Source organism: Streptococcus mutans (genome assembly GCF_006739205.1).
Lineage (GTDB): Bacteria > Bacillota > Bacilli > Lactobacillales > Streptococcaceae > Streptococcus > Streptococcus mutans.
This window is the reverse complement of record NZ_AP019720.1, coordinates 1,557,131-1,614,801: the sequence shown is the minus strand read 5'-3', so window position 1 is coordinate 1,614,801 and position 57,671 is coordinate 1,557,131. Positions and strand designations below refer to the sequence as shown.

57 protein-coding genes, 1 other RNA gene and 2 pseudogenes (2 of these 60 running past the window's edge) are annotated in these 57,671 nt (G+C 36.0%); 51 read left to right on the top strand and 9 right to left on the bottom strand.

Annotated elements, in window-relative coordinates:
* A pseudogene (pbp1a, locus tag FNL60_RS08170) lies at positions 1-22 on the bottom strand (penicillin-binding protein PBP1A); its annotated part reaches 1,874 nt to the left of the window's first position; the annotation flags it as partial.
* Positions 23-122: 100 nt separating this feature from the next.
* A complete protein-coding gene (recU, locus tag FNL60_RS08165; RefSeq protein WP_002263052.1) occupies positions 123-716 on the bottom strand; it encodes a Holliday junction resolvase RecU in 594 nt (197 codons plus the stop codon).
* Between the two features lie 79 nt (positions 717-795).
* Here recU and FNL60_RS08160 point away from each other — a divergent pair, with 79 nt between their 5' ends.
* The 5 genes from FNL60_RS08160 (at position 796) to FNL60_RS08140 (ending at position 5,021) form a co-directional block, all read left to right on the top strand.
* Positions 796-1,317, top strand: coding sequence for an SLOG family protein (locus FNL60_RS08160; protein WP_002267943.1), 522 nt, complete (start codon positions 796-798; stop codon positions 1,315-1,317).
* Positions 1,318-1,422: 105 nt separating this feature from the next.
* Entirely contained in the window at positions 1,423-1,761 is a 339-nt protein-coding gene (gene gpsB / locus FNL60_RS08155) for a cell division regulator GpsB (protein ID WP_002263050.1), read from the top strand.
* Between the two features lie 17 nt (positions 1,762-1,778).
* Positions 1,779-2,153, top strand: an RNA gene (gene rnpB, locus FNL60_RS08150) — RNase P RNA component class B.
* Between the two features lie 57 nt (positions 2,154-2,210).
* Positions 2,211-3,365, top strand: coding sequence for a THUMP domain-containing class I SAM-dependent RNA methyltransferase (locus tag FNL60_RS08145; RefSeq protein ID WP_002266358.1), 1,155 nt, complete (start codon positions 2,211-2,213; stop codon positions 3,363-3,365).
* Positions 3,366-3,380: 15 nt separating this feature from the next.
* Positions 3,381-5,021 carry a cell division site-positioning protein MapZ family protein gene (locus FNL60_RS08140; RefSeq protein WP_002279920.1) on the top strand — a complete coding sequence of 547 codons (1,641 nt, stop codon included), beginning with the start codon at positions 3,381-3,383 and terminating at the stop codon, positions 5,019-5,021.
* Positions 5,022-5,181: 160 nt separating this feature from the next.
* Here FNL60_RS08140 and FNL60_RS08135 read toward each other — a convergent pair whose 3' ends face one another.
* Entirely contained in the window at positions 5,182-5,664 is a 483-nt protein-coding gene (locus tag FNL60_RS08135; protein WP_002279921.1) for an S-ribosylhomocysteine lyase, read from the bottom strand.
* 144 nt (positions 5,665-5,808) lie between these two features.
* Here FNL60_RS08135 and FNL60_RS08130 point away from each other — a divergent pair, with 144 nt between their 5' ends.
* The 13 genes from FNL60_RS08130 (at position 5,809) to FNL60_RS08070 (ending at position 20,789) form a co-directional block, all read left to right on the top strand.
* Complete coding sequence (locus FNL60_RS08130) at positions 5,809-7,416, top strand: ribonuclease Y (protein WP_002263046.1); 1,608 nt, start codon at positions 5,809-5,811, stop codon at positions 7,414-7,416.
* 446 nt (positions 7,417-7,862) lie between these two features.
* Entirely contained in the window at positions 7,863-8,495 is a 633-nt protein-coding gene (gene gmk, locus FNL60_RS08125) for a guanylate kinase (RefSeq protein ID WP_002263045.1), read from the top strand.
* Positions 8,496-8,518: 23 nt separating this feature from the next.
* A complete protein-coding gene (gene rpoZ, locus FNL60_RS08120) occupies positions 8,519-8,836 on the top strand; it encodes a DNA-directed RNA polymerase subunit omega (protein WP_002263044.1) in 318 nt (105 codons plus the stop codon).
* A 41-nt stretch (positions 8,837-8,877) separates the two neighbouring features.
* Positions 8,878-11,262, top strand: a complete 2,385-nt coding sequence (locus tag FNL60_RS08115; protein ID WP_002279922.1) for a primosomal protein N' — start codon at positions 8,878-8,880, stop codon at positions 11,260-11,262.
* 59 nt (positions 11,263-11,321) lie between these two features.
* Positions 11,322-12,257 carry a methionyl-tRNA formyltransferase gene (gene fmt / locus FNL60_RS08110; RefSeq protein WP_002263042.1) on the top strand — a complete coding sequence of 312 codons (936 nt, stop codon included), beginning with the start codon at positions 11,322-11,324 and terminating at the stop codon, positions 12,255-12,257.
* Complete coding sequence (gene rsmB, locus FNL60_RS08105; RefSeq protein ID WP_002267946.1) at positions 12,238-13,560, top strand: 16S rRNA (cytosine(967)-C(5))-methyltransferase RsmB; 1,323 nt, start codon at positions 12,238-12,240, stop codon at positions 13,558-13,560. Before fmt ends, rsmB begins: the two co-directional genes overlap by 20 nt.
* Positions 13,561-13,598: 38 nt before the next feature.
* On the top strand, positions 13,599-14,342 hold the full coding sequence (locus FNL60_RS08100) for a Stp1/IreP family PP2C-type Ser/Thr phosphatase (RefSeq protein ID WP_002279923.1): 744 nt from the start codon (positions 13,599-13,601) through the stop codon (positions 14,340-14,342).
* Positions 14,339-16,189 (top strand): Stk1 family PASTA domain-containing Ser/Thr kinase, encoded by a 1,851-nt coding sequence (pknB, locus tag FNL60_RS08095; RefSeq protein WP_002263039.1) that lies wholly within the window; start codon positions 14,339-14,341, stop codon positions 16,187-16,189. Before FNL60_RS08100 ends, pknB begins: the two co-directional genes overlap by 4 nt.
* A 440-nt stretch (positions 16,190-16,629) precedes the next feature.
* Positions 16,630-17,325, top strand: coding sequence for a cell wall-active antibiotics response protein LiaF (liaF, locus tag FNL60_RS08090; protein WP_002263038.1), 696 nt, complete (start codon positions 16,630-16,632; stop codon positions 17,323-17,325).
* Positions 17,322-18,326 (top strand): envelope stress sensor histidine kinase LiaS, encoded by a 1,005-nt coding sequence (liaS, locus tag FNL60_RS08085; protein ID WP_002272573.1) that lies wholly within the window; start codon positions 17,322-17,324, stop codon positions 18,324-18,326. Before liaF ends, liaS begins: the two co-directional genes overlap by 4 nt.
* Positions 18,319-18,960: a response regulator transcription factor gene (locus FNL60_RS08080; protein ID WP_002263036.1), complete on the top strand. Its 642-nt coding sequence runs from the start codon at positions 18,319-18,321 to the stop codon at positions 18,958-18,960. The genes liaS and FNL60_RS08080 overlap by 8 nt, the downstream gene beginning before the upstream one ends.
* Before the next feature lie 43 nt (positions 18,961-19,003).
* Complete coding sequence (locus FNL60_RS08075; protein ID WP_002263035.1) at positions 19,004-20,419, top strand: Cof-type HAD-IIB family hydrolase; 1,416 nt, start codon at positions 19,004-19,006, stop codon at positions 20,417-20,419.
* Complete coding sequence (locus FNL60_RS08070) at positions 20,403-20,789, top strand: S1 RNA-binding domain-containing protein (protein WP_002263034.1); 387 nt, start codon at positions 20,403-20,405, stop codon at positions 20,787-20,789. The genes FNL60_RS08075 and FNL60_RS08070 overlap by 17 nt, the downstream gene beginning before the upstream one ends.
* Before the next feature lie 78 nt (positions 20,790-20,867).
* Here the strand turns inward: FNL60_RS08070 and FNL60_RS08065 are convergent, their stop codons facing one another.
* Positions 20,868-21,644, bottom strand: coding sequence for a glycyl-radical enzyme activating protein (locus FNL60_RS08065; RefSeq protein WP_002263033.1), 777 nt, complete (start codon positions 21,642-21,644; stop codon positions 20,868-20,870).
* Positions 21,645-21,775: 131 nt separating this feature from the next.
* On the opposite strand from FNL60_RS08065, the gene FNL60_RS08060 reads away from it, so the two are divergent.
* From FNL60_RS08060 to FNL60_RS08045, 4 genes are all read left to right on the top strand, one after another.
* Positions 21,776-22,522 (top strand): DeoR/GlpR family DNA-binding transcription regulator, encoded by a 747-nt coding sequence (locus FNL60_RS08060; RefSeq protein WP_002263032.1) that lies wholly within the window; start codon positions 21,776-21,778, stop codon positions 22,520-22,522.
* A 250-nt stretch (positions 22,523-22,772) separates the two neighbouring features.
* On the top strand, positions 22,773-25,229 hold the full coding sequence (locus FNL60_RS08055) for a glycyl radical protein (protein ID WP_002279924.1): 2,457 nt from the start codon (positions 22,773-22,775) through the stop codon (positions 25,227-25,229).
* An 18-nt stretch (positions 25,230-25,247) separates the two neighbouring features.
* Positions 25,248-25,916: a fructose-6-phosphate aldolase gene (locus FNL60_RS08050; RefSeq protein ID WP_002279925.1), complete on the top strand. Its 669-nt coding sequence runs from the start codon at positions 25,248-25,250 to the stop codon at positions 25,914-25,916.
* 37 nt (positions 25,917-25,953) lie between these two features.
* Complete coding sequence (locus tag FNL60_RS08045; RefSeq protein WP_002263029.1) at positions 25,954-27,045, top strand: glycerol dehydrogenase; 1,092 nt, start codon at positions 25,954-25,956, stop codon at positions 27,043-27,045.
* Between the two features lie 333 nt (positions 27,046-27,378).
* On the opposite strand, the gene cysK is transcribed toward FNL60_RS08045, so the two are convergent.
* Both cysK and FNL60_RS08035 read right to left on the bottom strand, forming a co-directional pair.
* Positions 27,379-28,305 (bottom strand): cysteine synthase A, encoded by a 927-nt coding sequence (cysK, locus tag FNL60_RS08040; protein WP_002279926.1) that lies wholly within the window; start codon positions 28,303-28,305, stop codon positions 27,379-27,381.
* 90 nt (positions 28,306-28,395) lie between these two features.
* Positions 28,396-29,025 (bottom strand): YigZ family protein, encoded by a 630-nt coding sequence (locus FNL60_RS08035; protein WP_002263027.1) that lies wholly within the window; start codon positions 29,023-29,025, stop codon positions 28,396-28,398.
* Positions 29,026-29,097: 72 nt separating this feature from the next.
* Between FNL60_RS08035 and FNL60_RS08030 the strand changes: the two genes are divergently transcribed.
* The 5 genes from FNL60_RS08030 (at position 29,098) to FNL60_RS08010 (ending at position 34,626) form a co-directional block, all read left to right on the top strand.
* Entirely contained in the window at positions 29,098-30,399 is a 1,302-nt protein-coding gene (locus FNL60_RS08030) for a DEAD/DEAH box helicase (RefSeq protein ID WP_002279927.1), read from the top strand.
* Positions 30,396-31,061: a ComF family protein gene (locus FNL60_RS08025; protein ID WP_002270131.1), complete on the top strand. Its 666-nt coding sequence runs from the start codon at positions 30,396-30,398 to the stop codon at positions 31,059-31,061. Before FNL60_RS08030 ends, FNL60_RS08025 begins: the two co-directional genes overlap by 4 nt.
* 78 nt (positions 31,062-31,139) lie before the next feature.
* A complete protein-coding gene (gene hpf / locus FNL60_RS08020) occupies positions 31,140-31,688 on the top strand; it encodes a ribosome hibernation-promoting factor, HPF/YfiA family (protein WP_002263024.1) in 549 nt (182 codons plus the stop codon).
* Between the two features lie 123 nt (positions 31,689-31,811).
* Positions 31,812-32,906 (top strand): hypothetical protein, encoded by a 1,095-nt coding sequence (locus FNL60_RS08015; RefSeq protein ID WP_002266342.1) that lies wholly within the window; start codon positions 31,812-31,814, stop codon positions 32,904-32,906.
* A 19-nt stretch (positions 32,907-32,925) separates the two neighbouring features.
* Positions 32,926-34,626: a zinc ribbon domain-containing protein gene (locus FNL60_RS08010; RefSeq protein ID WP_002263022.1), complete on the top strand. Its 1,701-nt coding sequence runs from the start codon at positions 32,926-32,928 to the stop codon at positions 34,624-34,626.
* 79 nt (positions 34,627-34,705) lie between these two features.
* Here FNL60_RS08010 and FNL60_RS08005 read toward each other — a convergent pair whose 3' ends face one another.
* The gene (locus tag FNL60_RS08005; protein ID WP_002263021.1) at positions 34,706-35,341 is read right to left on the bottom strand and encodes a hypothetical protein; all 636 of its coding nucleotides are present in this window, start codon (positions 35,339-35,341) and stop codon (positions 34,706-34,708) included.
* Positions 35,342-35,609: 268 nt separating this feature from the next.
* On the opposite strand from FNL60_RS08005, the gene FNL60_RS08000 reads away from it, so the two are divergent.
* The 13 genes from FNL60_RS08000 (at position 35,610) to FNL60_RS07940 (ending at position 47,236) form a co-directional block, all read left to right on the top strand.
* Complete coding sequence (locus tag FNL60_RS08000) at positions 35,610-36,467, top strand: DNA adenine methylase (RefSeq protein ID WP_002267038.1); 858 nt, start codon at positions 35,610-35,612, stop codon at positions 36,465-36,467.
* Entirely contained in the window at positions 36,457-37,266 is an 810-nt protein-coding gene (locus tag FNL60_RS07995; protein WP_018110168.1) for a DNA-methyltransferase, read from the top strand. The genes FNL60_RS08000 and FNL60_RS07995 overlap by 11 nt, the downstream gene beginning before the upstream one ends.
* On the top strand, positions 37,250-38,188 hold the full coding sequence (locus FNL60_RS07990) for a DpnII family type II restriction endonuclease (protein WP_002264409.1): 939 nt from the start codon (positions 37,250-37,252) through the stop codon (positions 38,186-38,188). The genes FNL60_RS07995 and FNL60_RS07990 overlap by 17 nt, the downstream gene beginning before the upstream one ends.
* Before the next feature lie 85 nt (positions 38,189-38,273).
* The gene (locus tag FNL60_RS07985) at positions 38,274-38,456 is read left to right on the top strand and encodes a hypothetical protein (RefSeq protein WP_002263017.1); all 183 of its coding nucleotides are present in this window, start codon (positions 38,274-38,276) and stop codon (positions 38,454-38,456) included.
* Positions 38,457-38,711: 255 nt separating this feature from the next.
* Positions 38,712-39,458, top strand: coding sequence for a sugar-phosphate phosphatase transcriptional regulator SppR (gene sppR / locus FNL60_RS07980; RefSeq protein ID WP_002279929.1), 747 nt, complete (start codon positions 38,712-38,714; stop codon positions 39,456-39,458).
* A gap of 11 nt (positions 39,459-39,469) precedes the next feature.
* Complete coding sequence (sppA, locus tag FNL60_RS07975) at positions 39,470-40,294, top strand: fructose-phosphate phosphohydrolase SppA (RefSeq protein WP_002270135.1); 825 nt, start codon at positions 39,470-39,472, stop codon at positions 40,292-40,294.
* A gap of 68 nt (positions 40,295-40,362) precedes the next feature.
* Positions 40,363-41,427, top strand: coding sequence for an MmcQ/YjbR family DNA-binding protein (locus tag FNL60_RS07970; RefSeq protein ID WP_002279930.1), 1,065 nt, complete (start codon positions 40,363-40,365; stop codon positions 41,425-41,427).
* Between the two features lie 182 nt (positions 41,428-41,609).
* Entirely contained in the window at positions 41,610-43,691 is a 2,082-nt protein-coding gene (locus FNL60_RS07965) for a BglG family transcription antiterminator (RefSeq protein WP_002267957.1), read from the top strand.
* Positions 43,691-43,999: a PTS sugar transporter subunit IIB gene (locus FNL60_RS07960; RefSeq protein ID WP_002267034.1), complete on the top strand. Its 309-nt coding sequence runs from the start codon at positions 43,691-43,693 to the stop codon at positions 43,997-43,999. The genes FNL60_RS07965 and FNL60_RS07960 overlap by 1 nt, the downstream gene beginning before the upstream one ends.
* 14 nt (positions 44,000-44,013) lie before the next feature.
* Positions 44,014-45,303 carry a PTS sugar transporter subunit IIC gene (locus FNL60_RS07955; protein ID WP_002267033.1) on the top strand — a complete coding sequence of 430 codons (1,290 nt, stop codon included), beginning with the start codon at positions 44,014-44,016 and terminating at the stop codon, positions 45,301-45,303.
* A 19-nt stretch (positions 45,304-45,322) separates the two neighbouring features.
* Complete coding sequence (locus FNL60_RS07950) at positions 45,323-45,733, top strand: hypothetical protein (protein ID WP_002267032.1); 411 nt, start codon at positions 45,323-45,325, stop codon at positions 45,731-45,733.
* Positions 45,734-45,756: 23 nt separating this feature from the next.
* Positions 45,757-46,620, top strand: a complete 864-nt coding sequence (locus tag FNL60_RS07945) for a class II fructose-bisphosphate aldolase (protein ID WP_002279931.1) — start codon at positions 45,757-45,759, stop codon at positions 46,618-46,620.
* A gap of 4 nt (positions 46,621-46,624) precedes the next feature.
* Entirely contained in the window at positions 46,625-47,236 is a 612-nt protein-coding gene (locus FNL60_RS07940; RefSeq protein WP_002267030.1) for an AAA family ATPase, read from the top strand.
* A gap of 79 nt (positions 47,237-47,315) precedes the next feature.
* On the opposite strand, the gene FNL60_RS07935 is transcribed toward FNL60_RS07940, so the two are convergent.
* Both FNL60_RS07935 and FNL60_RS07930 read right to left on the bottom strand, forming a co-directional pair.
* The gene (locus FNL60_RS07935) at positions 47,316-47,951 is read right to left on the bottom strand and encodes a hypothetical protein (protein WP_002279932.1); all 636 of its coding nucleotides are present in this window, start codon (positions 47,949-47,951) and stop codon (positions 47,316-47,318) included.
* Positions 47,952-48,081: 130 nt separating this feature from the next.
* A pseudogene (locus tag FNL60_RS07930) lies at positions 48,082-48,435 on the bottom strand (methyltransferase); the annotation flags it as partial.
* A 250-nt stretch (positions 48,436-48,685) separates the two neighbouring features.
* Here FNL60_RS07930 and FNL60_RS07925 point away from each other — a divergent pair.
* The 11 genes from FNL60_RS07925 to FNL60_RS07875 form a co-directional block, all read left to right on the top strand.
* Complete coding sequence (locus tag FNL60_RS07925) at positions 48,686-48,889, top strand: hypothetical protein (RefSeq protein ID WP_002266333.1); 204 nt, start codon at positions 48,686-48,688, stop codon at positions 48,887-48,889.
* A gap of 40 nt (positions 48,890-48,929) precedes the next feature.
* The gene (locus FNL60_RS07920) at positions 48,930-49,175 is read left to right on the top strand and encodes a hypothetical protein (RefSeq protein ID WP_002267028.1); all 246 of its coding nucleotides are present in this window, start codon (positions 48,930-48,932) and stop codon (positions 49,173-49,175) included.
* A 195-nt stretch (positions 49,176-49,370) separates the two neighbouring features.
* Positions 49,371-49,937, top strand: a complete 567-nt coding sequence (locus tag FNL60_RS07915) for a TetR/AcrR family transcriptional regulator (RefSeq protein WP_002280350.1) — start codon at positions 49,371-49,373, stop codon at positions 49,935-49,937.
* 120 nt (positions 49,938-50,057) lie between these two features.
* Positions 50,058-51,833 carry an oleate hydratase gene (locus FNL60_RS07910; RefSeq protein ID WP_002268843.1) on the top strand — a complete coding sequence of 592 codons (1,776 nt, stop codon included), beginning with the start codon at positions 50,058-50,060 and terminating at the stop codon, positions 51,831-51,833.
* 582 nt (positions 51,834-52,415) lie between these two features.
* Positions 52,416-52,955 carry a 16S rRNA (guanine(966)-N(2))-methyltransferase RsmD gene (gene rsmD, locus FNL60_RS07905; protein ID WP_002262037.1) on the top strand — a complete coding sequence of 180 codons (540 nt, stop codon included), beginning with the start codon at positions 52,416-52,418 and terminating at the stop codon, positions 52,953-52,955.
* Entirely contained in the window at positions 52,945-53,445 is a 501-nt protein-coding gene (gene coaD, locus FNL60_RS07900) for a pantetheine-phosphate adenylyltransferase (protein WP_002264419.1), read from the top strand. Before rsmD ends, coaD begins: the two co-directional genes overlap by 11 nt.
* Complete coding sequence (gene sepM / locus FNL60_RS07895) at positions 53,423-54,463, top strand: S16 family serine protease SepM (protein ID WP_002280349.1); 1,041 nt, start codon at positions 53,423-53,425, stop codon at positions 54,461-54,463. Before coaD ends, sepM begins: the two co-directional genes overlap by 23 nt.
* Positions 54,464-54,535: 72 nt before the next feature.
* Positions 54,536-55,867: a bifunctional metallophosphatase/5'-nucleotidase gene (locus FNL60_RS07890; RefSeq protein WP_002280348.1), complete on the top strand. Its 1,332-nt coding sequence runs from the start codon at positions 54,536-54,538 to the stop codon at positions 55,865-55,867.
* A complete protein-coding gene (locus FNL60_RS07885; protein ID WP_002268848.1) occupies positions 55,864-56,412 on the top strand; it encodes a YutD family protein in 549 nt (182 codons plus the stop codon). The genes FNL60_RS07890 and FNL60_RS07885 overlap by 4 nt, the downstream gene beginning before the upstream one ends.
* Positions 56,409-57,494: a dual-specificity RNA methyltransferase RlmN gene (gene rlmN, locus FNL60_RS07880; protein ID WP_002268849.1), complete on the top strand. Its 1,086-nt coding sequence runs from the start codon at positions 56,409-56,411 to the stop codon at positions 57,492-57,494. The genes FNL60_RS07885 and rlmN overlap by 4 nt, the downstream gene beginning before the upstream one ends.
* On the top strand, positions 57,494-57,671 hold the beginning of the coding sequence (locus tag FNL60_RS07875; RefSeq protein ID WP_002262043.1) for a VanZ family protein. Its footprint extends 359 nt past the window's final position; 178 of the gene's 537 nt are visible here — the first part of the coding sequence; its start codon is at positions 57,494-57,496; its stop codon lies beyond the right edge, outside the window. Before rlmN ends, FNL60_RS07875 begins: the two co-directional genes overlap by 1 nt.

Here is a 57,671-nt window from a genome sequence, read left to right as displayed (position 1 = left end):
GTCCGTATTTTAAAACTGTCATTCCAAAATTTTTGTCAAATTTAAACTCTTTAAAATTTGGTTTTTTAAAGTTAAGGTTTTTTAATTTGGATTTGTCAAATTTAAACTTGTTGAATTTGATTTTAATCACCGCCTAAAATGTTTTTATCAATAATATCTAAGTAAGGAACCTGAGGAAAAGCTGACACATTCACCTGATAACCATTTTTTTTGATATAATCAAGTGGCATGGACTTCCCGCCATTATCAATCCGATAAAAATGGATTAGATGGGAGGCTGGAAGCAAATAGGTCTCCCTAAGTGTGGAAAAATGCAGTAAGACAAAGCAAATACCTTTTTGGTCTAAAACTTGTGACATATGTTTGATCTGATGTGCATGAAAGTTTTTCATGGGAATAGATGTCTTATGTCTGGTCTCTTTTGCTTCAAAATCAATGTAATATCCTTTATAGACTCCTGAGTAGTCGGTTGTTGAAGCCTGCCTAAAATAAGCCTCAACAATTTTAGCACGACTTCGTCTAGGATAATCAACCCTTACAATTTGAATAGGAGTTGGTTTTTTATGGATAACAGCTATTTTTTGTGATAAATAGTAGTTATTTGTCGCATTTATAGCTGCTTCAAAGGACATTCCACGATTGGCAAAATTGATTGTTTTAGATATTTGACTAGGTTTGCTTTGTTTACGAATGAAATGATGAGGATAGTTGACCATAGCTCTCCTAACTCTCCCATAAGTATTCATAATATAAAACACTACTATTATATCATAAAATTGAAAAGGACAACAGTTTATGACGACAATTCTTGTAACGGGTTATAAAAATTTTGAATTGGGAATTTTTCAGGATAAGGATCCTAAAATAACAATTATCAAGAAAGCAATTAAGCGAGACTTCATTCATTTTCTTGAAGAAGGAGTGGATTGGTTTGTTTTTATGGGTAATTTGGGCTTTGAGTACTGGGCTTTAGAGGTTGCTTTAAGTCTCCAAACAGAATATGATATGCAACTGGCTACTATCTTTCCCTTTGAAAATCATGGAGAGCACTGGAGTGAAGCTAATCAGGAAAAGCTCTTTAAATTTAAACAGACAGACTTTGTAAAAAGTAGCTATAAACGTTATCAAAATTCCTATCAATTTAAAAAATATAATCAATTTTTGTTGGAGAATACGGATAGAGCTTACCTATTTTATGATAAAGATAAGGAAACGAATTTAAAATATCTTTATCAAATGATGACAGCTAAGGATAACTATCCTGTGAGCCTGCTTACTTTTGAAGATTTAGATGACATCGTTCAGGACTTTGATTAGAATTGTAATATAAAAGACTTGATTTTTGAAATAATTTTCTGTATGATTAAAAATGATGGAACAGCTGTAAGCTGGTCGAAATGATATGTTTGGAGAGATAAAAGTATGGCAAGTATTATGTACACCCCTAAAGATATTTTTGAACAAGAATTTAAATCTAGCATGCGTGGCTATGATAAAAAAGAAGTTGACGAATTCCTTGACGATATTATTAAGGATTATGAAACCTATATTTCCACAATCGAAGAATTGCGTCAAGAAAATACGCGCTTAAAAGAAGAAGTAAAACAAGCTAAAAAACGTCAAGAGGCCGCTCAAACAACAGTATCTCCAGCAGCTTCTGTAAGTTCTAGTCGTGTGGCGACTACCGCTACAAATTTTGATATTTTAAAACGTATCAGTCGTTTAGAAAAAGAAGTTTTTGGTAAACAAATTACCGAATAGATTAAGAAAACGATGCAATTTTTGGATAATCGCGTGGTAAATATTGCAATTTTATCATGAGGAAAGTCCATGCTAGCACTGGCTGTGATGCCAGTAGTGTTTGTGCTAGACAAAAAAATAAGTCTAGGGATGTGCTTTGCGCATTACGGCGGATAAAATGGCTAAGTCTTTGATAGGCCGGAGTAATTCTGAAAGTGCCACAGTGACGTAGCTTTTATGGAAACATAAAAGGTGGAACGCGGTAAACCCCTCAAGCTAGCAACCCAAACTTTGGTAGGGGCATGGAAAAGCTGGAAAAAGAACGGTCTTTTCTGACTGCATAAGCAGTAGACAGATGATTATCAAAAAAGGTGGTACCTAGTCACCTTTGGAACAAAACATGGCTTATAGAAAATTGCATAATAGGTGAGCTAGCTTTGGCTAGCTTTTATTGTCTTTAGTGAGGAATCATGAAAAAAACTTTCAATTTAGTAGCAACTGCAGCAGCAGGTATTGAAGCTGTTGTCGGTAAAGAATTAAGAAACTTGGGTCTTGATTGTCAAGTAGAAAACGGCAGGGTTCTTTTTAAAGGAAATATTGAGACTATTGCTAAATCCAATCTCTGGCTGCGTTCAGCAGATCGAATCAAAATTGTAGTGGGAGAATTCCCTGCCAGAACATTTGAAGAACTGTTTCAGGGAGTCTATGCTCTTGATTGGGAAAATTATTTGCCTTTGGGCTGCCAATTTCCTGTTGCTAAGGCTAAATCCGTCAAGTCAAAGTTACATAATGAGCCGAGCATACAAGGAATTACGAAAAAGGCCGTTGTCAAGAAATTACAACATTATTTTCATAGACCTGACAGTGTACCTCTGCCAGAAAATGGGCCTGAGTTTAAAATAGAAATCTCTCTCCTTAAAGATCAGGCTAGAGTTATGATCGATACAACAGGACCAAGTCTATTCAAACGTGGTTACCGTACTGAAAAGGGTGGAGCTCCTATCAAAGAGAACATGGCAGCGGCTATTATTCTCTTAAGTAACTGGTTTCCTGATAAGCCTTTTGTTGATCCAACTTGTGGTTCAGGAACCTTTTGTATTGAGGCTGCTATGATTGGTATGAATATTGCACCTGGATTTAATCGTGATTTTGCTTTTGAAGAATGGCCTTGGGTGGATGAGGCACTTGTCACCCGGGTTCGTAATGAGGCAGATGAACAAGCAGACTATGATATTCAACTTGATATTTCAGGCTTTGATTTTGATGGCCGTATGGTAGAAATTGCTCGGAAAAATGCTAGAGAAGTTGGTCTTGAAGATGTTGTCAAATTGAAACAAATGCGTCTTCAAGACTTTAAAACCAATAAAATCAACGGTGTTCTCATTTCAAATCCACCTTATGGGGAAAGATTGCTTGATGACAAAGCAGTTGACATTTTGTATAATGAGATGGGTGAAACATTCGCTCCTTTAAAAACATGGAGTCAGTTTATTTTGACTAATGATACTGATTTTGAACAAAAATTTGGTAGAAAAGCGGATAAAAAGCGTAAGCTTTATAATGGAAGCTTAAAAGTTGATTTATATCAATTTTATGGTCAACGTGTCAAACGTGTGCTTAGATAGAAAGGCGGGAAGTGCGTGTCAGAAAAGGAAAAAAATCCAATAGAAAACAGTGAGAGCAAAGACAGTCTTGATTTTCAAGATGCCAAGGAAATGACAGTTGGTGAAGCAGTTCGTAAAGATTCCGAAATTAAGGCCGGTGTAACTGAAGAAGATAGTGTTCTAGACCGTTATATTAAGCAACATCGTGATGAAGTAACCGCACGGAAATTTGATACTAGCAGTGATGATTTTGAAAGCATTGATACTAGCACACTTGATAATTTTATTAAGCAACAGCGTCAGGAATTAGTTGACACAGGTTTAATTGATCCCATTGAGGAGCCAGAAGAAGAAATACCTTCTGAATCAGCGATTTCTGCTGACACTGCTAAAGAGCAGAGCCTAGAAGATACCATTGTGGCACCAGCTATCAATCCGAATCAGGAGATCTGGAAGAAAGACGAATTTGATGATGTTCCTTTGTCAGATACGCAAGAGACTGCCAAATTAGATACTGAGGAGAAGTCTAGTTTTTTGACTGCTCCAACTTCTGATTTGGATAAGGATGATGTTGGGAATTCTGAAGATTTTGATGAAGATGATGAAACAAAACCGCCTTTTTATAAGCGTAAAAAAGTAATCATGGCATCATTTATTGTTTTACTTTTATTGGCTGCTGGTGCTACATACAGTGTTTATCAATTGAGCCATCACACAGCAAAAACTAAGAGAACAACAAAATCAACGTCAACAAAGAAATCAACAGATTTTACAGCAGCTTCTAAAAGGTTTGAAAAGTCTTATACGGCTTTCTTTGCGGATGCAAAGAGAACAAAGTTAAAAAACAATCAATTTGCTAACTTGCCTAAATTAGAAAAACATTTGAAAAAACTTAAGGACAGCAAATATTATGACGAGGCTAAAAAGAAGTATGAAAGCTTGAAGCGTCAAATTTCAGCGATTAATGCTGTAAATGGGAAATTTAAAACAACTGCCATTCTTAATGGTGATAAAAAAGCAGCTGCTGTTAAAGATAATGCTAATTTTGATGATATTTCAGAAAAGAGCTTAAATACAGGAAATGCTACATTAGATGCCCTTTTGAAATCTGTCATTGCTGATGGACGCAAACAATTAGAAGCTAATAATAAGAAATCAGGAAGCTCAGCTGCTTCATCAAATGCTAACAGCGGTACATCATCAAATACTGAAGGCAGTAATCAAAATGCTCAAGCTCCAGCTGCTGACTCCAATATACCAGCTAATGGCTCATCTGGATCTAATAATACATCTGGTAGCACATCACCAAGTACACCTGCTGCTCCAAATAATGGGACATCAAATGCAGGTGCTTCTGGTTATGGTATTTCCAACTATGATGTTTCTAAGCTGCAACGTGATCGTAGTCGAGTTCCTTATGACCAATCTAAGATTGCTGATAGTAACAATTCAGCTTGGGCCTTTAATGCAGGTATTTTAGAAAAAATAGTAGCTATTTCACAACAACGTGGTTATATTACAGGTAATGACTATATTCTTGAGAAAGTTAATATTATCAATGGTAATGGTTATTACAATATGTTTAAGCCAGATGGGACTTACCTTTTCTCAATTAATTGTAAAACAGGTTATTTTGTGGGAAATGCCGCCGGTCATTCGGATAAATTAGATTATTAAAAAAGAATGAGATGTTTAAAAGTGTTAGAGAGATACTTTGGATTATTTGCTTAAGAAAGACAAACATTGTTATCTTTTCATATTTTAAGACCAAATATTAAATAGGATGAATATCCCTTGACTACTCAGTAGCAGTTAGGGTATCCATCCTATTTTTATTTTACACTAGATGACGCTCAAAAGGATCATCTGAAATGCCTTGTTTTAAAATCAGCTTTGCCCATTCTTTAGCTGAAAAAAGGCTATGATCTTTGTAATTCCCACAGGACTCAATAGTTGTTCCAGAGACATCTTTCCATGAGATTGTATTAGCAATTTCTTCTAAACTTGCTTTGATGACTGTGGCTATTTGGGTTGTTGTATGCTTACCCCACATGATGAGATGAAAACCAGTACGACAGCCAAAAGGGGAACAGTCAATCATCCCGTCAATACGCTGACGAATCAGCTTAGCCAGTAAATGTTCAATAGTATGAAGGCCTGCAGTCGGAATAGAGTCTTCATTAGGCTGTACTAAGCGAATATCAAAATTGGTAATAAGATCGCCTTTAGGTCCAAACTCTTCTGAAATAAGACGGACATAAGGGGCTTTTACAGCAGTGTGGTCAAGTTCAAAGCTTTCAACAGTAACTTCTTTTGTCATAGTAAACTCCTTTTAGTTTTATGATAATCATATCATAATTTAGAAAATGTTGCTGATAATTTTAGATTGTAGAAAATGGCATTTTATGATAAACTATAATTTGGATTTTCTAATCGAAATCCAATAATATTTTGAGGTAAAAGCATGTTAAATATTCTTTTAACTCTTGTTTTCTCCCTCATTGGTTTGGTTATTGGTTATGCAGTTATTTCGGCTCGTTTAAAGAAAGCTAAAGAAACCGCAGAACTGACTCTTTTAAATGCAGAACAAGATGCTGTCAATGCTCGCAGTAAAGCTGAAATGGATGCTGAGCATATCAAAAAAACGGCAGAACGTGAAAGTAAGGCCTATAAAAAGGAACTGCTTATAGAAGCAAAAGAAGAGGCTAGAAAATATCGTGAAGAGATTGAAAAAGAATTTAAGTCTGAAAGACAAGAGCTCAAACAAATGGATGCGCGTTTGACAGAGCGTGCAGCATCTCTTGATCGTAAAGATGAAAATCTAAGCAGCAAAGAACAATTGCTTGATAGTAAAGAGCAAAGTCTATCCGATAAATCTAGGCATATTGATGAGCGTGAACTACAAGTTAAACAATTAGAAGTTAAAAAGGCTGAGGAACTTGAGAAAATAGCGTCCTTAAGTCAAGAACAAGCACGCGGTATTATTCTTTCGGAAACAGAGAAAAATTTAGCACATGATATTGCGAATCGTATTAAAGAAGCAGAGCGTGAAATCAAAGATAGAACGGATAAAACGGCTAAAGATTTGTTAGCTCAAGCTATGCAACGTCTAGCAGGAGATTATGTAGCTGAACAGACCATTACGACAGTTCATCTCCCTGATGATAGCATGAAAGGTCGTATTATCGGCCGCGAAGGTCGTAATATTCGAACGCTTGAGAGCTTGACAGGTATTGATATTATTATTGACGACACACCAGAGGTGGTTGTTTTATCAGGCTTTGATCCTATTCGTCGAGAAATTGCTCGTATGACTTTAGAAGCGCTTATCCAAGATGGCCGTATTCATCCTGCTCGAATTGAAGAATTAGTTGAGAAGAATCGTCTGGAAATGGACAATCGGATTCGTGAATATGGTGAAGCTGCCGCCTTTGAAATTGGTGCTCCCAATCTTCACCCTGATTTGATTAAACTGATGGGACGTTTGCAATTTAGAACGTCTTATGGACAAAATGTTCTTCGTCATTCTGTTGAAGTTGGTAAATTAGCTGGACTTTTGGCCAGTGAGTTAGGTGAAAATGTTGATTTAGCTCGCCGTGCCGGTTTTCTACACGATATTGGAAAAGCTATCGACCGTGAGGTTGAAGGCAGTCATGTTGAGATTGGAACAGAATTTGCTCGTAAATACAAGGAAAATCCTGTTGTGATTAACACTATTGCTAGTCACCATGGTGATGTGGAAGCTCAATCGGTCATTGCTGTTTTAGTTGCTGCTGCTGATGCGCTCAGTTCAGCTCGTCCGGGTGCTCGCAATGAGTCTATGGAAAATTACATCAAACGTCTGCGTGATTTGGAAGAAATAGCAACAAGCTTTGATGGTGTTCAAAATAGCTATGCCTTGCAAGCAGGCCGTGAAATACGCATTATGGTTCAACCAGAAAAACTTTCTGATGATGATGTCACCATTTTAGCTCACAAGGTTCGTGAAAAAATTGAAAACAATTTGGATTATCCAGGTAATATTAAAGTTACAGTCATTCGTGAACTTCGTGCGATTGATTATGCTAAATGAGAAAAGCAGGGGTAGGAACAAAATGTTCCGCCCTTTTATTGTGCAGTGGTTTCCGTTTAACACAGCGGTTGGTCGGAAATCCCTGTCTAATTCCATGAAGGAAAGTTTGTGTCAATACCCAATTAACTTTGCAAAAAGTGAGACGATAAGATCAAAATTAGGAAGTGTGTGGTGCTGTATTTTAATCGGATTGTATCAAGGAATTTAGGCATACTTTTGTTCGCTCCAAAACTTAAAAAAGCTATAAACAGGCTTTGTACGGTATGGGCACTTAAGCTGACTATGCAGTCGTAACGGAACACTTTGTAATGGCTAATAAGGCAGTCTTATTTAGTGAGGAGTATCCGTCATTAACTATTGGAAGAAAGAGATAAAGTTAGGAAAAATTTCTTGATAATCCCTTGGCTTTTTGTTAAACTAGAAACAGAAACTTTAAGGAGCAAGAAATGTCTGAACGTGGTTTATTAATCGTTTTTTCAGGACCTTCTGGTGTTGGTAAGGGAACGGTTAGGCAGGAAATTTTTTCAACACCTGACCATCAATTTGAATATTCTGTTTCCATGACAACGCGTCCGCAAAGGTTGGGTGAAATTGATGGTGTTGATTACTTCTTTCGGACACGTGAGGAGTTTGAAGAACTCATTAAACAAGGCCAAATGTTAGAGTATGCTGAGTATGTTGGTAATTATTATGGCACACCTTTAACGTATGTAAATGAAACATTAGATAAAGGAATTGATGTCTTTCTTGAAATCGAGGTACAAGGCGCTCTTCAAGTTAAACAAAAGGTTCCAGACGGTGTTTTTATTTTCTTAACGCCACCGGATTTAGCAGAATTAAAGGATCGATTAGTTGGACGTGGAACAGACAGTCAGGAAGTAATTGCTCAACGCATTGAACGTGCTAAAGAAGAAATTGCCCTAATGCGCGAGTATGACTACGCTGTTGTCAATGATGAAGTAAAACTGGCAGCAGAACGAGTCAAGCATATTATTGAGACGGAGCATTTCCGTGTTGAACGTGTTATTGGCCGTTATCATAAAATGATTAATGAAGAATTGCCTTTACCCCTTAGATAAATTAGAAAAGAGATAAAACTTTTATGATGTTAAAACCATCAATTGATACCTTGTTGGATAAGGTACCATCAAAATATTCGCTGGTTATTTTACAAGCTAAACGTGCACATGAACTTGAATCTGGAGCAACCCCAACTCAAGCCTTCACATCAGTTAAGCCAACTCTTCAAGCACTTGAAGAGATTGAAGCAGGTAATGTCGTTATTCACCCTGATCCAGAAGCTAAACGTGCAGCTGTGAGAGCTAGAGCTGAAGCTGAACGTATTGCGAAAGAAGAGGAAGAACGCAAAATTAAAGAACAAATTGCAAAAGAGAAGGAAGAAGAAGGTGAGAAAATCTAAGGTTGGCATCAATCTTAGATTTTTTCATATTGAGGTAAGCTATGACAAAAATTGCAAAGGTCATTGTAGATGTGCCCTTAATGCAAACAGATAAGCCCTTTTCTTATAAAATTCCAGAGGCATTATTATCAGTGATTACAGCAGGTTCACGTGTTCATGTTCCTTTTGGTAAAGGAAATCGATTATTACAAGGGTTTGTAGTAAGTGTAGATAGTGGATCAGCTCAGCATTTAAAAACAATTATTGACGTTTTAGATGTGGAACCGGTGCTTAATCAGGAGCAGTTGGAATTAGCAGATCAAATGCGTAAAACGGTTTTTTCTTATAAGATTTCTATTTTGAAATCAATGATTCCAAATCTCTTAAATTCTAATTATGATCGTTTGCTGAAACCTAAAAAAGGGCTATCTCAGGAAGAAAAGGCCTTAATTTTTGCTGGTAAAAAACAGATAAATTTTTCGCAACTGAATCAAGAAATACAGACTAAAAGTTTAAGCTTGATACAGGCTGGTAAAATTGATATAGAATATTTAGCCAAGGATAGAAAGACAATTAAAACGCAAAAATGTTATGATGTTAATCTTGAAAAGTTATCTCATCTTCTTATCAATAAGCGAGCTAAAAAGCGGCAAGAACTGAAAGATTATCTTGCTAATCATCCGCAGCCCGGTCCTCTTTCGGATCTGTATCGGCTTTTTTCAAGAGAGGTTGTTCATTATTTTATAAAAGAAGCTGTTCTCAATATTTCACAAGTAGAAGTGAATCGTACCCAAAGCTATTTTGAAAATATTATTCAATCTGATTTTCTTGATTTAAACCCAGAACAGCAAACAGCAGTAGAGCAAATAACAGCTGCTATTGGTTCTTCTAATAAGCCTTATCTGCTTGAAGGAATTACAGGAAGCGGAAAAACAGAGGTTTATCTCCATGTTATTGATCAGACTTTGAAATTAGGTAAAACAGCCATTGTTCTAGTTCCTGAGATTTCGTTAACACCTCAGATGACTAGTCGCTTTATTTCTCGCTTTGGCAGTCAAGTTGCTATCATGCATTCGGGCTTGTCTGATGGTGAAAAATTCGATGAGTGGCGTAAAATGAAATCCAATCAAGCTAAAGTTGTTGTTGGAGCGCGCTCAGCTATTTTCTCTCCTTTAAAAAATATTGGTGCTATCATTATTGATGAAGAGCACGAGGCAACTTATAAACAAGAGTCTAGTCCACGCTATCATGCGCGGGAGGTGGCACTATTGCGTGCCCAATATCATCAGGCAGTTTTAGTCTTAGGCAGTGCGACGCCATCTATTGAGAGCCGAGCGCGAGCCAGCCGTGGTGTTTATAACTTCCTGCAGCTAAGTCAAAGGGCCAATCCTCAAGCACACATTCCCAAGGTAAAAATTGTAGATTTTCGTGATTATATCGGTCAGCAAAAAGTGAGTAATTTAACACCTGTTCTGCTAGATAAAATTAAAGATCGTCTAATAAAAAAGGAACAGGTCGTTCTTATGCTTAATCGTCGCGGGTATTCTAGTTTTATTATGTGCCGTGACTGCGGTTATGTTGATAACTGTCCTAATTGTGATATCTCCTTAACTTTACACATGGATACCAAAACAATGAATTGTCACTATTGTGGCTTTTTAAAAGGAATTCCTTACAACTGTCCTAATTGTCAAAGTCGGCAAATTCGTTATTATGGAACGGGAACGCAAAAAGCTTATGATGAATTAAAACAAGTTTTGCCAGAAGCACGCATTTTACGGATGGATGTTGATACAACCAAAAGAAAGGGAGCGCATGAGAAGATTCTGACGAAATTTGGTCGTCATGAAGCTGATATTCTTTTAGGAACGCAAATGATTGCCAAAGGACTTGATTTTCCTAATGTTACTTTGGTTGGTGTATTAAATGCAGATACTTCACTTAATTTGCCGGATTTTCGCTCAAGTGAGCGTACTTTTCAACTTTTAACACAGGTGGCAGGACGCGCAGGCCGTGCAAATAAACCGGGTGAGGTTTTGATTCAAACCTATAATCCTAATCATTATGCTATTCAGTTGGCAAGGGAACAGGACTATGAAGCTTTTTATCGCTACGAAATGAGAATTCGTAAGGCACTTTCCTACCCACCCTACTATTTCACAGTTGGCTTAACTCTATCACATAAAGATGAGCAAGAGGTTATCAAAAAATCTTATGAGATAGTGACGTTGATCAAGGAAGGACTGACAGATAAGATTAAAATATTGGGTCCAACACCCAAACCTGTCGCTAGGACGCATAATCTTTATCATTATCAAATTATCATTAAGTATCGTTTTGAAGACCAGTTGGAGATTGTTTTAAATCATATTTTAGATTTAACTCAAGCTAAAGAAAATAAAAAGTTACGTTTGATTATTGATCATGAGCCACAAAGTTTTATGTAAAACACTTTAAACTTGCCAAGTGCTTATGGTAGATTGGTGACACACTAATGAGGTTACAAATGACAAAATTAATTTTTATGGGGACACCTGATTTTTCAGCAACTGTTCTCAAAGGTTTACTAGAGGACAGTCATTATCATGTCTTAGCAGTTGTTACACAGCCAGATCGTGCTGTTGGTCGTAAAAAAGAAATTAAGATGACACCTGTTAAACAACTTGCTTTAGAACATGGTTTAAAGGTTTATCAGCCTGAGAAGTTATCAGGTTCATCGGAAATGGTAGAATTAATGAATTTGGGTGCTGATGGTATTGTGACAGCTGCCTTTGGTCAATTTTTACCAATGATATTGATTAATTCTGTTGATTTTGCTGTCAACGTTCACGCATCCTTGCTTCCTAAATATCGCGGTGGGGCACCTATTCATTATGCTATTATCAATGGAGATAAGAAAGCTGGCGTAACCATCATGGAAATGGTCAAAGAGATGGACGCTGGGGATATGATTGCAAAGGCTTCAACACCAATTACGGATGCAGATGATGTTGGTACGATGTTTGAAAAGTTAGCTATCATTGGGCGTGACTTACTTTTGCAGACTCTTCCAGGCTATCTGTCTGGTAAAATTGAGCCACAGGCTCAGGATGATAGTCAAGCAACTTTTTCTCCTAATATCAGTTCTCAAGAAGAAAAAATTGATTGGAGCAAATCTGCCCGAGATATTTTCAATCAAGTCCGTGGTATGAATCCTTGGCCAGTTGCTCACACTCTGCTTGATGGTAAACGTTTTAAAATTTATGCTGTTGAAGTCGTTAATGGGGCTGGAAATCCGGGAGAAATCATTGAAAAAACGAAGAAAGCTTTGATTGTAGCTGCAAACCAAGATGCTTTATCATTAAAATTGGTTCAGCCTGCTGGAAAACCTAAAATGTCTATCACTGACTTTTTAAACGGCCTAGGTCAAAAACTTAAAGTGGGTGATTATTTTGGGAAATAAGCAACCAACTGCACGTAGTGGTGCCCTTTTTGTCTTAACTGAAATTTTTGATAAGACTGCCTATAGCAATATCGCTTTAAGGCACTATTTAAGCAAGCACAAACTTTCTCAGGCTGATAGATCCTTACTGACTGAGCTCGTTTATGGGACCTTGACTCGCAAGATTACCTTGGAATGGTATATTGCTCATTATATTGAAGATCGCAATAAATTAGAAACTTGGATCTATTATTTACTAATGCTTAGCCTTTATCAAATTCTTTATTTAGATAAAATTCCTCAGCATGCTATTGTTAATGAAGCTGTTGATCTGGCAAAAAGCAGAAATAGAGGTGCTGAAAAGTTAGTCAATGCTGTGTTAAGGCAGTTTTTACGCCAAAAAAGACCTGACATAACTGTCATTAAACGAAAAAATAAACGTTATTCCATCACCTATTCTGTACCAGTTTGGCTAGTTAAAAAAATGATTAGCCAATTCGGTGAAGATAGGGCAATCAGCATTTTGAAAAGTCTTTTAGTTCGAAGTAAGGCTAGTATTCGTGTGGTTAATCCTGATCAAATAGAAGTGATAGCAAAAGCAACAGGAGCCAAAAAATCGGTTTTATCACCTTGTGGTCTGGTCAAAGCATCAGGTCAGTTTTTTGATAGTGATTTATTTAAACAGGGAAAGATCACCATTCAAGATGAGAGTAGTCAGTTAGTAGCGCCCACTTTAGCTATTAAAGGAAATGAGACTGTTCTAGATGCTTGCAGTGCCCCCGGAGGAAAAGCTGTCCATATAGCTTCTTATTTGACGACAGGCCAGATTATAGCACTTGACTTGTATGATCATAAACTAAAATTAATCAAAGATAATGCAGACCGTCTAAAAGCCGCCAATTATATAAAGCCGCAAAAATTAGATGCTAGAAAAGTCCATAAATACTTTGCTAAGGATACATTTGATAAAATTTTAGTTGATGCTCCTTGTTCAGGAATTGGCTTGATTAGGCGTAAACCAGATATTAAGTATAATAAGGATAGTAAGGATTTTACCAGCTTACAAAAAATTCAGTTAGAGATTTTAGATAGTGTTTGCCAAACTATAAAAAAAGGTGGTATAATAACATACAGCACATGTACTATTTTTGCTGAAGAGAATCAGATGGTACTTAAACAATTTTTGGAACAGCATCCAAATTTTGAACAGGTAAAATTAAATCATAAAAAGAAAGATATTGTCGTTGATGGTTGTCTTCTTATTACACCTGAACAATATCTAACAGACGGTTTTTTTATCAGCCAAGTTAAGCGTATTTCGTAAGATTTAGGAGGAGGCTGACCTTGTCAGACAACGAGCATATGAAAATTTCCCTTTTTACAGATATTGGACAGAAGCGTTCTAATAATCAAGATTTTATCAATAAATTTGATAATCGTGCGGGGCATACACTGATTGTATTGGCAGATGGCATGGGCGGTCATCGTGCTGGAAATATAGCCAGTGAGATGACCGTTACTGATTTGGGGCGCGAATGGATTAATACAGACTTAACGGACTTAGGACAAATTCGTGATTGGCTGGTTAATAATATCGAAAAAGTTAATCGTCGGATTTATGAATTGGGTCAAACAGATGATTTTCAAGGTATGGGGACAACTATTGAAGCCTTAGTTATCATTGAAAATAATGTTCTTTTTGCTCATATTGGTGATTCACGAATTAGTTTAATTCACGATGGGGTTTATACGCAATTGACTAGTGATCACTCTCTAGTCAATGAATTAGTTAAGGCTGGCCAAATAACAGAAGAAGAGGCTGCTAGCCACCCTCAAAACAATATTATCACACAATCTATTGGACAAGCTAGTCCAGTTGAACCAGATCTTGGTATTCAAACCTTAGGAGCAAATGATTATCTTTTAGTTAATAGTGATGGTTTGACGAATATGATTTCGAATGAAGCTATTGTTGCTGTTCTAACTGATGAAACAAAGGACTTAGATGAAAAAGCCAAGCATTTGATTCAATTAGCTAATGATGCAGGTGGGCTTGACAATATCACTGTAGCCTTAATTCACGCCGAAAGTGAGGGAGATCAATGATTCAGATTGGCAAATTATTTGCTGGTCGTTATCGGATTCTCCAGTCTATCGGACGAGGTGGGATGGCGGATGTTTATTTAGCTAATGATTTGATTTTAGATAATGAGGAAGTGGCCATTAAGGTTCTACGTACGAATTATCAGACAGATCAGGTTGCTGTGACACGTTTTCAGCGGGAAGCACGTGCCATGGCAGAACTTAATCATCCTAATATTGTAGCCATTCGTGACATTGGAGAAGAAGACGGTCAGCAATTCCTTGCAATGGAATATGTTGATGGCGCCGACTTGAAGAAATACATTCAAGATCACGCTCCTTTATCAAATGCTGAAGTCATTAGAATCATGAAAGAGGTTCTTTCTGCTATGACTCTTGCCCACCAAAAGGGTATTATTCATCGGGATTTAAAACCTCAAAATGTTTTACTGACCAAAGATGGAACGGCTAAAGTAACAGACTTTGGTATTGCTGTGGCTTTTGCTGAAACGAGTTTGACCCAAACCAATTCAATGCTGGGTTCAGTACATTACTTATCTCCTGAACAGGCGCGTGGTTCTAAGGCTACTGTTCAAAGTGATATCTATGCAATGGGGATTATGCTTTTTGAAATGCTGACAGGGCATATTCCCTATGATGGCGATAGTGCTGTTACAATTGCTTTGCAGCATTTTCAAAAGCCTTTACCATCTATTATTGCTGAGAATAAAAATGTCCCTCAAGCTCTTGAAAATGTTGTTATTAAAGCAACAGCTAAACGATTAACGGACCGCTATCATTCAACGCAGGAGATGTTGCAGGATTTAAGAACGTCTCTGCAGCCGAATCGCAGCCGTGAAAGAAAGCTTGTTTTCAGTGATGCTTCAGATACAAAACCACTACCAAAACTGGAACAGGCAGCAGCAAACTCTTTAGCTGCTCAGTCCTTAAAAAATAAAACTTCCAATCAGGATAAAGTAGATCATAAATCTAAGCCTAAAACCAAACCACAACCTAAGCCTAAGAAAAAAAGACATTTTTTAGCTCGTTTCTTTAAAATCTTCTTTATATTAGTTGCCATTGGTATTGCTGTTTTGACCTACCTGGTTCTGACAAAACCGAGTACTGTTTCAGTTCCTGACGTTTCAGGAGATAAATTATCAACGGCCAAGATGATTATTAGAAAATCGGGTCTTAAGGTGGGTGACGTTCAAAAAATTGAGGATGATAACGTTGGTGCTGGAAAGGTCGTAAGAACTAATCCAAGTGCAGGCAGTAAAAAACGTGAAGGTTCTAGTGTTGATATTTTTGTAGCTAGTGCTAAGGGATTTAAGATGGAGGACTATACCGGTCAAGACTACAAGGATGCTATTGATAATTTGACTAATAATTATGGTGTTTCTAGGGACAGTATTGTTCTTAAGGAAGTTTCATCTGATGACTACAGTGGTGGAACTGTTATCGGTCAATCACCAAAACCCGGAAAGACCTATCATCCTAGCAGTGATAAAAAAATAACTCTCAAGGTTGTCAAAGTCACTATGCCAAATCTTAAAAATTCTACTTATGAAGAGGCTGTCAGTACTTTAACAGCTATGGGGATTTCTTCAAGCCGTATAAAAGCTTATGATGCCAGCGATTACTCATCAGAAATTTCATCACCATCATCTTCGTCACTCGTTGTCGGTCAAAGTCCTTATTATGGTAATACTGTCAGTCTGTCATCTAATGATGATATTATCTTGTATGTTTCAACATCAGGTGGCTCTCATTCTGGTTCGTCGTCGTCTGAATCTTCGAACAGTGAAGGAACAACATCAAGCGAAGCCTCGACAGACTCTAGTTCAAGTGCGACGACAACTTCACATTAAATAAAGAAATAGGTAAAACAAGGACTGAGAAGAATCTTCTCAATCCTTGTTTTTATATATCATGGCTCGAACTATTGAATGATATAGGCGGTTAATTATATGATGTTATTAGGTCATCATGTCAATTCAAGTTATGTTTATGATCTGTTGATAATAATGTTATCTAATGCAGATATACTCATATGTTGTAGTTATTATATTTATAAGTTTAAGGTTCTTGCCTCAGCCTCCTTGTTTGAAGAGATAACTTTTTTGTTATCAAACTTGTATCCGTCTAGGATTAAGACTGTATAAGATTGATGTATGATAACTAAGCTATGGCGTCTTTGATATTTGAAAAATTCTCTTTATCTTTAGTGTTATCTGGTCTAGATCAAGGGGTGAAATTTATCCTAAATTTTGATACAATGACTAATAATTGTAGAACTGAAGGAAGCCTTATGCGAAAATTTCAATTTTTTTTGGTTGTTGAAACTATCTTAATTGCTTTAGCTTTTATGACTATTCTGGCGAGTAATCTCTCAAGTTTTATCTTGATTGTGGTTATTACTCTTTTAGCCTTGAGATTTTATCGTTTAGGCAGTCGAAATGACTTTTTATTGACAGCTAGTTTACTTTTACTTTTTCTTATTTTTATGCTCAATCCTTATACAATTGCTGCGGTACTTGTTGGAATCCTTTATGTTATGATTAATCATTTTGCTCAAGTCAAAAAGAAGAATCGCTACGCTTTATTAACCTTGCAAGAAGAAGGTTTAGATGTGACTAAAAAACCACATCAGTGGATTGGTAATGATGAACATGTGGAAACAGATACCTATGCTTTTGATGATATCAATGTTATTCGTCTCAGCGGAAGTGATGTGATTAATCTCAGTCAGGTCATTGTAAGTGAACAAAATAATGTGGTCATGATTCGTAAAGTTTACGGACCTACCAAGATTTTAGTTCCTGTTGATGTCTCAGTTAGTTTGGATGTTAGCAGCATCTATGGCTATGTTCGCTTTTTTGATGCACCAGAATATGATTTGCGCAATGAGGAAATTAGACTGTCTGATCATATAGATGGAAGAACCAAATCTGTAAAAATTATCATCAATGTCATTGCGGGCTTGGTGGAGGTAGAACGTATATGAAAAAAAAGACGATCTTAATGATTTTTTTATACGCGGCAGTTACCATCATTTCCATTGTTTTTGTCATTATTAACAGTCTTAATCTTGATTTGAAAAGTTTGTTAGCTGATTGGCTTGTTCTTGAGCAATTTATTTTATCGCTTCTTGCTGCCTTTATTTCCTTGACTTTTCTTTTACTGTTGGTATGGATGATTTTAGATGATAATAGCAAACGCCACCTCAACCAAAATTTGAAACGCATTCTGCTTAATCAGACCATCACACAGGAAGATGATACCGAATTAGGGAAAAACGTTAATCGCCTTTCTCGTAAAATGCAGCAGTTAACTAATAATTTGCAAAAGACGGAAAATACCTATATTGCCAGCAGTCAGGAAATTGTCAAAAAGGAGAGAAAACGCATTGCTCGAGATTTACATGACACAGTGAGTCAAGAACTGTTTGCCTCTTCTATGATTTTGTCAGGTGTTTCTCATAATCTTGATCAATTGGAAAAAAAACAACTGCAGACACAATTATTAGCTATTGAAGATATGCTCAACAATGCTCAGAATGACTTGCGAGTCCTTTTACTGCATTTGCGTCCTACAGAATTAGAAGGAAAGACACTTTCAGAAGGACTTGCTATGATTCTTAGAGAATTAACTGATAAGAGTAATATTGAGGTTGTTTATAAGGAAGATATTGGGGAACTTCCTAAAACGATTGAAAGCAATTTTTTCCGAATTGCTCAAGAATTTATCAGCAATACTCTTAAACATGCCAAGGCTAGTCGTCTAGAAGTTTATTTGTATCAAACTTCTTCAAAAGTTCAGCTGAAGATGATTGATGATGGTATTGGTTTTGATATGGATGTCGTTCGAGATTTGAGTTACGGCTTGAAAAACATCGAAGATCGCGTTAATGATTTAGCTGGGACAGTAAAGTTTTTAAGTGCTGAAAATAAGGGGGTTGTTATGGATATCCATGTACCAATAATGAAAGGAGATGCTGATGAGTAAAACAAAAGTTATACTGGTTGATGATCATGAAATGGTTCGATTGGGTTTGAAAAGTTTTCTTAATTTACAAGATAATGTAGAAGTTATCGGTGAGGCTAGCAATGGCCGTCAAGGTATTGACTTGGCTTTAAAATTAAAACCAGACGTTGTTGTCATGGACTTGGTTATGCCAGAAATGGATGGTGTAGAAGCCACTCTTGAACTTCTAAAAGATTGGAAAGAAGCCAAAATTCTAGTTTTAACCAGTTATTTAGATAACGAAAAAATTTATCCTGTCATTGAAGCAGGTGCTAAAGGTTATATGTTGAAAACTTCCAGTGCAGCTGAAATTTTGAATGCCATTCAAAAAGTAGCTAAGGGAGATTTAGCGATTGAAACAGAAGTTGATAAGAAAATCAAGGATCATCATAATAATCCTGATTTGCATGAAGATTTAACAGCGCGTGAACGAGACATTTTGGCTTTACTTGCTAAGGGTTATGATAACCAAACGATTGCTGATGAGCTTTTCATTTCTTTGAAGACTGTCAAAACACATGTTTCTAATATCTTATCGAAATTACAAGTTGATGATCGGACCCAAGCCGTTGTCTATGCTTTTCAGCATCATTTAGTGCCACAGGACGAAAATTAGACTCTGTGTTATAATAAAATGGGTTATTCAAAAAAGGAGAACAATGGATCTTAGAATAAAAAACAAAGCCAAAAAAATAAAAGCCGTCTTTTTTGATATTGATGATACCTTACGCATCAAAGATACGGGTTATATGCCTGATTCAATCAAAAAAGTCTTTGAAAGCTTACAAGAAAAGGATATTTTAACTGGTATTGCTTCAGGGAGGGCACCTTACGGTGTTGTTCCAGAAATTCGTCAATTAAATCCAGATTTTTTTGTCACCATTAATGGTTCCTATGTGATTAATCATAAAGGTGAAGAATTATCTAATGATCCAATTCCTAAAGATATTATTGAAAAATATGTTGTTTGGTGCCAAGAAATTGGTATTGAGTATGGTTTTGCTGGTAAAGACAAAGCTGTTGTTTCAAAACGAACAGAGTTGGTTGATAAGGCTCTAGTCCCTGTTTATGGTTTTTGTCCTGTTGAACCCGATTTTTATAAAAATCATGAGGTTTATCATATGTGGACCTTTGAGGATGTGGGTGACAGCTTACAACTTTCAGATGAATTGAAAGAAGATGTCCGTTTGGTACGTTGGCATGAAAATTCTTCAGATGTTATTAAGAATGGTATTTCCAAAGCGTCAGGACTTGCTCATGTTCTAAAAAAAGTCCATTTAAAACCAGAAAATGTTCTTTTCTTTGGTGATGGACCAAATGATATGGAAATATTTGATTATGTTGGTCTCAAAGTTGCCATGGGCAATGGTCATGGTGATTTAAAAGAGAAAGCTGATTTTATTACAAAAAATGTAGAAGAAGATGGCATTTTGTATGCCTTGGAGGAATTAGGTTTGGTAGAAAAAGAATTACAATTTCCACAATTAGATGTGACTAATGATGATGCCCCTATGGCTCTTATCAAAACGAATTATGGCGATTTAAAGGTGAAATTATTCCCTAAACAGGCCCCAAAAACAGTAGCCAATTTTGTTGCTTTAGCTAAGGATGGCTACTATGATGGTGTGATTTTCCACCGTGTTATTAAAGACTTCATGATTCAAGGTGGCGATCCAACTGGTACTGGTATGGGTGGTGAATCCATCTATGGTGAGCGTTTTGAAGATGAATTTTCAGAGGAACTTTACAATCTTCGAGGCGCTCTTTCTATGGCCAATGCAGGTCCAAATACCAATGGGAGTCAATTTTTCATTGTTCAAAATCAGAATCTTCCATATAGCGCTAAAGAATTAGAACGTGGCGGTTGGCCTAAGGAAATTGCAGCAGCCTATGCCGAAAATGGAGGAACACCGCATCTTGACCGCCGTCATAGCGTTTTTGGTCAACTAGTTGATCAAGCTTCTTATGAAGCTCTTGATAATATTGCTAATGTTGATACAGGAGTTGCTGATAAACCTATAGATGACATTGTGATTGAGAGCATCGAGGTGATTGATGATGAAAATAGGGGATAAGCTAAAAGGAAAAATCACAGGAATTAAGCCTTACGGTGCCTTTGTCCAATTAGAAAATGGCTCAATTGGTCTCATCCATATCTCAGAAATCAAAACGGGTTATATTGATAATATTTATCAGACATTATCGGTTGGTCAAGAAGTTCTTGTTCAAGTCGTTGATTATGATGAATATAGTCAAAAAGCCAGTCTTTCTTTGCGAACTTTGGAAGAAGAAAAACATCATTACCAACATCGCCATCGTTTTTCTAATAATCGTTTAAATATTGGTTTTAAACCTTTAGAAGAACATTTACCAATCTGGGTTGAAGAAAATCTTGATTATTTGAAAAAGGATCAAGATGAGAGTGATAATCAAGCTAAGGATTAAGTGTTCGTTAAAAAACTGCATCTTTAAGTTGGACAGAAAAATCCAAAACTTAAAGATGCAGTTTTTTATTTTATATTTTTAAAAATAACAGTCAATGCCATGTTCTAGAAAAACAGATTGGTAATCATAAAGGTCTTCCGGATGAAGAGCTGTGTAGCCGGACATTTCATATTTCCGATTGAGGAATTTGTACTTATTTTCTCCAAATTGATGAAAAGGAAGCAGTTGGACTTTATCTACTTGAATATCATTAAAAAGTTTTGCAAAGTGTTCAGCATCATCTAAGGAATTATTAAAATCAGGAATGACAGGAATTCTCAAAACGATCGTTTTTTTGTGCGTAAAGGCATAATGAATGTTTTGGATGATAAAATTATTATTGACACCAGTTACTTTGCGATGTCGAATAGTATTGTAATGTTTCAAATCAGTATAAATAAAATCAACATATTGAATCAAATCGGTAAATTTTTCATGCTCGGCAAAAGCTGTTGTTTCAATGGCTGTATGGAGTCCTTCTTCTTTGGCACATTTAAGAATGGCCTTGGCAAATTCAAATTGGGCAAAAATTTCACCACCAGACAGCGTGAGACCACCTCCGGATTCCTCATAGAAATCAATATCCTTTTTAACTTCTGATATGATGTCCTCCACTGTTTTTTCTTCCCCTATAATCATTGGTAATTTTGTTTCGGCATCCAGCATTTGTTCGGGTTTATATTTTTGAGATTCAGGATTAGAGCACCAAGGACAGCGTAAGGGACAACCCTTTAAAAACACAGTTGTGCGAATACCAGGGCCATCATGGATGGAAAAATGCTGGATATTAAAGATAATTCCTTTTTCGCTAGTCATATTTTTGCCTTTCTTTTTTTCAACTTATAATCAGTTTATCAGAAAAACGAAACAAAATCAATTACGAACGTAATGCTGTTGGCTTTATTTTTTATATTCTATTTGGTAAAATAAATCTAGAGGTGATTATTATGAAACGTTTAGATGAGATTATTAACTTAGTTTCTCAGGAGAAAAAAATAGATGTTAATACCTTATCTGAAAAATTAGGCGTATCGAAAGTAACTATTCGTAAAGATTTAGATAAATTGGAAAGCAAAGGATTGCTGCATCGTGAGCACGGTTATGCAGTATTAAATAGTGGTGATGACTTAAATGTCAGGCTTTCTTACAACTATAATATCAAAAAGCGTATTGCTGCAAAGGCAGTTGAATTGGTACGTGACAATGAAACCATTATGATTGAATCAGGTTCAACCTGTGCTTTGTTAGCGGAAGCTATTTGTCAAAGTAGACGCAATGTCAAAATTATTACCAATTCTTGTTTTATTGCAACTTACATTCGAAAGTATGATTCTTGTCAAGTGATTTTACTTGGTGGTAATTATCAACCTAATTCTGAAGTAACTGTTGGCCCCTTGCTAAAAGAAATGCTTAAGCTGTTTCATGTTGAAAAGTTGTTTGTAGGAACGGATGGCTTTGACGATGAGTTAGGGTTTATGGGAAAAGACATGATGCGATGTGAAGTTGTTCAATATATGGCTGAATCTGCTGATGAATTGGTTGTCTTAACAGATTCAAGTAAATTTGCTAAGCGTAGTTTGGTCAATCAATTTACTTTGAGTCAAGTTTCGCAAGTCATAACAGATTCTGCCATTTCAGAAGCAAGACGTGAGCATTTAATAGCTAATCATATTAATCTAAAATTGGTCAATTAAAGCATGATATGAGACGGTTGTGAATAACAAGAAAAAACAGTTATTCGTAAGGAGACATGTCTTTATGATATTGACTGTAAATTCTTAATAAAAGGTAAAATTGGATCAGTATTTTCATTTGTAAAAACTGGTCTTTTTCTTTAAATACAGACTGTCTTTTATGAAAAATGGTTGCATTTTATTAAAATTGGTGTTATTATAACTTCGAAAGAAAATATAATTATTACGAACATAAAAAAGGAGAAGGAGAATGGTAATTCCGCTTTTAACTCAAAAGTACACAAATGATGTTCAAAAGAATTCTCAAAAACACTTTGGTTATTTGACGGAACGCATGTACAGTTATCGTGATAAGGTACTTGATAAAAAGCCTTATATTGATGCCGAACGTGCCATACTTGCTACAGAAGCCTATAAAGAACATCAAGAAAAACCAAATGTCCTTAAGAGGGCTTACATGCTTAAAAACATTTTAGAAAAAATGTCGCTCTATATTGATGATGAGACGATGATTGTTGGAAATCAAGCTTCTAGTGATAAAGATGCTCCAATCTTTCCGGAATATACACTCGAATTTGTTTTGAATGAATTGGACCTCTTTGAAAAGCGTGACGGTGACGTTTTCTATATCACAGAAGAAACCAAAAAGCAGATTCGTGACATTGCCCCTTTTTGGGAAAATAATAACTTGCGTGCTCGTGCAGGTGCGATGCTCCCAGATGAAGTACAGGTCTATATGGAAACAGGCTTCTTTGGTATGGAAGGCAAGATGAATTCTGGTGATGCTCATTTAGCAGTCAATTATCAAAAGTTGCTGGAATTGGGACTTGTCGGTTTTGAAGAACGGACACGTGAAGCTAAGGCCGATCTTGACTTAACAGACCCAGCTAGTATCGATAAATATCATTTTTATGATTCTATTTTAGTGACAATTGACGCAGTCAAAACTTATGCCCAACGTTTTGTAACTTTAGCTAAAGAGATGGCAGAAACTGCAGCGGCTAAGCGCCGAAGAGAATTACTGGAGATTGCAGCCATTTGTGAACGGGTGCCTTATTATCCAGCACGCACCTTTGCAGAAGCTGTGCAATCGGTTTGGTTCATCCAATGTATTTTGCAAATTGAATCAAACGGTCATTCCCTTTCTTACGGGCGTTTCGATCAATACATGTATCCTTATGTTAAAGCAGATTTAGAAGCAGGTCGTGAAACGGAAGACTCCATTGTTGAACGTTTGACCAATTTATGGATTAAGACACTTACCATCAACAAGGTTCGCAGTCAAGCACATACTTTTTCATCTGCTGGCTCACCGCTTTATCAAAATGTCACTGTTGGAGGTCAGACGCGCGCTAAGAAGGATGCAGTTAATCCTTTATCTTTCCTTGTTTTGAAATCTGTTGCGCAGACACATTTACCACAGCCAAATTTGACGGTTCGTTATCATGCTGGTCTCAACCCTGATTTTATGAATGAGGCGATTGAGGTCATGAAACTTGGTTTTGGGATGCCGGCCTTTAACAATGATGAAATTATTATTCCATCATTCATCGCTAAGGGTGTGGCAGAAGAAGACGCTTACGATTACTCAGCAATCGGCTGTGTTGAAACGGCTGTTCCTGGCAAATGGGGCTATCGTTGTACGGGTATGAGTTATATGAATTTTCCTAAAATATTGCTTATTACCATGAACAATGGTATTGATCCAGCTTCTGGCAAACGCTTTGCGCCTGAATTTGGGCATTTTGTCGATATGACATCTTACGAAGATCTTAAGTCTGCATGGGATAAGACGCTCCGCTATTTGACGCGTATGAGTGTTATTGTCGAAAACGCTATTGACCTCAGTTTGGAACGGGAAGTTCCAGATATTCTTTGTTCTGCCTTGACAGATGATTGTATTGGTCGTGGCAAACATTTAAAAGAAGGTGGTGCCATTTACGACTATATTTCTGGACTTCAAGTTGGGATTGCTAACCTTTCAGATTCTCTTGCAGCTGTCAAAAAATTAGTTTTTGAAGAAAAACGCTTAACAACAGCTGAACTTTGGGAAGCTTTGCAATCGGATTATGCTGGTGAACGTGGCGAAGAAATTCGTCAAATGCTGATTAATGACGCTCCTAAGTACGGCAATGACAATGATTATGCCGATCAATTGGTATGTGATTGTTACGATGTTTATGTTGATGAAATCGCTAAATATCCAAATACACGCTATGGTCGAGGCCCAATCGGTGGTATTCGTTATTCAGGAACATCATCCATTTCAGCTAATGTTGGTCAAGGACGTGGAACACTAGCAACTCCGGATGGCCGTCATGCAGGGACACCGCTTGCAGAAGGCTGTTCACCATCTCATAATATGGATAAAAACGGTCCAACTTCGGTACTCAAATCAGTATCTAAATTACCAACCGCTGAAATTGTTGGAGGTGTCCTTCTCAATCAAAAAGTAAATCCACAAACCTTATCAAAAGAAGAAGATAAGCAAAAACTCATTGCACTTCTTCGAGCTTTCTTTAATCGTTTACATGGCTATCATATTCAATACAATGTTGTCTCTCGTGAAACTCTGATTGATGCTCAAAAGCACCCTGAGAAACATCGCGATTTGATTGTACGGGTTGCGGGCTACTCAGCCTTCTTCAATGTTCTTTCTAAAGCAACTCAAGACGATATTATCGCTCGTACAGAACATGCACTTTGAGAAAAAGAGGAAAAGAAAATGGAATTTATGCTTGATACACTCAATTTAGCAGACATTGAAAAATGGGCAGCAATCCTACCATTAGCTGGGGTAACTTCCAACCCATCAATTGCTAAAAAAGAAGGAAAAATTGATTTTTTTGAGCAAGTGAAAAGGGTTCGTACCATTATTGGTGAAGAACCAAGTATTCATGCACAAGTGGTTGCGGCAGATGTGGAAGGGATTATTAAAGATGCCCACAAACTTCAAGATGAACTTGGCGGCAATCTCTATGTTAAAGTGCCTGTCTCTCCAACTGGCTTAACAGCGATGAAGCAACTAAAAGAAGAAGGATTTCAAATCACTGCTACGGCTATTTATACAGTTTTTCAAGGCCTTTTAGCCATTGAAGCTGGCGCAGACTATCTTGCCCCTTACTATAATCGTATGGAAAATCTTAATATAGACCCAATTGAGGTGATTGGTCAACTTGCTCAGGCTATTGAGTGTCAACAAGCTTCTGCAAAAATCTTGGCAGCAAGCTTTAAAAATGTTACTCAGGTTGCCAAGGCTTTAGCAGCGGGTGCTAAAGCCGTTACTGCTGGTGCAGATATTTTTGCTGCTGGTTTTGCCAATCCATCCATTCAAAAAGCTGTTGATGATTTTGCAGCAGATTGGGAAAGCACACAAGGACGTCCTTATATTTAAAAAATAAAAGGACTTTACTTTAGAAGGAGGTTTCATGATGAAAATTTTTGCCAGCCCATCACGTTATATTCAGGGTGAAAAAGCTTTATTTGAAAATGCAAAAGCTATTATTAATTTGGGTTCTCATCCTATCCTTTTAACAGACAATGTCGTTTATGATATTGTTGGTAAACGTTTCGAAACTTATCTTAACCAAGAAGGATTGATAGTAGATCGTATAGCCTTTAATGGTGAAGCTTCAATAAACGAAATTGATCGCGTTGTTGCTATAGCTAAAGAAAAGGGAAATGATTTAATTATTGGTCTTGGTGGGGGAAAGACGATTGACAGTGCTAAAGCCATTGCTGATTTATTAGAGATACCTGTTATTATTGCTCCTACAGTTGCCTCGACAGATGCTCCAACATCAGCCTTGTCCGTCATTTATACTGACCAAGGTGCTTTTGAAAAATACATTTTCTATTCCAAAAATCCAGATCTTGTTTTAGTAGATACTGAAGTCATCAGTAAATCTCCAGTTATTCTACTGGCTTCGGGAATTGCAGATGGACTTGCTACTTGGGTAGAAGCAAGAGCTGTGCTTCAAAAAAATGGGCAAACAATGACTGGTGCAGGGCAAACTTTAGCTAGCCTTGCTATTGCCCAAGCCTGTGAGCGTACTTTATTTGCAGATGGTCTACAAGCGCTGGCAGCTTGTGAAGCAAAAGTAGTGACAAGAGCACTTGAAAATGTTATAGAGGCTAATACCTTATTAAGTGGTTTAGGGTTTGAAAGTGCAGGTTTGGCCGCAGCTCACGCTATTCATAACGGTTTTACAGCCTTAACGGGAGATATTCATCATCTGACACATGGTCAAAAAGTTACTTATGGAACCTTAACGCAACTCTTTCTTGAAAATCGTCCAAAAGAAGAAATTGATAAGTATATTCATTTTTATAGAGCAATTGGCATGCCAACGACTTTAGAAGAAATGCACTTGGGAGATGCTGACTATTCTGAACTTCTAAAGATTGGCCAACAAGCTACAATTGAAGGCGAAACGATTCATCAAATGCCATTTGAAATTAAGGCAGGTGATGTTGCCAATGCACTCTTAGCAGTAGATCAGTACACTAGATCATTAAAATAATAAACGAAATATTTACCAATTAATGGCACTGAAGACGAAAAAGAAAAGATTAAATGAAATAACTTTCTGACAAGCAGACAGTGATATAATAAAAGCTTGAGAGAATAATCTGATTCCTAAATGCAAGAGGAATCAGATTATTTTTTGTGTTGGAAAACGTTTGAGGTAGACTAATTTCGCGTTTTTGGGTATAAGAAAGCTCCCTTTCTTGTGTTTTAACGAAGTTTTGTTCTTCGCTGTTTACAGTAAAGGGAGTTATATAAATGATACTCTTTTGTTTTTTTCTTTCTGTGCAACTTTGAAGGTCAGCATGACATAAATGTTACAGGTTTCTTAGTTAAATTCATAAAGTGCGGTTGAAAGATAACGCTCACCATTATCAGGTGCAATAGCCAAGACTTTTTTACCCTTACCGAGTTTTTTAGCGACTTCAAGTGCGGCCCAGACAGCAGCAGAAGCGGAGATGCCAAGTAGGAATCCTTCCTTACCGCCGAAGTAGCGACCAGTAGCCAAAGCATCATCAGATTTAACACGGATAACTTCATCATAAGAATGAGTATCTAATGCAGCTGGGATAAAGCCTGTTGAGATACCTTGGATTTTATGGGGCCCCGGTTTGTCACCTGACAAAACAGCAGATTCATCAGCTTCCAATCCATAGATTTTAATGTCAGGATTGTCTTTTTTAAGGGCACGTGAAATCCCAGTAATCGTACCACCAGTACCAATACCAGCAACGACAGCATCAAGTCCATGTGAACCAAATGCTTCCAGAATCTCAGGACCTGTTGTCAATTCGTGAATTTTTGGATTAGCTGGATTGTCAAATTGCAGAGGCACCCAACCACCAACTTCTTTGGCAATCTCGTGAGCTTTGTCAATGGCACCCTTAGTACCAGCACTTCCTGGTGTCAATACGAGTTTGGCACCGTAAGCTTGTATAATTTTGCGGCGTTCAACGCTCATTGTTTCAGGCATTGTAATAATGACATTGTAACCTTTGGCAGCGCCGACCCATGAAAGTCCAATACCTGTATTACCACTTGTCGGTTCGACAATGGTATCTCCAGATTTGATGAGACCACGTTTTTCAGCATCTTCAATCATGCTTAAAGCAATCCGATCTTTAACGGAAGAACCAGGATTGAAAGCTTCAAGTTTAACATAAACATCAGCTGCATCTTCAGGAACAACATTGTTGAGTTTTACAATAGGTGTATTGCCAATTAATTCAGTAATGTTGTTATAAATTTTTGCCATGATAATACCTCACAAATTTAATATGTTTCCAGTATAGGCTGAAAAATAAGCTTTGTAAAATATAAATTATTTATCACCGTGATAAGGAAATCATATCACGGGAACTTCAATAATTTGATTACCAGCAACATGGCTTTTAAGTTTTCCTTGATAAAACTCAGTAAGTTGGTCAAGGGTGAACTCAATATCTTTCTTATCCACATAAATAGTAGTGTTAACAGTCACTGAAAAATCGGTATCATATTCTTGCAGTTGATGTTCCTTCAAGAAATTAGCAAAGGTCTGATATTGTGGATAGGTTAATTCCAACCGCAAACCTGTCTGCTTTTTGACTTCAACGATTCCTAAAGCTTTGAGCGTATTAGCAGCTCCACCCGAATAAGCTCGGATCAGTCCGCCTGTTCCTAACTTGATGCCACCAAAATAACGTGTTACAACAAGGACAAGGTTTGTCAATTGCTTTTTTTCGAGGACACTTAACATAGGGATGCCTGCAGTTCCACTGGGCTCACCATCGTCACTGGATCGTTTGATATCGCTGTTTTCGCCAATAATCATAGCTGAGCATGAATGTCGTGCCTTGTAATGCTCTTTTTTGATTTGAGTAATAAAATCACGTCCTTCTGCTTCATTAGTGATTCTTTTTGCCTGACAAATAAATCGTGATTTTTTAATAGTTTCTTCAGTGCTGCCGTTTTTGGCGATTGTTCGATAGTTCATAGGAAAAGTGTACACATTTTTTTGAAAAGCTGCAAGTCAATTCTTCTTATTTGTTTACGAATAAGAAAGGTGATGGAGAATTTAGAGAATTATTATGGCCGCCTCTTGACCGAGAATCAAATGAACAGTGATTTGAAAAAGCAAGCTAAAATCTTGCCAGCTATGATAAAAAAACCGCATTACTTTATCTGCAATCGTTGCGGCAGTCAGAACAATCTTGGTAATGCTTTGCCGGATGGATCTATCTACTGTCGAGCTTGTCTTGTCTTTGGACGTCTTACTAACAGGGACAGTCTTTATTATTTTGAGCAAAAGCCTTTTCCAAAGGGTCAGGTCTTAAGGTGGCAAGGGCAATTAACCCCTTTTCAGCAGGAAGTTTCCCGTGGTTTAAAAAAGAGTGTTTGCCATAAGGAAAATATGCTTATTCATGCTGTAACAGGTGCAGGCAAAACGGAGATGATTTATGAAACTCTGGCCAGCATTCTCAATCAAGGGGGTGCGGTTGCACTTGCTAGTCCTCGCATTGATGTCTGCATAGAACTGTATAAACGTTTAAGTCGTGACTTTTCTTGTCCTATCAGTCTTTTGTATGGAGAGTCAGAAGCTTATGAACGCAGTCCATTAGTGATTGCAACCACGCATCAACTTTTGAAATTTTACCGAGCTTTTGATTTGTTAATTATTGATGAAGTAGATGCCTTTCCTTTTGTTGACAATAAGATGCTCTATTATGCTGTAGATCATTGTCTGAAATCAGATGGTGTCAAAGTATTTTTGACTGCAACTTCGACTGACCAATTAGACAAACAGGTTAAGCAAGGGAAGCTAAAAAAACTGCATTTAGCCAGACGATTTCATGCCAATCCCTTAGTTGTTCCCAAGCCAATTTGGTTGAATTTATCTCTTGAAAGATTACAAAGAGGTAAATTACCGCGCTCTTTTTTACAGCAGATAAGAATTCAAAGGCAGATTCAATTCCCTCTTTTGATCTTTTTTCCGAATATTGAAGATGGTTTAACCTTTGCTAAATCACTGCAAACCTATCTTCCAAATGAGAAAATTGATTTTGTTTCCAGCTTGACAACAGATCGTTTAGAAAAAGTCGAAAATTTTAGAAAAGGAAACACACAAATTTTGGTTTCAACAACGATTTTAGAGAGGGGAGTCACTTTTCCTTGTGTAGATGTTTTTGTCATGATGAGCAACCATTATCTGTTCACCAAAAGTTCTCTGGTACAGATTGCTGGTCGTGTGGGACGCTCTGCCGATAGACCAGATGGAAAATTACTTTTCTTTCATAATGGAATGAACAGAGCCATGAAAAAGGCCATTATGGAAATCAAGACTATGAACAAAAAAGGAGGTTTTGCATGAACTGTCTCATTTGTCACTTGCCTTTTGAGAGTAAATATTATTTCTATTCTATTTTCTTCTTGAAAACTTCAAGAGATTTTGTTTGCCCACCTTGCTTTGCGAAATTTCAATTCATATCTGAAAAACATTGCCTAAATTGTTATAAGGAGGGAGAAGGAGATATCTGTCAAGATTGCCACAAATGGCAAAATCTCAAAAAGGAGGTTCATCACAAGGCTCTCTTTTGTTACAATCAAGCTATGAAAGATTATTTCAGTGCTTACAAATTTCAAGGGGATTATCTTTTAAGAAAGGTCTTTATAAAGCCTATTAAAGAAGCCTTAAGAGAGTATACTAATTATACTTTGGTTCCCATTCCACTCAGCTCTTCAAGTTTAGAGAATCGTGGTTTTAATCAAGTGCAAGCTTTTTTAGATGAGGCAAAATTGTCTTATCATGATTTATTAGGCAAAGAAGATGGTAGTGTAAAACAATCAAGTAAAACACGTCAAGAACGCCTAAAGACTCAACAAAACTTTTATTTAAGGAAACATAAAGAATTACCTGATAAAGTGATGCTAGTTGATGATATCTATACAACGGGTATGACAATTCAATTGGCCAGTCAATTATTGCGTGAAAATGGTGTGAAAACAATAAAATCCTTTTCTTTAGCAAGGTAATAAAAAACTTGCAAATTTTCATGAAAGCGATATAATAATAATGAAGAAAGCGCTTAAGCGCGAGAAAAGAGGTAACTTATGATTAAATATAGTATTCGTGGTGAAAACATCGAGGTAACAGATGCAATCCGTAACTATGTTGAGTCTAAACTCAAGAAGATTGAAAAGTATTTCAATGCTGAACAAGAGTTGGATGCACGTATCAATCTGAAAGTATATCGTGAGAAAACAGCTAAAGTTGAAGTCACTATTCCTCTTGCTCCCGTTACTCTTCGTGCAGAGGATGTTTCACAAGATATGTATGGTTCTATTGATTTAGTTGTTGATAAGATTGAACGTCAGATTCGTAAAAATAAAACTAAAATTGCTAAGAAGCATCGTGAAAAGAAACCAGCGGCACATGTCTTTACAGCTGAATTTGAAGCAGAAGAGATGGAAGAGGCTCCAGCTATAAAGGTTGTCAGAACCAAAAACATTACTTTAAAACCTATGGATATCGAAGAGGCTCGTTTACAAATGGATCTCTTAGGTCACGATTTCTTCATCTACACAGATGCTAATGATAATACAACAAATGTTCTCTATCGTCGTGAAGATGGTAATTTGGGTCTTATTGAAGCAAAATAATAGAATTAATACTAATAAGTCAATTCATTAAGTGGGTTGGCTTTTTTTATAGCCTTGTCAGAGTAAGTTTCCCATGCTATAATTATTTTGTAATATTTTTAATATTCAGAGAAGGAGATTGAAATGAATAAAGAGGATTGGTTGGATTATTTTGAAGCCATTAATGGTCGTGAGCCGTCTGCTAAAGAGATTGCAGAGGCTTTAGCCACAGGAGAATTTCAAGATGACGCTACTACAGACGTAGCTTTTGAAGAAAGCAGTAGTAACGACACGGTTGCTGAAGTTGTAGAAGAAAAAGAAGCTTCATCAATTGAGACTGATCCGATAGCTTATCCTAAAGAACAAATGCCCCTTGCTCATTCAAATAACACTGCTAACTCTAAGCAGCAGGTAGAACAGTTAAAAGAAAAGGGGAAAAATTATTTAAGTTGGTTTTTAGAAGGTTTGAAGCATCCTGTTGCCGAGTCTTCAAATAGTCAATTTATTTATGGTTTAATCACACTCTTTCTTGCTGCTGTTCTTTTAGCAGCTGGTCTGGTCAATTATATCAATAGAATCTTTACTTCTATTATTAATATGACAGTCAGTGGTGAGAGTCTGAAGCTCAAAGAACCAGAGACTTTTTCTATGATTGAAGATGCCATTCGTACCAATTTTGGTTTTAGTAAAGTCATTGTTGTGACTCTCATTATTTTCCTTGCTTATGCCATTTTGGCTGTTTTGCCAGCATTCATTAACAAATTTGCTTCAAAATCTCAAGAGAATGTGACGGAATTGTTAGGAAAATATGTTGCTTATACACCATTGTTAGCAGTCGTTAATTTTCTAATTTTAGTTGTCAGTTTTTTCACATCAGATAAATTAGTGGTTTCAAGTAAATATGCCTATCAAATTGCATCTTCATTTGAAACAGTTGCTTCTAGTCCTTCTGAAGGTTTGTCTTCTGTTTCTCGTTTAATCAAAGAAGTTCCAGCCATTCATTCTATTCAAACAGTATGTGTTTATTTAACGATTTTAAGTATTATTAGTTTAGCTGTTTTATTGGTAGCTTTCTTAAAAAATATCAAGGTTTCTATTGGAACTTTAAATAATTTCTATGTTACGTTGATATCATTTCTTGTTTTTATCTTAATTATTTTCTTTATGGATAAATCGCTGCTATCAAATCTTTTACATGGATTAGATAGCCTCAAAGACTCTCTAGCAAAATTATTTTAGAACTGATTAGGATGAAATTATGGCAAGTAAAGAAAAATGGACAGAATTATTTGAAAAAGTTATTGGACGCAAACCAACTCCGCAAGAATTTCTTGAAGGAAAGAAGGGTTTCTTTGATTTAAAAGAAATTAAAAAAATTGCAGGAGTTGATAAAGCAGATGATTTGCAAGAAACATCTTCAGATATTAAGCAAGCAATTTTAGGTAATTCTATTACAGCAGTAAAGCCAGATAATGAGTCTTCAAAAGAGGAGACAAAATCTACAGATAAGCCAGTTTCTACTGAAGTGGATAAATCACCTAAGCAATTATGGGTAGAAGCTTTTGAAAAAACTATTGGACGTCAGCCAACCCCTGAAGAATTTATAAGTGGTAGAAATCAAGATTTTGATTTAGCTAAAATAAGTCAATTGGTTGAAAAAGAGTCAGTTAGTAAAACATCAAATTTAGCTAAAGCACCTTTCACAAAAGGTAAAAAAATCCTAATCACACTTGGTCTGGTTTGCTTGTTAGCACTTGTTGTCGGTTATATTTATGGAAATCAGTATTTTTCTCGTGAAGCAGTTGCACAGAGATATTTGAAAGTTGCTAATAGTAATTTTGATAAAGCTTTAGAATTTGAAGTGTGGAGCGATACGGAAAAGCCAATCAAAAAATCGGAATTAACCTATAGAAATTCTAAAGAAACCAGAACAGTCACAATGGATAAGCTTACCTCTGATGCTAGTCAGATGAAAAAAGTAGGCAATAAGTTTCTCATTTTCCCTGATTGGCGTGTAGCTATCAAACCAGCCTCAGCAAAAATTTCAATTAATACAAAGGGACTTGAATTATTTATTAATGATAAAAGGGTCACAAAAGCGGACAGTGATTCTTTTAGTCAAACAATATCTCGCTTATATCCTGGAACCTATAACTTTGTTGCTAAAGGAAATATATCTGGACAAAAGGTTGAAGTTTCATCAGAAGAAAAGCTTACCAACCATTCAACGATTAACTTAAATGTTAAATATCTTAGTTTCAAAGTAAATAGTAATCTAACAGACGGCGATTTATATGTAGGCAGTCGCAAAATTGGAACGTTAAAAGATGGCAAATATAATGTGACTAAGCTTGCTGTTACAGATACCTCAAAAATTTACGTTCAAAAATCATTTTCTGGCAAAGCAACATTAAAATCTGAGGTACAATCGATAGAAGACGTTTATGATGGGGATACCATTAGTTTGGATGCTAAGGGAGTTCTTGACCGTGATACCGCAGATTCATTGATTACACAAGCCTATTACAAATTGGATTCCTATGCTTCTTCTCATACAACACCTGATGATTTAGATGACATTTTTACGAGCGGTAATCATAACAATTTCTATTTAGATGTAAAAAATACTATAGATACTAATACGACCAATGCTAAAAATCGCAGTGCGGATTCAATTAACTTTAGTGATGTAGATGTTACTAAGGTAACACAGACAAGTCCGACAACTTATGCTGTCGAATTTACAGTTGTTTATGATTTCTATTATTCTTATAGTTCTGAGCACAAATCTTCAGGAAGCATTACTCAAAAACTCTCTTGGTCTGCACTTGTTGAATATGTTGGTGACAATAAGAAAAATAGTAGTGATAGTTATTCCTATAACTCTTATGAAGACTATCGCATAACTTCTGACAATGGTAAATCAAGTGTTCTTAGTACAAAAAATACAGTTGACTAAAAAATACTTTAATGGATTTTTCAATGAATCCATTAAAGTATTTTATTTTTCTCTTACCAGTAAATTGTTATTTTTTCCTTTACTGCTTGTTTAATGATACTGGATAGGGATTGGGATGTGAATAATCAATTTCACCATCTACAGAACCTGTAAACATGATAGGTGTTAATTGCCCCCCTTTTAGGATGAAACCAGGCTGCATCTTTCCAAGCCCTCCTATACCTGTAACACCCGGTAAAAGAGCAGCTGAACTACCAGAGACAAACTCCCAAATATAGGTATCTGCCCCGACTTTTCTAACACCACTAACAGTGGCGGTAACGTCATTTATATCAGAAGCAGGATCAAAATTAGCTTGAGCACGCAATTGACCATTTGAAGAAATGGTAAAAGTTATTTCAGATGCTTGTGGACTCGAACCTTTGTAGGTGCCGACTAATTCTTGCGGAATGGGGAGGATCACATTAGGGTTACTTTGTTCTGCTTGTGATTGACTTTGAGTCTGTGCTTGGCTTGTTTGTTCAGTAGCTTTTCGACTACTTGTCATAACAGAAGAAGTGCTTGTTTGTGATTTTTTAGAACTTGCTTTACTTATCTTTAACTTTTCTTGCTGACTGTTTTCTCTTACTGAATGGTGATTAAACAAGAATAAAAATAAGGCGAGCATCAAAGAGATAAGAGCTGTTAGAGCTATTTTGATTTTTTTAGGTGTCATAGTAATAGAAGTCTCCTTTTCTTTTTCTGTAACAATAATATTACGAATATTACGTATTGTCAAGATAAAATGAAATGATTATGTAACATAAAGGTAATGTTTTGTTCCCTAAAATGAATGATTCTATACCATGATATTTGAATTAACAAAAAAAGTTAGTAGTATTGAGAGAGATGCATTGAAATTTATAAAATCAATAGTAATTACAGTAAATCTAAAAAATGTAATATGATATAATAGTCACAGAATTTATTATAAAGGAAATAGAATGTCAGAACAGATAAAATTAGCAAATACTACTTTGCAACCTTTTACTAAATGGACTGGAGGAAAAAGGCAATTACTTCCAATCTTACGCAGTTATATGCCAGAGAAGTATAATTGCTATTTCGAACCTTTTATTGGTGGTGGAGCTCTATTCTTTGATTTGGTTCCAGAAAAAGCTGTTATTAATGATTTTAATGAAGAGTTGATGAATACCTATAGACAAATTAAAAATAATCCTACTGCATTGATTGATCTGTTAACAGAGCATAAAGAAAAAAATAGTAAGGAATATTATTTAAAAGTTAGAGCTGCAGACCGTAATGAAACGATTACAAGAATGTCTGATGTAGAAAGGGCTGCTCGCTTGATGTATATGCTTCGAGTTGACTTTAATGGTTTATATCGTGTTAATTCAAAAAATCAATTTAATGTTCCTTATGGGAAATATAAGAATCCTAAAATTATTGATCGTGAATTAATCTATCAAATAAGTGACTATTTAAATGAAAATGATATTCAGATATTGAATACTAATTTTGAAGAAGCGGTTTCTAATGCTAAAAAAGGGGACTTTGTTTATTTTGATCCTCCCTATATTCCGTTAAATGAAACAAGTTCGTTTACATCTTATACACATGAAGGTTTTACTTATGAAGAACAACTAAGATTAAGAAATGTATTTGAACAGCTGAATAGAAAAGGTATTTATGTGATGCTTTCAAATTCGTCTAGTCCCTTAGCACTTGATTTGTATCAAGATTATAATATTCATTTTGTAGATGCAGTAAGAACAAATGGCGCAAAAACAGAAAGTCGAAAAAAAATCAAAGAAATTATAGTAACTAATTATGATGAATAACGAATATAAGTATGGGGGTATTTTTATGACAAAGCCATACTATTACAAAAATAAAACTATTTTAGTTCATGCTGATACATTTCAATTTTTAGAAAAGATGAAATCTGAAAGTATAGATATGATATTTGCAGATCCGCCATATTTTCTTAGTAATGGAGGTTTTTCTAATTCGGGTGGTCAAGTGGTTTCAGTTGATAAAGGTGATTGGGACAAAGCTGCTTCTCTTGAGGAAAAACATGAATTTAATCGTCGTTGGATAAGACTAGCTAAAAAGGTTTTGAAGTCAAATGGAACTATCTGGATATCAGGAAGTTTGCATAATATTTATTCTGTTGGTATGGCTTTGGAACAAGAAGGATTTAAAATTTTAAATAATATTACCTGGCAGAAAACTAATCCAGTACCAAATCTATCTTGTCGTTATTTCACACATTCAACAGAAACTATTCTGTGGGCACGTAAAAATGATAAAAAATCAAAACATTATTATAATTATGATTTGATGAAAAAAATCAATGATGGTAAGCAGATGAAGGATGTCTGGACGGGAAGTCTAACTAAAAAGTCCGAAAAATGGACTGGGAAACACCCAACTCAAAAGCCAGAATATTTATTAGAACGAATCATCTTGGCCAGCACTAAGAAAGGAGATTATATATTAGATCCTTTTGTCGGGAGTGGTACAACTGGAGTGGTGGCTAAAAAGCTTGGTAGACGATTTATCGGCATTGATTCAGAACGAGAATATTTAAGAATTGCACGTACAAGATTGGAGAGAGTAGATGGTCAATACTGTTGATGACAACTTGAAATATAGTGTGTTTGATTACCTTAATTTATCCTCAGAGGCAAAATTAGAGTTTTTCATGGAGACGCGTTCATCATTGAGTTTTCTTGCTTCTTACTGGTTTGATTTTGATAATGTTAAAGCTAATATTTCAAACTATGATGAGCCAGATTTGTATACTTTGGATTATTTAATTGGAAAATCAGATCAAGAGATTGACAATTTTTTTAAAAAACGCCCCAACTTATTATTGTTAGTCCCTAAACTTTTAGGGATTAGGGATAGTAAATTTGAAAAACCGATTCGAAATAGAATTTTAAAAGTTCAAGATGTCTCAGGTGTTTATACCTTAAATTTTAAAGATATTGATTTGAGTAAACTAGATCTCTATCTTCAATTCATTCATGACAGTGGTTTAGATTGGGTTTTCAAAATTGGATTAAGAAAGTCAGTTCATGATTATGCTGTTGGAGTGGAGGCTGGTATGGACTCTAATGGTCGAAAAAATAGAAGTGGAGATATGGGGGAACTCTATTTGGAAACGGCTTTAAAAAAGATTGCTAAAGAAAAGGCCTGGTTAGCTCATGGGCAGTCAACCCGTAGCAGTATCAAAAATTGGTATGGAATTGATTTGGATAAAAGTTTTGAAAATCGTCGTTTTGACGGGTCATTATTTAATCCTGTAAGGAAGAAATTATATTTATTTGAGGTAAATAATTTCAATTCTAGTGGCTCTAAATCCAAGGCTTCAGCAACCGAATTTAAAGATTTACATGATAGATTCAGTAGAACCAATCATGAGTTCATTTACATTACAGATGGTAAAGGTTGGGATAGTGATAAATCACATTTAATGGAAGCCATGAAATACATTGGTAAAGTTTTTAATTATAAAATGATTGAATCGGATTATTTAAATGATTATCTTGAATAAACTAATTGATATCTTTTGATAGTAGGTTAAAATTTTGATCATTTCATTGGTAAGAATTTAGAATATAATGTAAGGAGAGAAACTAATGACAAACGTAATAATTAATGCTACTGATTACAATGGAAGTGAACCGACTCGACCTTGTCCTCACTGTAAGGAAGAAAAGCCATTAAGTGATTTTGGGTATAGAAATATGGGAGAAGGTAATATTAGAAATCAATCGTGGTGTAAAACTTGTAGGAGTAATCATAAGTCATCAAATTCATAAGCAATTATTCCTCTTTTGCTAATGTTATCTAAATCAAAAAACCAACATCTGAACGTTGGTTTTTTTAGTATATTAAGCAAAGAAATAACTTGGCAGTTCTATTTGTTAAGGAAATTTTTGATTATAGGGTTTATAAAAGGTATTGAAATATAAGGTTTTACAAGTATTCTTAAGTGTTTTTATATATAAATACTTAAGAATACTTGTAATTACTTAAAAATCATGTTATTATTAATTTATGAAAAGAGGAAAGTTATGTATCAAGAACAAAGATTGCAAAAAATTTTAGAATTGCTTGATAGGCAAGGACAACTATCTTCGAAAGAGGCTATTGATCTGTTAGCTGTTTCGCGCGATACGATTCGTCGTGATTTTGCTCTTTTGACGGAGAGAAAGCAGGTTTTGCGGACACATGGAGGTATTTTACCTTTGCAGAAATCGCAAACGATTCTTTCTTTTGAAGAGCGTCTTAATAATTTGATGAAAGAGAAAAATGAGATTGCTCAGAAAGCTTACCAATTGATTGTTGAAGGTCAGTTATATTTTTTTGATGTTTCGACATCTGTTCTCAAGCTGGCTCAGCTTATTGATAGAGACATTACGGTTTATTCACATTCTTTGGATAATGCTTTGGTCTTGGCTCAGCATGAAACCGTTGACTTTCATTTGCTAGGCGGTCAGTTTCATCATAAAAATCGTTTCTATTATGCTTTAAATGAAGCGGAATTGTTGAAAGATATTCATTTTGATGTGGCTATTATTGGTGCTGCCGGTCTTAAAGGGGGGCAAGTTTCTTTTGAAGATGAGGCTGATACGTATTTAAAGAAGCTAGTATTAAAGAATGCCAAAGTTAAAGTGCTGCTAGCAGAAGCGGATAAGTTTGCTAAGCACTCCAATTACGTTTTGGCATCTATCAATGACTTTGATTACTTTATTACGGACAAAAAACCGAGTAAAAAGATACGGGCAAATTTATCTGATAAGGTCGAAATTATTTTTTAAAGGGGTTTGTTATGGCAAAGACAATTAAACTGATTTTAAGTGACATTGATGGTACGATTTTAGATAATAACCATCAGGTAGACGCCCATTTGCGTGATACGATTACTGAGTTAAAAAAAGAATCTATTCCATTCGTTTTAGCCTCGGCTAGATCGCCCCATGGAATGTTTCCTATTGCACAAGAGCTTAACTTAGGAGCTAATCCCATTGCTTGTTACAATGGGGCTCTGATTGTTGAGGGAAATAAAGAACATTATCAAACCTTAATTGAACACGGTCTCAGTAAAGCTGATGTTAAAAAAATAGTGGCTTTGATCAAGAAGCAGTTTCCGCATATTTCTATTAATTTTTATTCTGGCGGTGACTGGATTGTTGAAGAGATAGATCAATGGGTGCAGATTGAGGCTGATATTACCAAAGAGAGTCCTGATATTAGGAATTTTGATACCCTGCTTACAGATGACTCTATTCCTATTCACAAACTTCTCTTAATTGCCAATGCACAGGCTATTCAAGAATTCTTTACTTACCTTAAACGAGTGAATTTTGAAGATGCTTCTTTTTACCTTTCGAAAGACAATTATTTAGAAGTCACTTCCCAGTCCGTATCAAAGGAAAATGCCTTACTTGAAATTGCAAAATATTATGATATTTCCCTATCCCAAACGATGGCTATCGGGGATAATTACAATGACATTCCCATGCTTAAACTAGCAGGTTTGGGGGTGGCTATGGCCAATGCACCGCAGGCTGTTAAGAATGAAGCAGATATTGAAACGGTATCGAACAATGACAACGGTGTTTCCAAGGTGATTGAAGATTATGTTTTAATTTAAAACAGAGATCAAGTGGTTTTTGCTGCTTGATTTTTTGTTATAATAGGGGCTATAAGAAAGGAATTGCCATGTCTTTTGAATCTGACTTTTTTAAGAAAAAACGCGTTCGTTTTGAGACCTTATCTGCCTTTGGTTTTGTTAAAATAGGGCAGGACTATCTCTATAAAGAAATTTTTATGGCAGGTGATTTTGAAGCTCAAGTTAAGATTTCTGAGTCTGGACAGGTGTCAGGTCGAGTACTGGATAGGGATACAGATGATGATTATCTTGCACTGCGTGTCGAAAGACAGGTAGGAACTTTTGTTGGTCAGGTTCGACAAGCTTATACAGAAATTTTAAGTCGAATTGCAGATGCTTGTTTTGAAGCTCTGCCTTTTATTAAAAATCAAACCAACCGTTTGGCCCAATATATTGCAAAGAAATATGGTGATGCTTGTGACCATCCTTTTGCCAAGTATCCAGCTTTTTCTTCCTATCGTCATCCGGATAATCACAAATGGTATGCACTGATTATGGCTATTGCGCGTGGTAAGTTGGACTTAGGAAAGGAAGAGTGGGAGAAAGAAGAATTGGATCAGCAGGTAGAAATCATCAATCTCAAGGTGAATCCTGCTGATATGTCTCGTTTACTTACTATTTCTGGTATTTATCCTTCTTATCATATGAACAAGAAATCTTGGATTTCTCTTGTTTTAGATGAGCAGGTTTCTGATAATTTTCTTTTTCCTTTGGTGGACAATAGCAGAGCTTTGACTGCCGGAAAGGCCCTAGGGAATCCTGATGGGCCTGATTACTGGATTATTCCAGCTAATCTTAAATATTATGACATTGATGCCGAATTTGCAAGCTACCAAATAGTTGAATGGCCTCAAAAGGCCAGTATTAAAGCAGGTGATTATCTTTTTATTTACATTACGGCACCAACGCGTGCCTTGCGCTATGCTTGTCGGGTAGTAGAAGCAGGTATAGAAGGATGGCATTCAGATAAAAAAAAGATGAGACTAGAATTGTTGAAAAAATATGATGATGGCAATTTTCCCATCGAGTGTCTCAAAAAATATGGTGTTACCAATATTCGCGGTCCACGTCGCATGACTAAAGAACTCATTAATCAAGTCAAGAAAAGTTTGTAAAAAAGCCTAATAAGAATCGAATTTCAAGATGAAATAATCGAAATCTGGTTCTATAAGGGCTTTTTTAGTTATCAAAAGATGAAAGTAGCTTACTTTTTTGCCATTAAAAGTGGCAAAAATATCTACTACCATTTACTTATCATTCATCTTATACTAATAAGTAAGAAAGGAGTAAGAAATTGATGAAAGAACGTTCTGTCAGTATTTTAAATCGCATTTTAGTGTCAACTTTACCTGTTCAAACAGATAGCTTACAAAAAGAATTTAATGTAAGTTCTAGAACTATAAGAAATGATATTTTAACCATCAATGATTTTTTAACATCAATTCACTTACCAATTATCCAAAGTATTCGTTCACAAGGCTTCTTCCTAACCTTAACTGATGAAGAAGGAAGAAAACTAAAAAGTGAGCTATCAAGCGAGGATAAGTCAGATTATCTTGAAAGAGAGGAGCGTATTTTAGACTTAATACTTGATGCTGCCTTAGGTAAACAGAAGATTTTCTTATATCAAAAAGAAAAGTTTTATAAGGTTTCAAAATCTACGATGGATGAAGATATGAGACAAATTAGACAGCGCTTATCTTTTTACCATATTGATATTGTCAGTCATCCCAAAAAAGGTTTGATCCTAGAAGGAAGTGAAATTTCCATTCGTATCATGCTCTATAGCCTGCTCAGTCCCGAAATCAGTAAGATGGGCATAAATTTTAATTTCCGTAAAAATCGTATCATTAATCATTATATTTCCGCTGACATGATTGGAAAGGTAAATAAGATTTTTGATCAAACTATCTTTTCCATAACTGATGATATTCACAGGACACATTTTATTTTATTGACCTGTGTTTGGCTCTTGAGAGTTAAACAAAAAAGTAGACTGCAAGAAGAAGAATTGCCTAAAGAAGAGTTCCATTATTCTAAGTCTATTGAGGGCTATTTGAAGGCAATTTGTCAAATGTTTACAATAGAGCCTTCAATAGTGGAATGCCAATACATCCATGCTATTTTGCAATCATTCAATACAAAGAATGATGATAGTCCTATTAATTGGGTTCAATTGCAAATTTTAACTATTCAACTGATTGATTTTGTTGAACAAGAAACAGAGATACCTTTTAATATGAAAGATAATATCTTACAACAAGGTTTATATCAGCATATGGTCAGTATGGTCGCCAGAGTCAAAAATAATATTCAGCTAACCAATCCTTTAACAGAAAGAATAAAACAAAGCTATGGCAGTATCTATCAAGCCGTTGCTAAGTTTTCCTTCCATTTAGAAAAATTATTAAAGAGGAAAATTATTGATGATGAAATCGCATTTTTGACAATTTATTTTTCAACAACTCTAAGTGAAATTAATCAGGAAAATAAATATTGGTATCGCGCTGTTGTTGTTTGTAATCATGGAACAGCTACTGGAAAACTGTTAGCGGAGAATTTGAAAGAATTCTTTAATATTGAAGTGTTTGCAATTTTAAATTCTCGAGAAATAGATATTATTGATAAATTAGATGTTGACTTGGTCTTTTCGACAGTTGATATCGATTATAAAGGCAAGCCGGTATTGATTCTGGATTCTATTATCCAAGAGGATACCAAATTACGCATTGGTCATTTTTTACATCTTAACCATAAAGCAAGAAGAGTTACGCAGCAACATGAGGATTACACAAAAGTGTTTTTAGATATTCTCAATTTAATGGAAGAGATTGATGGTAAAGTTGATAAAAAATTGTATGGTGCTGTAGAGGAGATTTTTTTAAAGAATTATTTAACCATTAATAAAAGGGAGATTCAGCCAATGATTCAAGATATTTTAAGTGATGAACACATATTAATTACGGATAAAGAATACACTTGGCGCGATGCTATTAAATTTGTTGCGGCTCCTCTCTATGAGGATGGCATTGTGACCAAGCATTATAGTGAGGCAATGATTAAAAGCGTTGAGCAATATGGTCCTTATATTATTATTGGCCCTCACTTAGCTTTAGCCCATGCTAGACCTGAGGATGGTGCTAATCAGTTAGGATTGAGTCTAGCTATTTTTGAAAAGCCTGTTCAATTTGGAGAAGAAGAAAATGAGCAAGTTCAAGTCATATTTTGCTTAACAGCAGTTGATTCTTTTTCACATCTTAATATTATGAAAAGTTTAGTTAATCTTATTCGAGCGAACGATAAGATTGAACAACTATGCACTGCTAAAGATGTCCAATCAGTTAAAACTATTTTATTCCATTCAAAGGAGGATTCATAATGGGAAAGACATTATATATTTTATTCGTTTGTGGTGCAGGATTAGGTAGTAGCTTTGCTGCGCAAATGGCTGCTGAAGACGTCTTGGCCAAGTATCATATTAATGCAAAATTGGATCATGTAGATATTTCTACAGCCGCATCGGTACAACCAGAGGTTATTATTACAGCACAAAATTTTCAAAAACAATTTGCGAATTTTGATATTGACACATCACAAACCGCTATTATTTATTTACAAAATATTGTTTCCAGTCAAGAAATTGAAGAAAAACTGATTCCCGTTTTACAGGATAGAAACCTTATCTAAAGGAGGATAAAATAATGAGTGTTATCAATTTTATGATTAATAACATCCTGACTCAGGCAGCTATTACTATTGCTTTGATTGCTATGTTGGGATTGATTTTGCAAAAGAAATCAACTGGCCAAGTTATTTCAGGAACGCTTAAGACCTTACTAGGATTCCAAGTTTTAAGTGCAGGTTCGAGTGTTATCGTCACAAGTTTAACCTATTTTGGAAAAATATTTAAAATTGGTTTTCATACCCAAGGTATTGTTCCTTCTATTGAAGCTATCAATGGTCAGGCCATGAATGATTTGGGATTGGGGAGTGATATTGCCTTAACTTTCTTAGCCATTTTTGTATTTAATATCATCTTTGCAAGACTTACCAAGTGGAAATATATTTTTTTGACAGGACAGGCTATACTTTGGATGGCAACAATGACAACTGTCTTTGGCTACTTTGCAGGTTTACGTGGGATTTTCTTAATTCTTATTGGCGGTATTGTCGGTGGTGCTTTTGCCATTGCCATGCCAGCAATTGCGCAGCCTATTATTCGAAAAGTAACGGGTTCAAATGATATTGCTTTAGGACATTTTTGTACCATTGGTTATTTGTTTGAAGCTGGTATTGCTAAACTTTTTGGAGAAAAAGGAGATAAGAAAAAATCCATTGAAGATATTGAACTTCCTAAAGCATTTGATTTCCTTCAAGATACTTATTTGTCTGTAATGGTTGTCATGGTACCTTTATTTATCCTTACAGCCGTTTTTGCAGGATCTAAAGCAGTTGATACAGGGACACAAAATTATATTATGTACGCTTTCATGCAAGCCATTCAATTTGTAGTGGGTGTTTATATCTTGCTAGCTGGTGTTCGTTTGCTTTTGGCTGAAATTGTACCAGCCTTCCGTGGTATTGCAATGAAGATTGTTCCAGATGCAGTGCCAGCTCTAGATTGTCCAGTGTTTTTCCCTTATTCTCCTAATGCTGTTATCCTTGGCTTTATTACGACAACTATTGGTACTATTGTTGCGATGCTCTTGTTACCAATGTTTGGTTTGGCTATGATTTTACCAGGTATGTTAACCAATTTCTTTGCCGGAGGAACTGCTGGTATTTTTGGGAATGCTGTTGGAGGAAGGCGAGGTGCCATTATTGGTGGTATTGCTCACGGCTTCTTTATCACACTGCTTCCAGCCTTATTGGTAACCGCCTTTAATCAATTAGGTTTTGTTAATGCAACTGCAACTGATGTTGATACAGTAGTTGTGGCTTTACTCTATGCTTGGCTGCTTAGTCCGATATTTAAAGCAGTAGGTATTTAATAATTAAGGAGATAATAGTGTGTTTGGTTTTTTTAAGAAAAAAGATGATAAAAATAGAAAGTCAGTCGAAACTGTCGAAGAAATCACCTTATCTGAAGAAGCAAAGGCTGAACTTTTAAAAAAGATTGCAGATGGAAAAGCTCTTGTCAATAATGATAGTGAGAAATCAGATGAAGATTTAGCAAAATCTTACGAACAAATGGGTTTATGGTATGCAGAACTTAATGAAGTTGATACTGCTATTACAAACTTAGAAATGAGTTTAGACAAAAAGTTGTCTATGGGAGCAGGTTATAAAAAATTAATGAGTTTATATAATGCCAAACGTGCAGAAGCAGCACGCAATAAAGATAACGATGCGATTGACTATTACATGGCAAAGATGGATGAAATGCGAAATATCGCTAAAAAATTAACACTTTCCAAATAATAGATGAAGGAGGATAAATAATAATGTATACTACTTTGAGAGAACTTACGGATAAGGCAGAAAAATTAAACATGGCCATTGGTGCTTTCAACATGCATAATCTGGAGATGTTACCAGATATGATTCGAGGGGCAAAAGAAATGGGAGCACCGATTATTATTCAAACCAGTGTAGACACTGCTAAATATATTGGCTATTCTGTTATAGTAGCAGTTGTGAAAGAATTAGCTAATCAAAATATGGTTGATGTAGCACTGCATTTGGATCATGCTAGAGATTTAGATGCTATTAAGGATGCGATAGCTGCTGGTTATTCTAGTATCATGTTTGATGGTTCTAATTTGTCCTTTAAAGAAAATATTTTAAAAACAAAATTAGTTGTTGATTATGCTCATACCAGAGGGGTGACTGTTGAAGGAGAACTTGGAACGATTGGCGGTACAGAAGAAGGCATTTCAGTTTCAGAAGATGATAAAATTTATACACGATCAGAAGATGCCCTTACTTTTGTCCAAGAGACTAATGTTGATGCTTTAGCGGTAGCTATTGGGACAAATCATGGTCAATTCAAGTCTAAAACAGATGTTAAAATTCCTTTATTAAAAGAAATTCATCAAACTGTAACTGTTCCCCTAGTTGTCCATGGCGGTACAGGGGTAAAAGAAGCAGACTATTCTGAATTAATTAATAATGGTATTCGTAAATTTAACGTTGGTACAGAGTTGCTGGTTAATTGGACACAAGAAGCTAAAGATTCTTTTGGAAAAACTGCAGTTAATAAATCACTGCGCTACAATGTTATTCCAGCCAATCAAAAGGTTAAGGAAATTGTCAAACATAAAATTGGTTTATTTATGAATTTGCAAGGGTCAAGTAATGTAGGATAGGATTATGAATAAGTACCTTATTTTATTAGCCGGTCCTCCAGCAACTGGAAAAAGCTATCTGGTGCATTTGATACGTAAGGCTCTCCCTCAAATCTACACAGTGTCTCCAGATGAATTTAAACAAGATTTGGCGGAAAATATCGGTTTTGATAATTTACAAGAAAAGAGCATCTTAGAAAAACAAGTTTGGAAATATTATTATGAAGCCTTAAATATTTATATGGCTGTTGGCAAACAATTTGTTGTGACAGAATACCCCTTTTCATTTAAGCAAAGAAAGCAATTAAAAGAATTATCACAAAAACATGGTTATTCCGTTATCACTATCCGTTTGGCTGCCGATTTTGACGTTCTGTGGCAAAGGCGCATAGCGCGTGACTTAGCCGATGACAGACATTTGAGCTTTATTATGACTCATTTTCATCATGGTGATACACTTTCCAATCGTCACTTGGCAGATGATCTTATTACCAAAAAAGCATTTGAAGAGATTATCAAAGATCGTCAGTACAATGACTTTTCCTTGGGAAAATTGTATGAGATTGATGTCACCGATTTTGCCAAAGTCGATTACAGACCATTGATTGATGAGCTGGTTAGCTTAGCCAATGAATAATAAACATGCCCCCCTTTGATTACATACAAAAGGGGGCAGTTATAGTATCATTTAACATTTCCAATTCTATTGTTTCTATTTAAGGTTCTGTTAGAGAATGTCGTTTTCCTGCGGCTATAGCCTCAGATTCTTTCATTTCAACAATGTTATTCCTATTGGTATTCCAAGGCATACTCTCTGTGCTATACCAATAAACATGTGATTTTCCGCCGCCGGTAACATAAACAGTCCGATCTTCTTGAGAAGGTGCTGCACTTTCAGTCGTTGGCGCTTCTTTGGCAGCAATAGCATTTTCGACAAGATTAATTCTATTGATTAAATTCGCTTTAGTTCCTTCATCTGTAACGAGGTCAGTTTTATTTTTAGCATCTGCTATATTATCTCTGGATTGATGATCTTCTAAATACTTAACAGCTGTTTGTGCTTCTTTAATCGTAATCGCTTGCTTAACTAAATTAACCCGATGCTGAAGTTTTTCTTTTTTATTTGCATCTGATACCGTATCAACTTTTTGCTGAGCCTTTGTTAAATTTTGTCTAGTCTGGTGATCTTCTAAGTTCTTAACAGCTTTTTCCGCTTTGTTAGTATCTGTAGTTGCTGCAGAAGCTATTGTGAGATTGAAAAGATGATTATCAGAATAAGATAATGGCGAATGCTGGCAGCCTAAAGTTATAATAACAGCAATAATTAGCAATATTAATTTGTTCTTTTTCATGTTCCGACTAGAACCTCCTAAAAATAGATGTCATTATTATAACATAAATGTAAAGATATTGTAAATATCCCAAAAATTCTATTTACCATTAAAGAACAAGTCTATAATGATCTTAAAAGCAGTCTGTTTATCGGGCTAGGAGATAGTGCTGGCTGGCATTTTTCTTAGAGGTTTCACTCGCCTTCACCTGCTCAGCTAGCCCATTGAGTTCAATGGAACGCTGGCCCATGCCCATATTAGCCAGCCGTTCTTGGAGTTCAATTTCTAGGATATTAGCTTTAGTCTGAGTGGAGGCAAAGAGGCCGACTGTGCCGTTGCCGCTGCAGAGCTCAACAATCAGTCCTTTAGATGGAAACTTGGGAAAACGCGACAGTAAGACACTGTCGACAGAGTAGCTGAAAACTTCCTTATTTTGGATAATTTTAACATCGGTAGAAAAGAGCTGGTCAATGCGCTCTCCCTTAAGCAGATTTTTCTTCGTCATGGAAATCATTATAGCATGATTGGATAGTGAAGAGAAGGTGAAGAAAAAGATAATAATTATCAGAAATTTTGGATTTTTTTTCAAAAGGTTACTATTCACATTAAATATTTCAAATCTCCTTGCATAAGCAAATTTTAAGCGTTATAATGACCGCATAATTTTAAAAGAAGGAGAACCTGATGAACACGTTAACTTTAGATTCAATGGCTATGATACGCAATGATATACAGATTGATTTAAAGGAGTTATTATGAAAAATCCCAGTAATGCTATCGTGATGTGTGGTTTGTATGCGAGTACTATAGTTATTATATTTTTTCTACGCAAAACAATAACAAATGAGAAGGTAAAAATTTTTATTTCCCTTATTGGGCTAGTTTTCACCTTGTATATGTTGTTAAGGTATGGTAAAGATGCTCGTATAATGCTACAATACTTATTCACAAAAAAATAATTTTAATAGGGCTTAAATAGTACAATTAAAAGGATTTGTAATGAATACACTAACATTAGATTCAATGGTATTTGACAATTTTGAAATTGCTAACAATGAATATCTTGCTACTACCGAAGGAGAAGGTTTAGGTTCGGCCCTCTGGGGTGGGACTGTTGAAGAACTTGATAAAGCCTTTACTTGGGGAGCAGCAGCTGCCTTAGCAATAGGAGTTATTGCTATCAATGTGGGGCTTGCGGCAGGATATTGCTATAATAATAATGATGTCTTCGGAGACCAAAAATAGTAAAGGGAAATCGTTTTTAATTTATTGCAAATGATGACTTTTAGCGGTATCATTTAAGTCGTTCATTTGGATGTCTCCTGTTCGTTTGATCACTAACAGCATAGTCCAATGGACTTTTTTGTGAACTAAAAAATAAACTAAATAAACTAGCACCACGGGTTAAAAATAATGTATTGAATTGAGGTTAGTTAGTTCATGTCACAAACAACTAAAAAAGCTTTAGAGGACTCTCTCAAACATTTGTTGTTACAAAAGCCCTTGCCTAAGATTACAATTCGGGACATAACAGATGATTGCGGCATTAGCCGCATGACTTTTTATTATCACTTTAAGGATATTTATGACTTGATTGAATGGGTTTGTATTGAGAATGCTAGCCAAGCTTTAGGAGAAAATAAAGATTATGAGACATGGGAGGAAGGCTTATTGCGAATTTTTAATGCCGTGATAGCCAATAAACCCTTTATCATGAATGTCTATCATTCAGTTAGCAGGGAGCAGATTGAAACTTATCTTTATACTTTAACCTATGATTTAATGATTAATGTTGTTAATGAAAAAGCTAAGAGACTGAAAGTCAATGATGAAGAAAAGGGTTTTATTGCGGACTTTTATAAATTTGCTCTTGTCGGTTTGATGTTGGATTGGATTAGAAAGGATATGAAAGAAGATCCTCGTATCATCGTGAAACACTTGGATTCTTTAGTGCATGGCAATATTGTGACAGCTCTTCATCACTATGATAAGACTAATGATCAATAATGAAAAATAATTGAACAAAAAGCTAGTTTTGATAAATTTTTAATCAACTTGCTTTTTTTGTTTATTGTTTTTGAGATGAAGGTTTTCTACAATAAAGGTAAGTTTTATGGAGGTATCAGAATGTATTATTCAAGTGGAAATTATGAAGCTTTTGCTCGCCCTAGAAAACCTGCAGGTGTTGAACACAAATCGGCTTATATTATTGGTTCTGGTTTGGCCGCTCTGTCTGCTGCCTGTTTTCTAGTTCGCGATGGACAAATGCCCGGTAAACAAGTGCATATTTTGGAAAAAGATCCCATTCCTGGTGGTGCTTGTGATGGTTATCAATACAGTGATATTGGTTATGTGATGCGTGGCGGTCGTGAGATGGACAATCATTTTGAATGTATGTGGGACTTATTTCGTTCAATTCCGTCTATTGAAACGGAAGGCATAAGTGTTCTTGATGAATATTACTGGCTCAATAAAGCAGACCCCAACTATTCGCTTTGCCGTGCAACGAAAAAGCAAGGACAAGATGCCCATACTGATAAAAAATTTACCTTGTCCGATAAAGGGGCCAAAGAGATTATGCATTTATTCTTCACACCAGACGAAGATTTATATAATAAACGTATTAACGAAGTTTTTGATGGTGAAGTCTTTGATTCTAATTTCTGGCTTTATTGGCGGACAATGTTTGCTTTTGAAAATTGGCATTCTGCCTTAGAAATGAAACTTTATCTGAAGCGCTTCATTCATCATATTAGTGGCTTGCCTGACTTTACGGCTTTGCGCTTCACAAAGTACAATCAATACGAATCGATGATTTTGCCAATGATCAAATATCTTGAGTCATTTGGGGTTGTGTTTCATTACAATACTAAGGTGGTTAATATTACATTTGATATTCAAAAAGATAAAAAAGCAGCTAAAAGTATCGCAGTGATTCGTGATGGCCAAGGCGAAAAAATTGACTTGACAGAAAATGATCTAGTTTTTATTACAAATGGCGGCTGTGTAGAAAATTCAAGCTATGGCAGTCAGGATAAAGCGGCAGTCTTTAATTGTGAGATTCGTGAAGGCGGTGGTTGGGATATGTGGCGTCAAATTGCTAAGCAAGATCCCTCTTTTGGGCATCCTGATAAATTCTGCTATGATCCTGAGCAGACAAATTGGATGAGCGCAACCGTGACAACTTTGGATGATAAGATTCCGCCATACATTCAAAAAATTTGTAAACGGGATCCATTCTCAGGAAAGATCGTGACAGGTGGTATTGTTACTGTTCGTGATTCTAATTGGTTAATGAGCTGGACCATCAATCGTCAGCCGCAATTCCATAACCAACCTAAAGATCAGCTGGTTGTTTGGGTTTATGCGCTCTTTTCTGATAAAGAAGGAGATTATATTAAAAAACCAATGAGGGATTGTACGGGAAAAGAAATATGCGCAGAATGGCTCTATCATTTAGGTGTTCCTCTATCAGAAATTGATGAAATGGCTAAAAAAAGTGCCAAGACTGTTCCTTGTATGATGCCCTATATTACAGCTTTCTTTATGCCAAGAGAAGAGGGAGATCGTCCAGATGTAGTTCCACAAGGTGCTGTTAATTTTGCCTTTTTAGGACAATTTGCACAAACAAAAAGAGATACAATCTTTACGACGGAATATTCTATTCGGACAGGGATGGAAGCTGTTTATACTTTGTTGAATGTGGATCGCGGTGTTCCAGAAGTTTGGGGAAGCACTTATGATATCCGTGATCTGTTGCATGCAGCAGTTGCCCTTCGTGATGGCAAAAAGATTACAGATATGAAATTAAATTTATCTGAAAAGATTGCACTAAAAGAATTATTGAAAAAAACTAAGGGGACAGATCTTGAAAAATTACTGAAAGATTATCATCTTGTTTAAGTTGGACTTATGTTTAGTACAAAAACATTTTATGCTCAATGGAGATTAGGATTATTGTATTCTAATCTCTTTTGTTATCATAAAAGTTTAGTTATAATAATTTATACTGATTTAAAATCAAAGTACAATCAAGTACAATCTAGTTTGCCTTTCCTTATACTTTGCTCAAGTGATGATAGACATCAGCGAACTCCTAGGAAATTTCACAATTGGATATTGAGTTTGCTGATTTCAATGTCTCCAGCCTATATAAGTTTTGATCACGGTACAACGTATTTAGTTAGTAAAGGGAGTATTTTACAAAAGATTGCATTTTAAATGTTGTTGAGTCTTAAACTAAATCGAATTGAACAATTAATTCGATGGATCGAAAGTGGTTGGCTGATACTGATAGACTCTTAATACTGTTACTTAGAATGGTAAAAGAAATAATGACAGGACTATAAACATGCTGAATGTTATGAAAGTCCTTGTTATAAGCTGCTTTCAATCTGGTGGCAAACTCTTTAGCTTTTTTATTTTAATAGTTACTTAATTATTTGCCAGTACGAAATTGTTATACTTTTTGATATAATGGAAGACATGAGAATTATTTCCGGTAATTATGGCGGCCGTCCTTTAAAAACCTTGGAAGGTAAGACAACTCGTCCGACATCAGACAAGGTTAGAGGTGCCATTTTTAATATGATTGGTCCTTATTTTGATGGTGGTCGTGTCTTGGATCTTTTTGCAGGCAGTGGGGGTCTTTCTATTGAAGCGATTTCAAGAGGAATGACTGGGGCAGTCTTGGTGGAGAAGAATCGCAGAGCTCAAGCTGTTATTGAAGCTAATATCAGGATGACTAAAGAAGGAAATAAATTCCAACTGTTAAAAATGGATGCAGCGCGTGCTCTGACAAATTTAAATGAACAGTTTGACTTGATTTTTTTAGATCCACCATACGCAAAAGAAGAAATTATGAAAACCATTGAGGAACTCTGTCAGCGAAAGCTTTTGTCTGAGGAAGTTATGGTTGTCTGTGAAACGGATAAAGCGGTTGAGCTGCCAGAAGAAGTTGCAGAATTAGGCATTTGGAAACAAAAAATTTATGGGATTTCTAAGGTAACGGTTTATGTCAGATAGAATTGGACTCTTTGCAGGATCTTTTGATCCTGTGACAAATGGACATGTGGATATTATTCGTCGTGCTAGCGGACTTTTTGATAAACTTTATGTTGGGCTTTTTTACAATAAAGATAAGACTGGCTTGTTTGAACCTGCTAGGCGGCAAATTATGCTAAAAGAAGCATTGGGTGATTTAAAAAATGTTGAAGTCGTTGCAGCTCGAGATAGTTTAGCAGTTGATATTGCCAGACAGCATCAGGTTACACATTTAGTTCGAGGGCTAAGAAATGCGCAAGATTTGGAGTATGAAGCTAATCTCGCCTTTTTCAATAGTCAATTAGCTAAAGAAATTGAAACTGTGTTTTTATTAACAGCTTTAGACTATCGTTATTTCAGTTCTAGTCGGATACGCGAGCTTATTCATTTTGGGGCAGACATCAGTCCTTATGTTCCGCAGGGAGTTGTAAAAGAAGTGGAGAAAAAATGTGAAAACAAACAAAAAATTTAAATGGTGGCTAATCAGCGGTATCAGTCTTATTTTGCTTTTAATGGTATTCTTTTTTCCTCTTCCTTACTATTTAGAAATGCCCGGCGGAGCCTATGATATTCGTTCTGTTGTGACGGTTAATCATAAAGAAGATAAAGAGAAGGGATCTTATAATTTTGTAGCTGTCTCTCTTAGTAAGGCAACCCCCATACAAGTCCTCTATGCTTGGCTGACCCCTTTTACAGAAATTACCAGTGCCAAGGAAACAACTGGTGGTGTTAGTGATGCGGATTATATGAGGATTAATCAGTTTTATATGGAAACCTCACAAAATGGAGCTATCTATAAAGCTCTTTCTTTAGCTCATAAAAAGGCAAGCTTTAATTATATGGGTGTTTATGTTTTGCAGGTTAGTAAGAATTCAACATTCAAGGGTGTTTTAAATATTGCTGATACTGTAACAGGCGTTAATGACAAGACCTTTCATAGTTCAAAAGAATTGATTAAATATGTGTCTGGACTGAAATTAGGCAGCAAGGTCAGTGTTCAATATACTTCTGAAAATAAGAAGAAAACAGCCAAGGGCAAAGTTATTAAATTGTCAAATGGCAAAAATGGTATTGGCATTGGCTTGGTTGATCATACCAAGGTCACTTCTGATGATAAAATCGAATTTAGCACAAATGGTATTGGAGGGCCAAGTGCCGGTCTCATGTTTACCCTTGATATTTACGATCAACTAGTGAAAGAGGACTTACGTAAGGGTCGTATTATTGCAGGTACTGGTACTATTGGAGAAGACGGGTCTGTTGGGGATATTGGCGGTGCTGATATGAAAGTGGCAGCAGCAGATAGGATTAATGCAGATATCTTTTTTGTTCCCAATAATCCTGTAAGTAAGGCAATTTTGAAAAAAAATCCCAAAGCTCTCACTAATTATCAAGAAGCTAAGCAGGCTGCAAAAAAATTAGGCACTAAGATGAAGATTGTCCCTGTTAAAAATGTGCAGGAGGCTATTGATTACCTAAGAAAACACTAATAAAGGTTCTAGAATTTCTAGGACTTTTATTTTCTCTTTTAATATCAGAGCTGAAAATGTTAAAATAAAAGAATGAAAGAAAGTCTGCGTATTTTGCATATCAATGATTTACATTCTCACTTTGAAGCTTATCCAAAGATTAAGCGTTTTTTTGCTGAACATTCAAAAACACAGAGGGAAGTGTTAAGATTTGATATTGGTGATAATGTAGATAAAAGCCATCCTTTGACCGATGTGAGCGCTGGTAGGGTAAATGTTGATTTGATGAACGATCTAGGAATTGATTTTGCGACGATTGGCAATAATGAAGGCATTGGTCTAGCAAAGGCTGAAATCAATCAGCTTTATCATAAAGCTGACTTCCAAGTCATCTTAGGAAATTTGCGAGACAAAAAGGGACGTCCTACTTGGGCTCAGCCTTATGTCATTTATGAAACTAAAGCTGGGACAAAACTGGCACTTTTGGCTTACACTTTTCCTTACTATTGGACTTATGTGCCTAATGGTTGGCAAGTTCTTGATGCGATTTCCAGTCTTAAAAAAGATTTGGAAAATCCAGAGGTAGCGGCAGCAGATTTTCGTATTTTACTTAGCCATTTAGGCATTCGTTTAGATGAAAAAATAGCGCGTCAAGTTCCTGAAATTGATTTGATTATTGGCGCCCATACGCACCATGTCTTTGAAGAAGGTGAGGTTGTCAATGGCACTTATCTAGCAGCGGCAGGGCGTTACGGAGATCATGTGGGACAAATTGATTTGGATTTTGAAGATCATAGCTTGACGGATATCGCTATTGAAGCTGTGCCAACCAGTGATCTTGATTCGGAAAAAGAAGATGCGGCTTTTGTTGCCCATCTTTTTGAAGAAGGCGAAAAGTTGCTGGCAGAGAATTTGATCTGCAAATTATCTCGCCAACCAAGTTTGAAAGAGTGTGCAGATTTAGTGATGGAGGCAATGAAGAAGTCAGCTGTTGCAGATTTAGCTATTATAAACACAGGATTGGTTGTTGAGCCTTTTTCGCAAAATCTTACTAAGGCAGACCTCCACAAATCCTTACCCCATCAAATGCGTCTGGTCAAATTTCAAGTGACACAAACTGAACTCTTAGAAATCTGTCACGATATCTTTTCGCAAGCAGATTTATTAGCTAGTCAGCAGATTCGTGGTATGGGCTTTCGCGGTAAACAGTTCGGCAAAGTAGTAACGAGTGGTTTTACTTACAAAAATGGAAAAATAGTGTATAATAATAAGGCTATTGGCAGAAAAGATAAAATGAGCCTTGTTTTAGTGGATCAATATTATTTTGCTCCTTATTTTAATAGCCTAACATCAAGAAAAGGACAATTGCTGTTTCCTGATTTACTGAGACAGACAGTAGAAAAATACCTGAGAGGAGATCTATGAGAAAAGACATTACTCCTGAAATGTATAATTACAATAAGTTTCCCGGTCCTCAATTTGTAACTTTTGATAATCATGTTAAGAGTGATGATATTGATTTGCTTCTTTTGGAAAATGTCAAAAATGCTTTTGATGTGACTGTTTTTACCCAACGCTTTTCAGACATCTTGCTCAAATATGATTATATTGTTGGTGATTGGGGCAATGAACAACTGCGTTTGAAGGGCTTCTATAAGGAGGAAATGCAAGGGAAAACTAAAACTCCTTACATTGGTTATTTGGATGATTATCTAAAAGAATATTGCAATTTTGGCTGTGCCTATTTTGTTTTGGAAAATCCTAATCCTAAAGAAATCAAAAGTGAAGAAGATAACTCTCAAAGACGTAAACGGCGCGATAATCGCAGGAAAAAACGTTTTAATAAAAATAATGCTAAAATGAATCTTCAAGAGAAGCTTCGTCGTGAAAAGATAAAAGAGCGTCAGGCTATGCGAGAGATTCAGGATGCTAAGAATAATTTTGTGATAAGGAAAAAGGAAGTTAAATGAAACCATCTATTTATAGCTTAACCCGTAATGATTTAATTGCTTGGACGATTGAACACGGTGAAAAAAAGTTCCGAGCCACACAGATTTGGGATTGGCTTTACCGTAAACGTGTTCAGTCTTTTGAGGAAATGACTAATCTTTCAAAAGATTTTATCGCCCTTTTAAATGAAAATTTCCTTGTCAATCCGCTCAAACAGCGTATCGTTCAAGAGTCAGCAGATGGGACAGTCAAGTATTTATTCGAGTTGCCAGATGGCATGTTAATTGAGACGGTGTTAATGCGTCAGCATTATGGTCTTTCTGTTTGTGTGACGACACAGGTAGGCTGTAACATTGGTTGTACTTTTTGTGCCAGTGGCTTGATCAAAAAGCAACGTGACCTTAATAATGGCGAAATTACAGCGCAGATTATGTTGGTGCAAAAATATTTTGATGAACGCGGTCAGGGTGAACGTATCAGTCATGTTGTGGTGATGGGAATTGGTGAACCTTTTGATAATTATGACAATGTGCTCAAATTCCTGCGTACAATAAATGATGATAATGGGCTGGCAATTGGTGCTCGTCATATTACAGTGTCAACTTCAGGCTTAGCCCATAAAATTCGTGATTTTGCCAACGAAAGGGTTCAAGTCAATTTGGCTGTCTCACTTCACGCACCTAACAATGAATTGCGATCTAGCATTATGCGCATCAATCGTTCTTTTCCTTTGGAAAAACTATTTGCAGCCATTGAATATTATATTGAAACGACCAACCGTCGTGTGACTTTTGAGTATATTATGCTCAATGGTGTTAATGATAACCCTGAAAATGCTCAGGAATTGGCTGATTTGACTAAGAAAATCCGCAAACTTTCCTATGTTAATTTAATTCCGTACAATCCTGTCACGGAACACGACCAGTACAGTCGTAGCCCCAAAGAGCGTGTAGATGCTTTTTACGATGTTCTTAAGAAAAATGGTGTTAACTGTGTGGTGCGTCAGGAACATGGAACTGATATTGATGCAGCCTGTGGACAGCTGCGTTCTAATACTATGAAACGCGATCGTGAGAAAGCGACTGCTGGAACAGCTCAGTAATGACTGCTTTTTTTGATGAAACAGCTGAGTTAAAACCAATCGGTCGCAAGTTATCTTGGCTTTTGCTGGTTTTATATTTTATCGCTATTTGCTATATGTGTTTTTGTCCTCAGCATACAATAAGGGGTGTTCAAACCCCGAACATTCAGCATTTTGGTCGGCTTGTTATACTGCCTG

What these genes read in the sequence shown, in the direction of transcription:
- liaS (WP_002272573.1), top strand. Translation starts at nt 17,322, where the DNA reads ATGAAAAAAAAGACGATCTTAATGATTTTTTTATACGCGGCAGTTACC.
- recU (WP_002263052.1), bottom strand. Translation starts at nt 716, where the DNA reads ATGGTCAACTATCCTCATCATTTCATTCGTAAACAAAGCAAACCTAGT.
- cysK (WP_002279926.1), bottom strand. Translation starts at nt 28,305, where the DNA reads ATGGCAAAAATTTATAACAACATTACTGAATTAATTGGCAATACACCT.
- fmt (WP_002263042.1), top strand. Translation starts at nt 11,322, where the DNA reads ATGACAAAATTAATTTTTATGGGGACACCTGATTTTTCAGCAACTGTT.
- FNL60_RS08045 (WP_002263029.1), top strand. Translation starts at nt 25,954, where the DNA reads ATGAAAATTTTTGCCAGCCCATCACGTTATATTCAGGGTGAAAAAGCT.
- FNL60_RS07940 (WP_002267030.1), top strand. Translation starts at nt 46,625, where the DNA reads ATGAATAAGTACCTTATTTTATTAGCCGGTCCTCCAGCAACTGGAAAA.
- FNL60_RS08030 (WP_002279927.1), top strand. Translation starts at nt 29,098, where the DNA reads ATGGAGAATTTAGAGAATTATTATGGCCGCCTCTTGACCGAGAATCAA.
- FNL60_RS08005 (WP_002263021.1), bottom strand. Translation starts at nt 35,341, where the DNA reads ATGACACCTAAAAAAATCAAAATAGCTCTAACAGCTCTTATCTCTTTG.
- FNL60_RS07985 (WP_002263017.1), top strand. Translation starts at nt 38,274, where the DNA reads ATGACAAACGTAATAATTAATGCTACTGATTACAATGGAAGTGAACCG.
- FNL60_RS07995 (WP_018110168.1), top strand. Translation starts at nt 36,457, where the DNA reads ATGATGAATAACGAATATAAGTATGGGGGTATTTTTATGACAAAGCCA.
- gmk (WP_002263045.1), top strand. Translation starts at nt 7,863, where the DNA reads ATGTCTGAACGTGGTTTATTAATCGTTTTTTCAGGACCTTCTGGTGTT.
- FNL60_RS07970 (WP_002279930.1), top strand. Translation starts at nt 40,363, where the DNA reads ATGTCTTTTGAATCTGACTTTTTTAAGAAAAAACGCGTTCGTTTTGAG.
- sppR (WP_002279929.1), top strand. Translation starts at nt 38,712, where the DNA reads ATGTATCAAGAACAAAGATTGCAAAAAATTTTAGAATTGCTTGATAGG.
- FNL60_RS07960 (WP_002267034.1), top strand. Translation starts at nt 43,691, where the DNA reads ATGGGAAAGACATTATATATTTTATTCGTTTGTGGTGCAGGATTAGGT.
- rlmN (WP_002268849.1), top strand. Translation starts at nt 56,409, where the DNA reads ATGAAACCATCTATTTATAGCTTAACCCGTAATGATTTAATTGCTTGG.
- rsmD (WP_002262037.1), top strand. Translation starts at nt 52,416, where the DNA reads ATGAGAATTATTTCCGGTAATTATGGCGGCCGTCCTTTAAAAACCTTG.
- FNL60_RS08075 (WP_002263035.1), top strand. Translation starts at nt 19,004, where the DNA reads ATGGATCTTAGAATAAAAAACAAAGCCAAAAAAATAAAAGCCGTCTTT.
- liaF (WP_002263038.1), top strand. Translation starts at nt 16,630, where the DNA reads ATGCGAAAATTTCAATTTTTTTTGGTTGTTGAAACTATCTTAATTGCT.
- FNL60_RS07945 (WP_002279931.1), top strand. Translation starts at nt 45,757, where the DNA reads ATGTATACTACTTTGAGAGAACTTACGGATAAGGCAGAAAAATTAAAC.
- FNL60_RS08010 (WP_002263022.1), top strand. Translation starts at nt 32,926, where the DNA reads ATGGCAAGTAAAGAAAAATGGACAGAATTATTTGAAAAAGTTATTGGA.
- rpoZ (WP_002263044.1), top strand. Translation starts at nt 8,519, where the DNA reads ATGATGTTAAAACCATCAATTGATACCTTGTTGGATAAGGTACCATCA.
- FNL60_RS08035 (WP_002263027.1), bottom strand. Translation starts at nt 29,025, where the DNA reads ATGAACTATCGAACAATCGCCAAAAACGGCAGCACTGAAGAAACTATT.
- FNL60_RS07935 (WP_002279932.1), bottom strand. Translation starts at nt 47,951, where the DNA reads ATGAAAAAGAACAAATTAATATTGCTAATTATTGCTGTTATTATAACT.
- FNL60_RS08115 (WP_002279922.1), top strand. Translation starts at nt 8,878, where the DNA reads ATGACAAAAATTGCAAAGGTCATTGTAGATGTGCCCTTAATGCAAACA.
- FNL60_RS08050 (WP_002279925.1), top strand. Translation starts at nt 25,248, where the DNA reads ATGGAATTTATGCTTGATACACTCAATTTAGCAGACATTGAAAAATGG.
- FNL60_RS08130 (WP_002263046.1), top strand. Translation starts at nt 5,809, where the DNA reads ATGTTAAATATTCTTTTAACTCTTGTTTTCTCCCTCATTGGTTTGGTT.
- FNL60_RS08055 (WP_002279924.1), top strand. Translation starts at nt 22,773, where the DNA reads ATGGTAATTCCGCTTTTAACTCAAAAGTACACAAATGATGTTCAAAAG.
- FNL60_RS07885 (WP_002268848.1), top strand. Translation starts at nt 55,864, where the DNA reads ATGAGAAAAGACATTACTCCTGAAATGTATAATTACAATAAGTTTCCC.
- sppA (WP_002270135.1), top strand. Translation starts at nt 39,470, where the DNA reads ATGGCAAAGACAATTAAACTGATTTTAAGTGACATTGATGGTACGATT.
- FNL60_RS08135 (WP_002279921.1), bottom strand. Translation starts at nt 5,664, where the DNA reads ATGACAAAAGAAGTTACTGTTGAAAGCTTTGAACTTGACCACACTGCT.
- FNL60_RS08065 (WP_002263033.1), bottom strand. Translation starts at nt 21,644, where the DNA reads ATGACTAGCGAAAAAGGAATTATCTTTAATATCCAGCATTTTTCCATC.
- FNL60_RS07910 (WP_002268843.1), top strand. Translation starts at nt 50,058, where the DNA reads ATGTATTATTCAAGTGGAAATTATGAAGCTTTTGCTCGCCCTAGAAAA.
- FNL60_RS08160 (WP_002267943.1), top strand. Translation starts at nt 796, where the DNA reads ATGACGACAATTCTTGTAACGGGTTATAAAAATTTTGAATTGGGAATT.
- FNL60_RS08070 (WP_002263034.1), top strand. Translation starts at nt 20,403, where the DNA reads ATGAAAATAGGGGATAAGCTAAAAGGAAAAATCACAGGAATTAAGCCT.
- gpsB (WP_002263050.1), top strand. Translation starts at nt 1,423, where the DNA reads ATGGCAAGTATTATGTACACCCCTAAAGATATTTTTGAACAAGAATTT.
- hpf (WP_002263024.1), top strand. Translation starts at nt 31,140, where the DNA reads ATGATTAAATATAGTATTCGTGGTGAAAACATCGAGGTAACAGATGCA.
- FNL60_RS07890 (WP_002280348.1), top strand. Translation starts at nt 54,536, where the DNA reads ATGAAAGAAAGTCTGCGTATTTTGCATATCAATGATTTACATTCTCAC.
- FNL60_RS08000 (WP_002267038.1), top strand. Translation starts at nt 35,610, where the DNA reads ATGTCAGAACAGATAAAATTAGCAAATACTACTTTGCAACCTTTTACT.
- FNL60_RS07925 (WP_002266333.1), top strand. Translation starts at nt 48,686, where the DNA reads ATGAAAAATCCCAGTAATGCTATCGTGATGTGTGGTTTGTATGCGAGT.
- FNL60_RS08100 (WP_002279923.1), top strand. Translation starts at nt 13,599, where the DNA reads ATGAAAATTTCCCTTTTTACAGATATTGGACAGAAGCGTTCTAATAAT.
- FNL60_RS08145 (WP_002266358.1), top strand. Translation starts at nt 2,211, where the DNA reads ATGAAAAAAACTTTCAATTTAGTAGCAACTGCAGCAGCAGGTATTGAA.
- FNL60_RS07955 (WP_002267033.1), top strand. Translation starts at nt 44,014, where the DNA reads ATGAGTGTTATCAATTTTATGATTAATAACATCCTGACTCAGGCAGCT.
- FNL60_RS07990 (WP_002264409.1), top strand. Translation starts at nt 37,250, where the DNA reads ATGGTCAATACTGTTGATGACAACTTGAAATATAGTGTGTTTGATTAC.
- pknB (WP_002263039.1), top strand. Translation starts at nt 14,339, where the DNA reads ATGATTCAGATTGGCAAATTATTTGCTGGTCGTTATCGGATTCTCCAG.
- FNL60_RS08060 (WP_002263032.1), top strand. Translation starts at nt 21,776, where the DNA reads ATGAAACGTTTAGATGAGATTATTAACTTAGTTTCTCAGGAGAAAAAA.
- FNL60_RS08025 (WP_002270131.1), top strand. Translation starts at nt 30,396, where the DNA reads ATGAACTGTCTCATTTGTCACTTGCCTTTTGAGAGTAAATATTATTTC.
- FNL60_RS07965 (WP_002267957.1), top strand. Translation starts at nt 41,610, where the DNA reads ATGAAAGAACGTTCTGTCAGTATTTTAAATCGCATTTTAGTGTCAACT.
- coaD (WP_002264419.1), top strand. Translation starts at nt 52,945, where the DNA reads ATGTCAGATAGAATTGGACTCTTTGCAGGATCTTTTGATCCTGTGACA.
- FNL60_RS07920 (WP_002267028.1), top strand. Translation starts at nt 48,930, where the DNA reads ATGAATACACTAACATTAGATTCAATGGTATTTGACAATTTTGAAATT.
- FNL60_RS08015 (WP_002266342.1), top strand. Translation starts at nt 31,812, where the DNA reads ATGAATAAAGAGGATTGGTTGGATTATTTTGAAGCCATTAATGGTCGT.
- FNL60_RS07915 (WP_002280350.1), top strand. Translation starts at nt 49,371, where the DNA reads ATGTCACAAACAACTAAAAAAGCTTTAGAGGACTCTCTCAAACATTTG.
- FNL60_RS08080 (WP_002263036.1), top strand. Translation starts at nt 18,319, where the DNA reads ATGAGTAAAACAAAAGTTATACTGGTTGATGATCATGAAATGGTTCGA.